The 42,792-nt window shown below is 43.8% G+C and carries 44 protein-coding genes; 27 read left to right on the plus strand and 17 right to left on the minus strand.

The genetic code is table 11. The features are described from left to right. Both C7Y66_RS13820 and C7Y66_RS13825 read left to right on the plus strand, forming a co-directional pair. Window positions 1-867: WD40 repeat domain-containing protein (locus C7Y66_RS13820; protein WP_106546013.1), on the plus strand; the 867-nt coding region annotated here is incomplete at its 5' end. Window positions 868-978: 111 nt separating this feature from the next. Next, window positions 979-1,668 (plus strand): M15 family metallopeptidase, encoded by a 690-nt coding sequence (locus C7Y66_RS13825; protein ID WP_106546014.1) that lies wholly within the window; start codon window positions 979-981, stop codon window positions 1,666-1,668. Between the two features lie 29 nt (window positions 1,669-1,697). Here C7Y66_RS13825 and C7Y66_RS13830 read toward each other — a convergent pair whose 3' ends face one another. The 5 genes from C7Y66_RS13830 to C7Y66_RS13850 all read right to left on the minus strand — a co-directional run bounded on the left by C7Y66_RS13830 (window position 1,698) and on the right by C7Y66_RS13850 (window position 8,950). Next, window positions 1,698-3,275, minus strand: coding sequence for a DUF6798 domain-containing protein (locus tag C7Y66_RS13830; RefSeq protein ID WP_106546015.1), 1,578 nt, complete (start codon window positions 3,273-3,275; stop codon window positions 1,698-1,700). A gap of 115 nt (window positions 3,276-3,390) precedes the next feature. After that, window positions 3,391-4,938 carry a glycosyltransferase family 39 protein gene (locus C7Y66_RS13835; protein ID WP_106546016.1) on the minus strand — a complete coding sequence of 516 codons (1,548 nt, stop codon included), beginning with the start codon at window positions 4,936-4,938 and terminating at the stop codon, window positions 3,391-3,393. Between the two features lie 47 nt (window positions 4,939-4,985). Next, entirely contained in the window at window positions 4,986-6,593 is a 1,608-nt protein-coding gene (locus C7Y66_RS13840; RefSeq protein ID WP_106546017.1) for a glycosyltransferase family 39 protein, read from the minus strand. A gap of 60 nt (window positions 6,594-6,653) precedes the next feature. Beyond that, complete coding sequence (locus tag C7Y66_RS13845; RefSeq protein WP_106546018.1) at window positions 6,654-8,207, minus strand: glycosyltransferase family 39 protein; 1,554 nt, start codon at window positions 8,205-8,207, stop codon at window positions 6,654-6,656. A gap of 20 nt (window positions 8,208-8,227) precedes the next feature. Continuing rightward, on the minus strand, window positions 8,228-8,950 hold the full coding sequence (locus C7Y66_RS13850) for a WecB/TagA/CpsF family glycosyltransferase (protein ID WP_015156979.1): 723 nt from the start codon (window positions 8,948-8,950) through the stop codon (window positions 8,228-8,230). Between the two features lie 223 nt (window positions 8,951-9,173). On the opposite strand from C7Y66_RS13850, the gene uvrA reads away from it, so the two are divergent. The 3 genes from uvrA (at window position 9,174) to C7Y66_RS13865 (ending at window position 14,417) form a co-directional block, all read left to right on the plus strand. Further along, complete coding sequence (uvrA, locus tag C7Y66_RS13855) at window positions 9,174-12,203, plus strand: excinuclease ABC subunit UvrA (protein ID WP_199197423.1); 3,030 nt, start codon at window positions 9,174-9,176, stop codon at window positions 12,201-12,203. A 355-nt stretch (window positions 12,204-12,558) separates the two neighbouring features. Beyond that, the gene (locus tag C7Y66_RS13860; protein ID WP_106546044.1) at window positions 12,559-13,404 is read left to right on the plus strand and encodes a carbohydrate ABC transporter permease; all 846 of its coding nucleotides are present in this window, start codon (window positions 12,559-12,561) and stop codon (window positions 13,402-13,404) included. A 53-nt stretch (window positions 13,405-13,457) separates the two neighbouring features. Beyond that, complete coding sequence (locus C7Y66_RS13865; RefSeq protein ID WP_106546019.1) at window positions 13,458-14,417, plus strand: D-2-hydroxyacid dehydrogenase; 960 nt, start codon at window positions 13,458-13,460, stop codon at window positions 14,415-14,417. Here C7Y66_RS13865 and C7Y66_RS13870 read toward each other — a convergent pair. Continuing rightward, a complete protein-coding gene (locus C7Y66_RS13870; RefSeq protein WP_199197424.1) occupies window positions 14,414-17,071 on the minus strand; it encodes a carboxypeptidase-like regulatory domain-containing protein in 2,658 nt (885 codons plus the stop codon). The genes C7Y66_RS13865 and C7Y66_RS13870 overlap by 4 nt on opposite strands. 611 nt (window positions 17,072-17,682) lie before the next feature. Here C7Y66_RS13870 and C7Y66_RS13875 point away from each other — a divergent pair. Both C7Y66_RS13875 and C7Y66_RS13880 read left to right on the plus strand, forming a co-directional pair. Next, window positions 17,683-18,231 (plus strand): hypothetical protein, encoded by a 549-nt coding sequence (locus C7Y66_RS13875; protein ID WP_106546020.1) that lies wholly within the window; start codon window positions 17,683-17,685, stop codon window positions 18,229-18,231. A gap of 134 nt (window positions 18,232-18,365) precedes the next feature. Next, complete coding sequence (locus tag C7Y66_RS13880; RefSeq protein WP_106546021.1) at window positions 18,366-19,190, plus strand: hypothetical protein; 825 nt, start codon at window positions 18,366-18,368, stop codon at window positions 19,188-19,190. A 13-nt stretch (window positions 19,191-19,203) separates the two neighbouring features. Here the strand turns inward: C7Y66_RS13880 and C7Y66_RS13885 are convergent, their stop codons facing one another. Next, a complete protein-coding gene (locus tag C7Y66_RS13885) occupies window positions 19,204-19,653 on the minus strand; it encodes a hypothetical protein (protein WP_106546022.1) in 450 nt (149 codons plus the stop codon). Window positions 19,654-19,785: 132 nt separating this feature from the next. Further along, window positions 19,786-19,923 carry a hypothetical protein gene (locus tag C7Y66_RS31835; protein ID WP_015156971.1) on the minus strand — a complete coding sequence of 46 codons (138 nt, stop codon included), beginning with the start codon at window positions 19,921-19,923 and terminating at the stop codon, window positions 19,786-19,788. Window positions 19,924-20,156: 233 nt separating this feature from the next. Here C7Y66_RS31835 and C7Y66_RS13890 point away from each other — a divergent pair, with 233 nt between their 5' ends. Beyond that, window positions 20,157-20,609 (plus strand): EVE domain-containing protein, encoded by a 453-nt coding sequence (locus C7Y66_RS13890; RefSeq protein ID WP_106546023.1) that lies wholly within the window; start codon window positions 20,157-20,159, stop codon window positions 20,607-20,609. An 85-nt stretch (window positions 20,610-20,694) separates the two neighbouring features. Here the strand turns inward: C7Y66_RS13890 and C7Y66_RS13895 are convergent, their stop codons facing one another. Together C7Y66_RS13895 and C7Y66_RS13900 are read right to left on the minus strand one after the other, a co-directional pair. Further along, window positions 20,695-21,861 (minus strand): DUF1822 family protein, encoded by a 1,167-nt coding sequence (locus C7Y66_RS13895; RefSeq protein ID WP_106546024.1) that lies wholly within the window; start codon window positions 21,859-21,861, stop codon window positions 20,695-20,697. Further along, window positions 21,858-23,072, minus strand: coding sequence for a sigma-70 family RNA polymerase sigma factor (locus C7Y66_RS13900; protein WP_106546025.1), 1,215 nt, complete (start codon window positions 23,070-23,072; stop codon window positions 21,858-21,860). Before C7Y66_RS13900 ends, C7Y66_RS13895 begins: the two co-directional genes overlap by 4 nt. 133 nt (window positions 23,073-23,205) lie before the next feature. Between C7Y66_RS13900 and C7Y66_RS13905 the strand changes: the two genes are divergently transcribed. Then, window positions 23,206-23,475, plus strand: a complete 270-nt coding sequence (locus C7Y66_RS13905; protein ID WP_106546026.1) for a Mo-dependent nitrogenase C-terminal domain-containing protein — start codon at window positions 23,206-23,208, stop codon at window positions 23,473-23,475. 136 nt (window positions 23,476-23,611) lie between these two features. On the opposite strand, the gene C7Y66_RS30525 is transcribed toward C7Y66_RS13905, so the two are convergent. Next, window positions 23,612-23,878, minus strand: a complete 267-nt coding sequence (locus tag C7Y66_RS30525) for a hypothetical protein (protein WP_146149788.1) — start codon at window positions 23,876-23,878, stop codon at window positions 23,612-23,614. After that, window positions 23,875-24,732, minus strand: a complete 858-nt coding sequence (locus C7Y66_RS13910; protein WP_106546027.1) for a FecR domain-containing protein — start codon at window positions 24,730-24,732, stop codon at window positions 23,875-23,877. The genes C7Y66_RS30525 and C7Y66_RS13910 overlap by 4 nt, the downstream gene beginning before the upstream one ends. 268 nt (window positions 24,733-25,000) lie before the next feature. Between C7Y66_RS13910 and C7Y66_RS13920 the strand changes: the two genes are divergently transcribed. The 11 genes from C7Y66_RS13920 (at window position 25,001) to glgP (ending at window position 34,108) form a co-directional block, all read left to right on the plus strand. Next, window positions 25,001-25,351, plus strand: a complete 351-nt coding sequence (locus tag C7Y66_RS13920) for a hypothetical protein (protein ID WP_106546028.1) — start codon at window positions 25,001-25,003, stop codon at window positions 25,349-25,351. A 280-nt stretch (window positions 25,352-25,631) separates the two neighbouring features. Beyond that, window positions 25,632-26,015: a hypothetical protein gene (locus tag C7Y66_RS13925; RefSeq protein ID WP_106546029.1), complete on the plus strand. Its 384-nt coding sequence runs from the start codon at window positions 25,632-25,634 to the stop codon at window positions 26,013-26,015. A gap of 127 nt (window positions 26,016-26,142) precedes the next feature. Continuing rightward, entirely contained in the window at window positions 26,143-26,571 is a 429-nt protein-coding gene (locus C7Y66_RS13930) for a hypothetical protein (RefSeq protein ID WP_106546030.1), read from the plus strand. An 80-nt stretch (window positions 26,572-26,651) separates the two neighbouring features. Continuing rightward, window positions 26,652-27,005, plus strand: a complete 354-nt coding sequence (locus C7Y66_RS13935; protein ID WP_106546031.1) for a hypothetical protein — start codon at window positions 26,652-26,654, stop codon at window positions 27,003-27,005. 85 nt (window positions 27,006-27,090) lie between these two features. Then, on the plus strand, window positions 27,091-27,477 hold the full coding sequence (locus C7Y66_RS13940) for a hypothetical protein (RefSeq protein ID WP_146149789.1): 387 nt from the start codon (window positions 27,091-27,093) through the stop codon (window positions 27,475-27,477). 23 nt (window positions 27,478-27,500) lie between these two features. Continuing rightward, window positions 27,501-27,719, plus strand: a complete 219-nt coding sequence (locus tag C7Y66_RS13945; protein WP_106546033.1) for a hypothetical protein — start codon at window positions 27,501-27,503, stop codon at window positions 27,717-27,719. Between the two features lie 43 nt (window positions 27,720-27,762). Then, window positions 27,763-28,149, plus strand: coding sequence for a hypothetical protein (locus C7Y66_RS13950; RefSeq protein ID WP_052289719.1), 387 nt, complete (start codon window positions 27,763-27,765; stop codon window positions 28,147-28,149). 290 nt (window positions 28,150-28,439) lie between these two features. After that, entirely contained in the window at window positions 28,440-29,093 is a 654-nt protein-coding gene (locus C7Y66_RS13955; protein ID WP_146149790.1) for a hypothetical protein, read from the plus strand. A 182-nt stretch (window positions 29,094-29,275) separates the two neighbouring features. Further along, window positions 29,276-30,637 (plus strand): serine/threonine-protein kinase, encoded by a 1,362-nt coding sequence (locus tag C7Y66_RS13960; protein ID WP_199197425.1) that lies wholly within the window; start codon window positions 29,276-29,278, stop codon window positions 30,635-30,637. Between the two features lie 160 nt (window positions 30,638-30,797). After that, a complete protein-coding gene (locus C7Y66_RS13965; RefSeq protein ID WP_015156956.1) occupies window positions 30,798-31,268 on the plus strand; it encodes an ABA4-like family protein in 471 nt (156 codons plus the stop codon). Between the two features lie 149 nt (window positions 31,269-31,417). Beyond that, a complete protein-coding gene (gene glgP, locus C7Y66_RS13970) occupies window positions 31,418-34,108 on the plus strand; it encodes an alpha-glucan family phosphorylase (protein ID WP_015156955.1) in 2,691 nt (896 codons plus the stop codon). Here the strand turns inward: glgP and C7Y66_RS13975 are convergent. Further along, on the minus strand, window positions 34,010-34,882 hold the full coding sequence (locus C7Y66_RS13975; protein WP_106546034.1) for a DUF429 domain-containing protein: 873 nt from the start codon (window positions 34,880-34,882) through the stop codon (window positions 34,010-34,012). The two genes, glgP and C7Y66_RS13975, sit on opposite strands and share 99 nt — an antisense overlap. Before the next feature lie 179 nt (window positions 34,883-35,061). Between C7Y66_RS13975 and C7Y66_RS13980 the strand changes: the two genes are divergently transcribed. The 4 genes from C7Y66_RS13980 (at window position 35,062) to gloB (ending at window position 37,098) form a co-directional block, all read left to right on the plus strand. Next, window positions 35,062-35,262: a chlorophyll a/b-binding protein gene (locus tag C7Y66_RS13980; protein WP_106546035.1), complete on the plus strand. Its 201-nt coding sequence runs from the start codon at window positions 35,062-35,064 to the stop codon at window positions 35,260-35,262. Window positions 35,263-35,446: 184 nt separating this feature from the next. After that, window positions 35,447-35,782 carry a hypothetical protein gene (locus tag C7Y66_RS13985; RefSeq protein WP_233222677.1) on the plus strand — a complete coding sequence of 112 codons (336 nt, stop codon included), beginning with the start codon at window positions 35,447-35,449 and terminating at the stop codon, window positions 35,780-35,782. 72 nt (window positions 35,783-35,854) lie between these two features. Beyond that, a complete protein-coding gene (locus C7Y66_RS13990) occupies window positions 35,855-36,205 on the plus strand; it encodes a DUF1257 domain-containing protein (protein WP_106546036.1) in 351 nt (116 codons plus the stop codon). Between the two features lie 119 nt (window positions 36,206-36,324). Further along, on the plus strand, window positions 36,325-37,098 hold the full coding sequence (gene gloB / locus C7Y66_RS13995) for a hydroxyacylglutathione hydrolase (RefSeq protein WP_106546037.1): 774 nt from the start codon (window positions 36,325-36,327) through the stop codon (window positions 37,096-37,098). Window positions 37,099-37,115: 17 nt separating this feature from the next. Here gloB and C7Y66_RS14000 read toward each other — a convergent pair whose 3' ends face one another. After that, entirely contained in the window at window positions 37,116-37,859 is a 744-nt protein-coding gene (locus C7Y66_RS14000) for a glycoside hydrolase family protein (protein WP_106546038.1), read from the minus strand. A 91-nt stretch (window positions 37,860-37,950) separates the two neighbouring features. Beyond that, window positions 37,951-38,613 (minus strand): NAD(P)H-binding protein, encoded by a 663-nt coding sequence (locus C7Y66_RS14005; RefSeq protein WP_106546039.1) that lies wholly within the window; start codon window positions 38,611-38,613, stop codon window positions 37,951-37,953. A 184-nt stretch (window positions 38,614-38,797) separates the two neighbouring features. On the opposite strand from C7Y66_RS14005, the gene C7Y66_RS14010 reads away from it, so the two are divergent. Further along, complete coding sequence (locus C7Y66_RS14010; protein WP_106546040.1) at window positions 38,798-39,460, plus strand: DUF1997 domain-containing protein; 663 nt, start codon at window positions 38,798-38,800, stop codon at window positions 39,458-39,460. A 36-nt stretch (window positions 39,461-39,496) separates the two neighbouring features. Here the strand turns inward: C7Y66_RS14010 and C7Y66_RS14015 are convergent, their stop codons facing one another. After that, window positions 39,497-39,967: a DUF4079 domain-containing protein gene (locus tag C7Y66_RS14015; RefSeq protein ID WP_106546041.1), complete on the minus strand. Its 471-nt coding sequence runs from the start codon at window positions 39,965-39,967 to the stop codon at window positions 39,497-39,499. A gap of 221 nt (window positions 39,968-40,188) precedes the next feature. Between C7Y66_RS14015 and C7Y66_RS14020 the strand changes: the two genes are divergently transcribed. After that, window positions 40,189-41,670 (plus strand): ankyrin repeat domain-containing protein, encoded by a 1,482-nt coding sequence (locus C7Y66_RS14020; RefSeq protein ID WP_106546042.1) that lies wholly within the window; start codon window positions 40,189-40,191, stop codon window positions 41,668-41,670. Window positions 41,671-41,759: 89 nt separating this feature from the next. Here the strand turns inward: C7Y66_RS14020 and C7Y66_RS14025 are convergent, their stop codons facing one another. After that, a complete protein-coding gene (locus tag C7Y66_RS14025) occupies window positions 41,760-42,143 on the minus strand; it encodes a pentapeptide repeat-containing protein (protein ID WP_041462623.1) in 384 nt (127 codons plus the stop codon). Window positions 42,144-42,322: 179 nt separating this feature from the next. Here C7Y66_RS14025 and C7Y66_RS14030 point away from each other — a divergent pair, with 179 nt between their 5' ends. Beyond that, window positions 42,323-42,691, plus strand: a complete 369-nt coding sequence (locus tag C7Y66_RS14030; protein WP_015156947.1) for a VOC family protein — start codon at window positions 42,323-42,325, stop codon at window positions 42,689-42,691. Window positions 42,692-42,792: the final 101 nt, after the last annotated feature.

The following is a 42,792-nucleotide window of genomic DNA, read 5'->3' on the forward strand; positions in this document are numbered from 1 at the left end:
GGGCATCGACGGGCAGTTTATTCAGTAGCGTTCAGTCCGAACAGTCAGATGATTGCAAGTAGCGGTGGAGATCGGACGATCAAAGTCTGGTATTTGGCAGGGAAAAGATTATTGCAAACTTATATAGCACACAGAGATTGGGTGAGTTCTCTGGCGTTTATGCCCGACAAAACCGGGCAAAAAACGATTCTTGCTAGTGGGAGTGGCGATAGAACAGTCAAGGTGTGGAATTTACGGCATAGAAGATTAATTCGTACCTTTGTGGGACATAAAGATTGGGTAAGTTCGGTAGCGTTTAGCCCGAATGGAAAACTCTTGGCAAGTGGAAGTGGAGATAACACCGTGAGGTTATGGAACCTCAGAACTGGCAAAGCCTTGCGCGTCATCAGCGAAGGCAGTGGAGTTACGGCGATCGCCTTTAGTCCTGATGGCAAAACCCTAGCTAGCAGCACTTTTTTCAATAGCGTCCAACTCTGGGATGTCGAGAGTGGCGAACTGATTCGGACTTTTACCGGACACAAACGTCCAGTATACGCGATCGCCTTTAGTCCAGATGGCGAAACCCTTGCCAGTGGTAGCAATAACGGGCAAATGATTCTATGGCGAGTTGAAAGCGGTAAGTTACAAGAAACTATCAAAGCCCACAAAAAAGAAGTCACGTCGCTGTCTTTTAGCGCGGATGGCGACACCCTCGCCAGCGCCAGTGGAGACAAAACGATTAAATTGTGGAATCCTGCCAATGGAGAATTACTGCGCAGCTTATCAGATCATTCAGCTGGAGTCACGTGCGTTACCTTCAGCCCCAGAGGACATTTCGCTAGCGGTAGCAAGGATCGAACGATTAAAATTTGGCGAGAAAAATCTTAAATAAAGTCAAAAGTTAAAAGTTAAAAGTCAAAATCCAGGAGACAGATAACTGATAGCTTTGTAGAGATGTTACATGTAACGTCTCTACACTGATAACTGATAACTGAATAAATGAAACCTTACCAACAGATTCAAATTACAGAGTGTGGGGAACCGCTAGTAAAAATTCCTTTAGAAAAGTTTGCTGTAGAGTCACCCCATCCCTACCAATTACTAGGTGCGCCTTATCAAGGGCGATCGCCTTATCATCTTCGACAAGGCGTACTCGATCGCCTACTGCAAGCCCAAACCTATCTTCAACAATCTCATCCCCAGTGGCGCATTCAGATTTTCGATGCCTATCGTCCAATTGCCGTTCAACGATTTATGGTAGATTATGCCTTCAGCCTCGTTTTGCAAGCAGAAGGACTGACGGTAGAACAATTATCTCCCGACCGACAACAGGCTTTATGGCAGCAAGTGTATCAAATTTGGGCAATTCCTAGCACCGATCCCAAGACTCCCCCACCCCACAGTACGGGTGCAGCAGTCGATATTACCTTGGTAGATGCGGCTGGAATGACAGTAAATATGGGTTCTCCGATTGATGAGATGTCAGCGCGATCGCAACCCGATTATTTTGCAAGTAGCGCCGATCCTGTAGAGCAGAAATATCACGAGCGCCGCCAGTTATTGCAAGATATCATGCTCAAAGCTGAGTTTACGCGCCATCCTGGGGAATGGTGGCATTTTTCCTTCGGCGATCAAATGTGGGCATGGCTGAGCGATCGCCCTGTAGCTCAGTATGGTGGTATCGTGTAGAGACGTTACACGTAACGCCTCTACACGACTCACTTTTTAAGCTGATAAACCCCATAGCGCTCGTCTTTGTAGAGTTGAGCTAAGAAGGTGCAACTAGCATTGAAATTTTGGCTTTCGGTGACGACTTTGTTAATTTGATAATCGGCTACGAGTTGTTTTAAAATGTCGCACTGGCGATCGCTTGGTGATTCATAAAATGCTTGTGCGGCTAAATTTCTTTCATACCATTCTAAAACTTCGACATCTTTGTATGGATGTGATTTAAAGTTAACCAGAATGGGAGCGCCTGTATAAACTCTAAATTTGCGTAACTCTTTATTTTTATTTGGGACTAGATAGAGATCTTCTTGTTGCGTTGTTTTTTTGACATAATTCAACATTGAAACGCTTCTATCTTGTTCTACAAACATTTGTCCTTGGTTGTACAAGCCAAGCACAAAAACCATAGATATTGTAGCTAAACTCGCCGCCATCACCGAGCGTTTGTGTTTTACTTGAAAGTAGCGATCGAATAAGTAAGATACGAGCCAAGCAACTATAATACTAGTGGCGATCGGTACTAAAACCGCAGAAAGCCGCCAAGGAGCAACAAAAGCTATTGTGTTATTGGGGTAGAATATTTGAATAATAGTTAAAATAACAATAATTAAGAAAGGAATAAATAGAGTCGCAAAAACTTTAGTTTTTCTAATTAAATACAGTGCTATAACAACTAAAAGAATTTGTAAATAAGCCGAAGGTTTACTTAAAAAGATTTGAGGGATAGAATGGTGAGGAATTCTTAATTGGACGATGATATATTGCGATTTTGCCCACAGTTCAGCGGTGGTTGGTCTGAACTGAAAATACATATAACTAAATACTGGCAGCAATAATAGAGTTGCTACACCTCCAACTGATATGACTTTAATCAAACTACCTTCATTTTTATAGATAATAATTAAGTAAGTCAAGCAAATAATTGCTGCACCCATAAGATATGTGGGATGAAAAGTAGCTGCTAAGGCTAGACAAGCTACAGCTAAGAAGTAGTTTCGGTGGAGAAACCGATAAATAGAGAAAATGATAAAAACACCAAAATTACTCGGTTGAAAGTAAGGTCCAAGAACGTATTGTTCTGCAACTCCATAATGAATATTTAAAGCCGTATCTAAATCGAGAGCTTTAATTTGGATATTGATCGAATGAATGACGATTAGAATAGCAAAAAAAACTAGATATCTCAGGCGATCGCTATTAGTTTTAGAATCTATAGCTATTTGAGAATTTATATTGATTGGGAAAATAAATGAAACAATTCCAGTCAAACTGTAAATGTATACGCCAAAAATAATTATATAATAAAGATAAAAAGCATATTCATTTAAATATAAATGAGTTATCTTAACTAAAAAAGTAAAAGCTGGTAAAGGATCGATAGTGCTTGCAAACCAATCATTTTCTAAAAAACCATAGCCAGCTTGTGCTAGTCCATGAAAAAATTTGGTTGTTTGATTGTCGTAGTATAAAGGTCTTTGAGTGTATGAAATTCCAAAGACAAAAGCAATAAGTATAAACTGACTTATTGACAAAAACTTTTTTTTCCAAGGAATTAGATTGATTTTCATTTGTATTCTTAACCGGGCGTTATCTGTTTATAGCGGTTTCCATATAGATACAATACATCTGTAGGGGCGCACAGCTGTGCGCCCCTACTACAAATATGTGTACCTCTATCATCTTTTAAGAAAAATCATACAAGTACGCAAACGAACCGGGAACTGTAAAAACATCAATTTTTTGACCCATACTATCTAAATAAGTTAAAATTCTTTGCTGCTCATTTGGAACGTGAGTAATGTGAGATAATATGACCCACACCCTTCTCTTCCCACGCAGTTTATTGAAATCATTTTGATATCTTTGCCATTCTTGTTCTGACATTCCCTTGCCATCATATTCATCGAGATCGTCTATTCCCATAATGTAATCACCCTCACGGTAGCCATATTTTGCAGCATAATATCTAAATTGATATTCAGCTCTTTGATAAATGTATAAAATATCTCCTGGCTGTTGATGAGTTTTTACGTAACTCATAACTTGCTTGATTTCTTGTTTCGTTTGTGGCTGTACTAGACGATGGGTAGCATTGGCTATAGGAACAGCAAGCAGCAAGCTAATAATTAAAATACCGATAGCAGCAGTAAATTTGTTTCTACAAGTTTTCTGCCAAATGAAATAACTTCCCTCCGCAATTCCTAAAATAAAAAAGGGAGTTAAAAAAACAACTAAGCGGCTGTGAAAAGGATATTTTTGTAGATAACCTGCAAGCAACGTCACTAAGAAAGGAGAAATTAGAATAAATAGGATTTCTCTTTTCCGATACCAGAGGGAGATAAATCCAGCTAGACAAACTAACCGTGGAACAATAACCAAAGGTTCGGAAAAACCTAAAGGATCTTTGAACAATTTGATATATCTTAAATACGACCAGTTAATATCAAATATTGAGGTAGGAAAAGCATACTTGTTTGTCCACGATCGCAATAAATATTCACTTTCACCTAGATTCCTTAAAGAGAGAAAATACAAGCTAGCAAAACTTAACAACCAAATTGAAGTTACTGCCAATACTATAATTAACTTTTCTCTATTTTTTTGCCTCCAATTAGCTAATACATGATATATTCCTACGCCTGCCAAAACAAAAATTGCTGGATGGGAAAACCAAACTGCGATCGCACCTCCTATGGCATATGCTATTAGTTGAAAAGGCTCGATCTTTTTCCGATTCAAAGATACTCCAATTGTAGCGCCAAGTATGGCGACGGCTACATCAGATGAATACTGTTTGACTTCAGAAGCAAAGTAAAGCAAGTACTCTAAACCAACAAAGAGAGTTAAGGCGATGGGGACGGCTGGTTTTTGCAAACATCTTTTTGCTAAATGGTAAAATAAAAATAAGGAAGTAATACTAGAAACTAAAGGAAAGAGTCTTAAGGCATACTCATTATTACCGAATAACTGAACTGCTAACTTTTCCACCATTAAAAAACCAAGGGGTGCGCCTTGGTTATAATCTAAAGGTTGTAGCAATTCTAAATACGAGCGATTGACAATATTTAAAGCTAGTGCGGCTTCATCATTCCATAAAGAACGATTAAATAGATATTGAACTAGCCTGACTAGGATACCAAAGCCGATAATGACGAATGAGATTCTATCTAGAGTGAAAGCAGTAAATTTTCTGGGTTGAAGCTTTTTAAATTGCTTTATAGTAGTTTGCATAAATTTGGATAAATATAGAGTTGCGATCGCAACAGTAATTGTTATACCTAATTTAGGGAAATTGATTTATCTTGACTCAACTTCCAGAGACGGGCAGGTTCGTAAACAAGTTTTGTTGTATAATTCTGTATTTGGTTAAAGTTGTTTAACATATCATCTGAAGGCTTGTACAAAAATATGTCACTGTAGTTCGTAGAAATCCCGGCATCAAAGGACAGATTGGATGTAAAATCGAGTTGGCAAGTATGGCATTTGGGTTTGAGCTGAAATTGAACCTTTGGTTCTAGCAAATAGCTTAAAGAGATAATTCTGCCAATCTTAGTATCGCTAATTACCAATGGACGATTTGCCTCATTTATTATTTGAGCAACTTGAGGATTTTCAGCACTATTACCTTTAGTCCACCAAGTCTCCGTTCGAGCGCTAACTACACAAGATAGAATACCAGAAGTTAAGATAGCGAGTGTTAGCAACCGCCAAAATATTTGCTGTTTGACACTACTTGACGAGAGTTTAGTAGCTAGTAAATAAGCAACAGCAATTTGAATCCCTAAATAAGTCGGAATGAGATAGCGCATTGTCAGCGATCGCTGTCCTCCTAAAATCAAATCTGGTAAAATTAGGGGTATAGTTGATACTGCGATCGACAATAGGATAAATAGTGAGACTTGTTTGGTTGTTGTCCGATACAGAAAATAGAGAGAGTATCCTGTCAGAAATAAGAATGGTAAAACGATAAGATGCGTGAGAGCGAATCTAGATTCTAAACTTGACTGTCCCCAAATATCAAAAAAAATATAACTTAAGTTGAAAACCCAGGCTTTAACTAAACTGAGTAGGGGTATAGCTTCATCCTTATTAACATTACTATTAATCGCAGAAAAATTGCTGACGACAATAATCGTCCACGGGATAAAAGCTGCGATCGCAGTGAGAGAGGCGATAAAATAAGCAGAGGCTGCTTTGCTAAATTGCAATGTCTTCAAACTAAATAAATATAGTCCGTGAGCGATCGCGACTAAACCAGTAAATAAAAATGTATATAATCCTACAATGAGACTAATTGCGTACAGTCTCCAACTTAGTTTACTGCTGAGACGAATAGCGCGTAGTACAGATGCACTTGATAGTAAAATTATCACCGTCCACAAACTGTACTGACGTGCTTCCTGAGCCATTAAAACATGAAATGGCGAGACTGCGACTAACGCCATAGAAACCCAAGCAACCGAAGGTGATGGAAATAATTCTCTACACAGCCAGTAGATACTAGGAAAAACAAGCACGCTAATCAGAGCCGATAAACCTCTAATTGCAGCAATTGAATCGCCTAACCATTTTATCCAAAAATGAGCGATCGCATAATACAGCGGCGGATGTTGAAAATCTTCCGTAGCTAGAGATTTTATCGTATCTAACAAATTTCTACCAGCGTCGTGCTGATACCGTTGTAAATCTTCTAAACCCACAACAGGATGACGAGAAACTTGTTGAATGACTTCTGATTCCGTGTAGCCAAAAATACGCAATGAAGTGAAGACTTCATCGTACCAATAAACCTTGCGATCGAGATAGAGAAATCGAAAAAATATACCGATAACCAGAATGCTGATAATTAATAATTGCCATCTAGTCAATGGTAAGTCATACTTCATGAGAATTATTTTACTAGATTATCGTTTAGGCGATCGCAGTGTGACATATCTACTTGCTGACTAATTAAAATCATACAAATATACAAAAGAACCTTCCTTCTCAAAAGCATCAATACGTTTACCAATACCATCAAGATAAGCTAAAACTCTTTCTTGCTCATCTTCCCAGCGCCGCAAGTGGGATAATAAGATCCACACCCTTTGCTTACCGCGTAACTTATCAAAATCGCTGGTATATCGCTGCCATTCTGCTTCTGAAATACCTTGTCCATCTTGACGATCGAGATCGTCTATCCCTAAAATATAATCTCCTTCCTGATATCCATACCAATTCGCATAATATTTGAACTGATATTCAGCGCGCTCGTAAATATAAATAGTATCTCCTGTTTGTTGATGAGTTTTCATGTAACTAAGAACGGGTTTAATTTCTTGTTTAGTATAGGGATCGAAGATGAGATAAGCAGCAGTTCCTATGGGAGGAACGAGAAGCAATATCAAAATCAGAGTACTGGCTTTCTGGAAAACTCGACGATCTCTTATCTGTCGAATTGCCACTGTTCCTTCTGCAATTAAAAGGATAAAAAAAGGAATTAAAAATATGACTAGCCTACCGCTAAATGGATATTTTTGTAAATAAGCTGCGAAAAAAGTTACTAAGATAGGAGCCAATAATGTCAGTAAAATTGTTCGTTTTTGAACCCAGAGTGAGATACAACCAGATAAGAACGCCAGAATCGCAATTCCCAGAAAAATATCGGGAAGTCCTAACGGAATGTGAAAAAATTCTACAAAGGCATTAAATAACCAGCCGAAATCCCAAATGGATGTAGGAAATGTACCGCGTCCCGCCCAAGATTTAAATAAAGATTGATTGCTGGCTATATTGCGTAATGAAATAAGATATGAAAGACCAAAACTAAACGCCCAGATAGCATAGATAGCTAACAGCTTTAAACTCAAGGAAAACTTCTGTTGAAATAAACTTATAAATAAATAACTCATTCCTATCCCAGCTAAAACAAAGACAGCCGGGTGAGAAAACCAAACGGCAATTGCGCCGACAACGCCAAATTCTAAGATTTGTCTTAGTTTAATTTGCTGTTGTTCTATGCCAATTAAAATAAAAGATAGTATGACCGCGATCGCCACATCGCTAGAATATTGTTTTGTTTCTGTAGCAAACTGAAGCCAAATATGTACGGTGGAAAACAAAGTAAGAGCGATAATCGCAGCCTGACGAGATTGCAAGCATTTTTTAGCTAATTCGTAGAAAATAAATAAACTGGCGATCGCGCTGACAAAAGGAAATAATCTCAAAGCATATTCGTTGTTTCCAAACACCTGTACTGCTAACTTTTCTACCATCAAAAAGCCAATAGGTGCGCCTTGGTTGTAATCTAAAGGTTGTAGCAATTCTAAATACGAGCGATTGATAATATTTAACGCTAGTGCGGCTTCGTCATTCCACAAAGACCGATTAAATAGATATTGAACTAGCCGTACCAAAATGCCAAAGCCAATAACTGTATATGGCAGCTTTTGAGGCGAAAATAGAGAAAAAATAGCCTTTTGACTAAAATCAGATTTTTGCAATTGAAATACACCGCGCATAGAATTGCTTGAGGTCGATATCAATGAGTTAAGCGGTAAACAATTGCCTTACCTGCAAACTGAGGTAAAGCCAGCATCCGCCGCCAGCGCCAGGGTTCTTGATAGAGACGGTAAAGCCATTCCAAATTATTATTTGCCAACCATGCAGGCGCTCTTGATTTCGTTCCTGCCCAAATATCAAAGCTACCACCAACACCAATCCAAGTCGCATTAGGACACAAATAACGATTTTGCGCAATCCATAATTCTTGACGTGGCACTCCCAAACCTACCAAAATCAATTGAGGTTGGAGTTGACTGAGGGTTTGCTGAAATTCCGCTTCTTCCGGGGAAATGTATCCGTGTTGCGTGCCAACAATATTGATATCTGGGACTTGTTGTCGCCACGTTTCGGCGGCTTTGGCTGCTACTCCAGGCGCACCACCATAGAAAAATACCCGCGCCTCCGTATTCTGCAATAGAGACTCTGCCAATTCAATCCCAGGACATCGCTGTACCTGTTGGTGAAATAGTAATTTTAGGTAGAGTACCACCCCCGCCCCATCGGGAATCACCAACTCTGCTTGCTGGATAGCATTGCTTAAAGCAGGGTTTTGTTCGGCTTGCATACTCATTTCCGCATTAAGCGTCACGACATGAGTACCGAGTTGCTGCCCGATGCGCGATCGCAACCAAGCCGTATAATCATCGATGAGATGGACTGGTAGCCCCATGACCGAAAAAGGCTTCATGACCGCACTCATAACTTTACCCTAACCCCCCGCGAAAAACTCTTTAGCAAGGCTACCTTATTTACGCACGAGAGGCTAGTAAGCGAAATCGCAAGTCGCAAGTCGCAATTCTAACCCCACACCCCACACCCTATTTACTAGCCACCAGCCACCAGCCACCAGCCACTGATAACTGAATAGCAAAAACAGTCGGAAAATCGTTAAAATCGTCAACGGACTCTTTCGCCTTGCCCTCATGAATTACCGTCCCGATGCAAAGATTGAAGTCACTGAATCCGCAAACGGGCATCATGCAGATACTTCTAACCCCAATAGCCAAAATACCATCCGCATTCGCGGCGCGAGACAGCATAATCTCAAAAATATTAGCTTAGAACTACCCCGCGATCGCCTGATCGTGTTTACGGGGGTTTCCGGTTCCGGTAAGTCTTCCCTCGCCTTCGATACTATCTTTGCTGAAGGACAGCGGCGCTACGTAGAGTCTCTCAGTGCTTATGCAAGACAATTTTTAGGGCAAGTCGATAAGCCAGATGTGGAAGCAATTGAAGGCTTGAGTCCGGCAATTTCCATCGATCAAAAATCGACTTCCCATAATCCCCGTTCTACGGTGGGGACGGTAACGGAAATCTACGACTACCTGCGTCTATTATACGGACGAGCGGGTAAACCGCATTGCCCGATCTGCGATCGCTCGATTGCGCCTCAGACAATCGATGAAATGTGCGATCGCATCATGGAATTACCCGATAGAACTAAATTTCAAATTTTAGCACCCGTCGTGCGGGGTAAAAAAGGGACGCACAAAAAACTACTCTCCAGTCTGGCTTCGGAAGGATTCGTCCGCGTCCGCATTAATGGCGAAGTGCGGGAACTCAGCGATTCGATTGAATTGGATAAAAATCAAGCGCACAATATTGAAGTCGTGATCGATCGCTTGATTAAAAAGCCAGGGATGGAAGAGAGATTGACTGACTCCCTCACCACCTGTCTGCGGCGTTCGGAAGGAATTGCTGTTATCGATTTATTGGATGGAGGAGAGACAGTAGGGGCGCACAGTCGTGCATCCGCACAGGAAGGCAATGTATTAATTCATCCTACGTTACAAGCAAAAGTAGCAGAAGGGGCGAATGCCTATCAAGTCGAAGAGAAAGATAGGGGAAGGGAAAAAGAATTATTATTTTCCGAAAACTTCGCCTGTCCCGAACACGGCGGGGTAATGGAAGAGTTATCGCCGCGTCTATTTTCTTTCAACTCTCCCTACGGTGCTTGTCCTCACTGTCACGGCTTGGGGAGTATGCAGACTTTCTCACCTGAATTAGTCGTACCCGATCCGAGTCAATCGGTCTATGCTGCGATCGCCCCTTGGTCGGAAAAGGATAACTCATATTACCTGTCTTTACTCTACAGCTTAGGGAAAGCTTTTGGATTTGAAATTCAAACCCGCTGGAATCAGCTAACTTCAGAACAGCAGCAGACAATTTTATACGGTAGCGACCAACCCGTTTGGATTGAAGAACGTAAAGATTATCGGCGTTACGCAGGGGTGATTCCCATCCTCCAGCGCCAGTTTGATGAAGCGAGTTCCGAATTAATTAAGCAAAAGCTGGAACAGTATGTCGTGCAACAGCCTTGTCCTGTATGTCATGGCAAGCGGTTGAAACCGGAAGCCTTAGCCGTGCGCCTGGGACAATATCACATCCTCGATCTTACCAGCGTCTCAATTCGAGAATGCCATCAGAGAATTGGTAGTATTACACTGAGCGATCGCCAAATGCAAATTGCCGATTTGGTGTTGCGCGAAATCAAAGCCAGATTGCAATTTCTCCTCGATGTCGGTTTAGATTACCTTACCTTAGACCGTCCCGCCATGACCCTTTCAGGGGGAGAAGCCCAACGCATCCGCCTCGCTACCCAAATCGGTTCCGGCTTAACAGGAGTACTCTACGTGCTTGACGAACCCAGCATCGGCTTGCACCAACGGGATAACGGGCGCTTGCTGCAAACTTTAACCAGACTGCGAGACTTGGGCAATACATTAATTGTCGTCGAACACGATGAAGAAACCATCCGCGCCGCCGATCATTTAGTAGATATTGGTGTAGGGGCGGGAGTCCACGGGGGAAATATCGTCGCCCAAGGGAATTTACCAGCTTTACTCGCTGCACCGGAATCTTTAACTGGGGCATATTTATCGGGAAGGCGAGTGATTCAAACTCCCGCCCAACGTCGGGAAGGAAACGGACGAGAGTTAGTTATCAAAAATGCCTACCGCAACAACCTGAAAAATATTGATGTCGAAATTCCTTTGGGGAAACTTGTTTCGATTACGGGAGTATCCGGTTCGGGCAAATCTACCTTAATTAACGAGTTACTTTACCCAGCTTTACAACACCACCTAACGCGCAAAGTCCCTTTTCCGAAAGACTTAGAGGAAATGAAGGGCTTAAATGCAGTTGATAAAGCGATCGTGATCGATCAATCACCCATCGGACGCACTCCCCGTTCTAACCCAGCTACATACACGGGTGTTTTCGATGCGATTCGAGAAGTATTTTCCCAAACTATCGAAGCAAAAGCTAGGGGTTATAAACCAGGGCAATTCTCCTTTAACGTCAAAGGGGGACGCTGCGAGGCTTGTGGCGGACAAGGCGTAAACGTGATTGAAATGAATTTTCTCCCCGACGTTTACGTGCAATGCGAAATTTGTAAAGGGGCGCGATATAACCGCGAAACTCTCCAAGTCAAGTATAAAGATAAATCGATCGCCGATGTTTTAAATATGACTGTAGAAGAGGGCGTAGATTTCTTTCAAAATATTCCCAAAGCATTTAACAAACTGCAAACTTTACTTGATGTTGGCTTGGGATATATGCACCTGGGGCAACCTGCAACTACATTATCAGGAGGAGAGGCACAGCGGGTTAAACTTGCCTCGGAATTATCGCGTCGCGCCACTGGAAAAACTCTGTATTTAATTGACGAACCAACGACAGGTTTATCATTTTACGACGTGCATAAATTACTCGATGTTCTGCAAAGATTGGTAGACAAAGGTAATTCTATTATTGTCATCGAACACAACTTAGATGTGATTCGTTGTAGCGATTGGTTGATAGATTTGGGACCAGAAGGAGGAGACAAGGGAGGAGAAATCATCGCTGTCGGAACGCCAGAAGTAGTGGCAAAAAACCCGCGTTCTTACACGGGACAGTATTTAAAGCAAGTGTTGCAACAATATCCGGCGGTTGGGGAAGTCAAAAGTTAAAAGTCAAAATGTGGCGCTTGTAATCTGCATACTCTGTAAGAAGGTTTTGCCTATATCCGCGTTCAAAAATTTCTCCGCCAAGATTGCAAAAATCTACAACTCTCTACAAAACAACTCTTTACAAAACAATGCGCGATACAATTGTATCGCGCACCTCAACTAACCGCTTTAAGCAAGCATTTAGTTAAAAAAATACTATTAACATAGTAAGATGAAATTACAAATAAATCAAGTGTCTTTACCAGATAAATCTAAATTTTTTTAAATAAATAAGTTAATTTACGATCGATTGATTCCTACTTTGAAAGAAATTTGCTTTGCTATTGATGAGATATTCAAGCGCGACGAGGAATGTATGAATCAGGGTAAACAAAGACAAAATCAAACTTGGCGAATAATTTGGACGTATGGTTTACTAGGCGCGATCGCAATTTTAATGCTGTTTCCTCTGCTATGGCTGCTGAGTACGTCGCTGAAGTCTCCGACAGAAAATATTTTTCAGTTTCCACCGCAATTTTTACCCAGTCAGCCAACATTTAATAATTTTGTCCGCGTCTGGGAGACAAATCCTTTTGGCAGGTATTTATTTAACAGCACGCTCGTAGCATTACTAACAGTAGGATTAAATTTATTATTTTGTGCTTTAGCTGCTTATCCCCTCGCCCGCTTAGAATTTCGCGGTCGAGAAATTATCTTTACGGCAATTGTCACTACCATCATGATTCCATTTCAAATCGTGATGATTCCGCTGTATATTTTGACAGTACAGTTAGGAATGAAAAATACCTATTTAGGAATTATTTTTCCGGCGATCGCCTCTGCTTTTGGTATATTTCTACTACGGCAAGCCTTTCAAGGCGTTCCGAAAGAATTAGAAGAAGCAGCCAGAATTGATGGCTGTTCGGAATTAGGTATTTGGTGGAACGTCATGCTACCAGCTATTCGCCCCGCCCTCGTCACGTTGGCAATTTTTGTTTTCATCGGTGCTTGGAGTGACTTTCTTTGGCCCCTCATTGTGATCGATCGCCCTGAACTTTACACTTTACCTTTAGGGGTGGCAATGTTAGCAGGAACCTTCTCTTTAGACTGGCGATTAATTGCAGCTGGTTCGATAATTTCAATTGCACCAATTTTAATTTTATTCCTATTCGTGCAACGTTACATCGTACCCACAGCAGCAGGTAGCGGCGTGAAAGGGTAATTCCGAATTCGGAATTCGGAATTCGGAATTCGGAATTTGGAAATAAGAATTTTATGAAAATTGTTTTACCAAGTAATTTAGCAGCACAGATCGAGCCTCACTTATCGAACGACGATCGCATTGTCAAGCTCGATCTTCAAGGCAATCTAAACGGAGATCCAAGCGATGCTGAGGTGTATTTTCATGAATGGTCTTATAATACGTTTTTCGAGCGAGTATTATCACGATTACCTAACCTACGTTGGCTGCATACTGAAAGTGCAGGCATTGACCATTTATTAATCCCAACCTTAGTCTCTCGCGATCTGATAATGACAAATAGTGCTGGAGTTCATGCAATTCCCATCGCTGAATTTGTCTTAGCATATATGCTCGATCGCGCCAAATGTCTATCTAAATTTAAACTTACCCAACAGCAAGATCGCTGGTTGTCATATCCAGAAGTGGAAGCTTTGGGAATCCAAGAATTGATGGGCGCAACTATATTAATTATCGGTGCTGGAGGTATCGGTCAAGCGATCGCCACCCGCGCTCAAGCTTTTGGAATGCGCGTCTGGGGGAGTTGCATCCATCCGCGATCGCTACCTGGTTTTGATTTGGTAGTCGGCACACAAGAATGGCGTAAACTTTTACCAGAAATAGATTATCTCGTCTTGGCTACGCCTTTAACGGCTCAAACGAAACATTTAATTGATGCCAATGTCCTAAAATCCATGCAGGCAAGTGCTTATTTAATTAATATTGCCCGTGGCGGAATTATCGATGAAAATGCTCTTATTCACGCTCTCCAAAAAGGTTGGATTGCAGGCGCGGCTTTAGATGCTTTTACTGTAGAACCATTACCAGCAGACAGTCAGTTGCGATCGCTACCCAATGTTTTTATTACACCCCACTGTAGCAGCATATCTCAACAGATGCAGCAACGGGTAATAGGGTTATTTCTAGAAAATTTGACACTTTATAAAGCTAAGAAGCCTTTGCGTAATATTGTAGATAAAGCTGCTGGATATTAAACCTTGCTTTTCAAATTAAGTTCTTGAAAAGGTTTGGTAGATGTATCTAATTTCAACCGCAACTGCGAGTTACCATTTACTGTCAACGTATACTCTCCCTGAGACAATCCTTCTAGATAGTAAACTCCAGCACTGTTCGTCACGGAAAATTTGCGCTGACCAGATCCTATCGCTTCTACCGTTGCACCAGCAATCGGTCGATCTTGCGTATCGGTGACAACTCCAGTGCGGCTATAAGCAGGAACTAGAGGCACGAAAACGGGCGTGTAACTGCCAGCACTGACAACCACAGCCAAAGCTTGTAGGTGTGCTTGCCAATCGGGAGGGAATCCCGCCGGATCGAAATCTAAACGGTAGGTGTTAGGTGGTAGGCGCAGGAGAATGCGGTTGTGTTGAATTTTCGGTCGCCAAGCGGTTAGTGGTTGATTATTCAGTATGAGTAACAGATCGCAGTTTTCGGTGTAAATCTCTTCACTTGGGTCGCGTTTTGAGTTGTTGTTGCGGTCAAAAAACGGTTGAATTAATAAACCGCCTTGGGTACGAAACTCGCTCGTATGCCTGTCGCCTGGGCTAATACCCGCCTGCAAGCCTAAACTAGAAACTAACTCTACACTGAAACTCGACTCATCAGAAGTGAGAGATACTCCTTGGTAGCGTCCGCGTAGCATCACGCCTGGTAGTACTGTGGTTCCTAGTGAGGCGAATAGACCGCTACCTCCAGAATTGATCCCGTAACCTAGTTGAGCTTCCCATAAATAGTTACCATCGCTTGCCCGTTGTGGAGAACGATATTGCCAGCCAAGAGTCAGTAAGCGATCGCTTCTACCTTGACTGCGCGTTTCATAATTTAATAGCAACGAGTGTCCGGTATTGCCATTGTCTTGAGATAAGTTGTACGTCAGTGCCGAATTCGTACCAACTTCGTTACCTTGCAAGTTCAGTTCCAATCTGCCCAAACCCTGGAGTAAATACCAACGTAGGCGATTTTTGGTATCCAAGCCAGCACGGACAAAGGTGAAGACATTTTTCCTGCTAAAGCTAAATTGCACTCCTCCAGATGTGGCATCGCGACTGTTAGCTGAGGCGTATAAGCTGAAACTGCGCGACAACTGCCAATTGAGATTCAAGCGGCTGGAATATCTATCACTCGATAGCAACGCACTGAAATTAGGCGAGGGAGTAAATTGAATATCGGCGATCGCCTCCAATTTAGAACCCGCCAGCGCCGAGACTGCTACTTGTAAAGGAAAGTTCTCAGGTCGCCAGAAGACCTCTGCCAAGCCTTGTAAAGAGTCGTCGTAGACCCCACCTAAACCTACAGTTAGCGTTGGCGATAAACCCCAGCGTCCAGCAACTCCGCCGCGCAACTCCTGCATGGAAGGAATTTGCGCGTCCGTATCGCTTTGCCATCCGCCTGACACGACGAAAGCCGAAGCACCTGCGGGAATTTGTCCTGGTACGGTCGAAAAACTCGCTTCTCGAATTTCTGGTGGTGCAGTCAGCCGTCCTTGGGGATAGAGGAAAACACGATAGTTGCTGTCATAAGCCCGATCGGATTTAATATTTTCAAAGCGATAGATTCCAGAAGAATCGACTAAAACTTCTGCGATCGCCCGACTGCCAAATCCTCGGACTAACCTAACTAAAGTTCCTGGTTCGGCTTTACCTGCGATCGTGCGTCCCACGACAGCGGCTTGCAGGCGTTGACGCGGATCGGAACTCCCAGCAGATAGACTCTGAGGTGGAGAAAAGCCTTGTCTTTGAACTAAGGTTAAACCCCAATAATTTCTCGTTTCTTGACTTTGCCAAAATGTCGGTTGAGAGCCTACAAAATAGTCGGTAAAATCGGTTTGACGCAGAAATTGAGCTTCGGCAAGTTTCCAAGTGGAGAAGTCTTGCAATTGGGATTGAGTGGTACGGATAAACCAAGAACCACCAAAAGCACTACCAACAGCAAGGGTGTCTCCCGTGTAAGTGGGTGTGGTGTCTCCCGTTCCCGTAGCATTGACCCTTTGTTCCATACCAGCAATATTTAATTTGCCAGGGTAGAGGCGTTGTAATCCATTGAAGACAACAGGAATTTCGGTTTCTTCAAATGTATTTGTTGCGGGCTGAGTCAGCCAAGGCACTTCTAAAATAATTGCATATTCATTCAGGTCGAACTTTGCTTTTATTCCAAATAATGTTTGTAAGTCTTGGATCGAAAATACTAAGCCTAGTTCGGGATCGGTACGGAGTTTTTTGGGATTGAGGCGAGTCACAATTCCCGCAGAACGGACTTCTATCTGACCGTCAGCCAAAGTGGTGACGTTAAATTTTAAGACTTGAATGACATCATCGTAAGATAATTGCCAATGGGCAAAGTTAAGTGCTTGTCTGCCGTCTTCTCGTCCTCGGACTAATGCGCCAGATTTGACATTGCGATCGCCTATATTTATTCCTACAGGAAAAACGCTAAATTCAGTCTTAGGCGTTGATGAGTTATCTGAAGTTTTAGCACTTGCTAGTGCAGCAGAATGCATGAGTTCAGAATTTAAGAAATCTGGCGAAATTTTTATAGAACTTTCATTCGATCTTACTTGCGCGATCGCTGTCTCAAATGTTCCCAGCATAGCTGTGAGGAGCGATAAAGTCAGCAGATATTTTGTTTTCATATATTGAAAATCAATCCGTCCAGGTTAGTTAAATTGAATTAACTTATCAACAAGCGATCGGCTAACAAGTAACAAATTTTGTAAAACTTTAATCCTACAAAAACTCCTATCCAGATATTTACTGCCCAAAAGCAGCAATACATTACCAGCCGATTTTGGTAATGCAAATAAAATTATTTTGAGCGAACAGCGGATTAATATAGCTCGACAATTATTAACGTCACATCCGTAGAATCCACGATATCTCTCGCTCGGCGCGCAAATATCAACCAAATAACCGAAAATAAATAAATTATTAAAGTAAATAGCTATTTTTGTCGTTTTTTGCGGCTAAACTTACGTAATTTCTCTCAGAGAGTTTTGAGAAATACTTGCTTATTGTAGTAATCAGTCACAGCAATAGTTGAACCTGAAATTGAATGACATGAGTTAAAAAATCTCTGGTTGATTAATTTAACTGAAGTGATTTTTTATAGCCGTCAAGTAGTTTTTTATTAGGAAAAGCTATCTGTACTTAGAATGCATAGACTAATGCAAGTTTATTTCTAAGCAGTACTTTGCTGTGTCCTAGTTGAAAAATTCACCAAGATTTGATTTGAAAGGAGTAGCTTATGAATTGGCGTTTAGCTTTAGCTAGTAGTCTTGCTGTGTTGAGTACTGCATCTTTCATCCCCGTGGCAAGTGCAGCACCAACAACCCAAGATGTTCCATTTAACGGTACTGTTGCGGGAAGCTGTGTATTTTCTGGAACTGTTGGCGGTACTCTCGGTCAGGTTATGCCCAAATATGGCTGGGTTGAATCTAGTGGAGGTATTCCTGGTTTAACACCTGGTCTCCCTGCTGGTCAAACAATGATTAATTGTAATTCTCCCGCTCAACTGAGTACTTCTGTTCCAGTAGCAGTTAGCGTACCTGCTAGTTTTAATCCACAGAAGTTGCAATCTATTGTTTACGATGGGGCAAACTATACTACTGCTTATTCCGGTGGTAGTACTTTTGATAGTGGTGCATGGAACAAGTCTACGACTCCCATAACAATTCCTATGGGTGTTGATGTTCCACTCCAAGTTGGTATGGTTGCTGGTACGAGAAGCTTTACTTCTGACGTTCCTAGCGGAACTTATGAATATATGGTTACTTTGACTGCAACCCCTAACTAATGCTATGACTGATTTGCTTAATTAAAAGCAATTGAAAAGTAACGAACTTGGTTTGAAAAAACCAAGTTTCGTTGCTAAATAGAGTTGCGCGTGCGTAACTAACAACGGTAATAGTTATTTTGATAAAACCATTGATGAATGTTGCTGCAATCAATCGCTGTTCGTTACTAGGTAGTTGTTTGCTATCTAGCTTTTTATTTTGGGGCAGTGTTGCCCGTGCAGATATTGCGATTACTCCTATGGTCGTGGAGACAGAAGCCAAACGGGGTCAAGCACAAGGTACGATGACTGTTTACAATCAAGCACCGGAAGCTTTTCGCGCCCGCGTTTACACTGCGCCCTTTACTTACGATAAAGAACATGGATTTCAGGCTTTAAAATCTAGCCCCAACGATCTCAGTCCCTATCTCCAATTCTCTCCTACAGAGTTAGTCGTTCCTAGCTCTGGTAAGCGGAAAATTCGTTTCATTGTACGTTTTCCGCCTAATTTACCAGATGGTGAATATCGCACCATGATTTTTACAGAAAATCTCCAAGCAACCAAAGTTACACAAACTAACCAGGCAAATCAAGTCACGTTCATCACTTCTGTTGTGCCGCGCATTGGTGTAACGGTCTACGTCCGTAAAGGAGATGTGTCACCAAATCTCGTTGCTAATAGTGCCAGGTTTAACCCAAAATCGAACCAAGTGCAATTACTAGTGCAAAATACAGGCAAAGCTTCTGCCGTTGTTGCGGGAAATTGGACGTTGAAACAAGGCAAGCAAGAGATTTCTACAGGTAAAATTAACGATACGACTGCGATCGCCCAAGGAGAACGCTATCTATTAATTTCTCCTCAAACTCCCCAGCAAACTAAGTTAGCACCAGGAGAGTATCAACTCTCTGGCGAGTTGAAATGGGGTGAGGGCAAGAAAAACCACACTCCCTTTAGCGTTAGCTTCACCGTACCGCAGTAATTAAGGTTAGTCATTAAGGTGGAGTGACAGTGACGCTGAGATTCAGGCGATAATTATAATTTCCTGGGATAAAGGCAACAGGACGCTCTACCCGCATCCGCACTTCTAAATCCGTGTTACCTGTGGGTAAGTTGGCAGTATTATTTTGACTATTGCTGCTTAGGCTATTTGCTCCAAAGTTCAGAAAACCTACTCGCGTCGTCCCCTCTGGATCGTCTGACGCTCCTTCTACCAAATTCGGAGCTAAAATACTAATCTGAGCCGCTAGCTCTGATGGTACGTTAACGCTCAGGGTCGCTGGTGCAGTTGACTGCAATATTTTCATATTCCCCAACATCGGCTCTACAATGCCAGGGTTAACATTGCTGAATGCTACTTGAGGTGTTTCTTGAGCGATCGCGGCATAATTACCAAAGCCTACCAAGATCGCTCCAGTGATAAATAATGTTAATCGGTGTAGCATTCGGCTCAGAATATGTGAATATCGATTGACTTCACTCCAGCGATCGCGAGAGTGTCAACCGGGAATATGGCATTTTCCAGTTATGAGTGTCAAGGATATCGAGCCGAAATCACCTTACACTTTGCGATCGCCTCAACCTTTGGTTAAACGAATATGCTCCATAATTCGCTTCTTGCGGTCTTCTGAATTGAGTGATGGTTTAATAAAATCTCCCGTACTGCGAGATAAATGTTCCATAATCTGCCGTTGCCGATCTGATGCTTCAGCCATGAGCGAGTTAATCTCCGATGCTACTATTTTTATCAATACTTCATATTATTTTACGTAAATTCATTAATTTTGGAAACGAGCGGTTATCAGTGGCTAGTGGCTAGTGGCTAGTGGCTAGGAGACAGTTCTACTACTCGTGAAATTGACGCTCCTTGAGTGTTATCAGTAGCTAGTGGCTAGTGGCTGGACTCCTTTCTAGTCACTAGCCACCAGTCACTAATCACTAACGACTTATGAATTATTGGTTGATGAAATCAGAACCACAGACTTACAGCATTTCAGACCTCGATCGCGATCGCACCACGATTTGGGATGGGGTACGCAACTATCAAGCTCGCAACTATTTGCGTCAAATGCAAGTAGGAGATTTAGCTTTTTTCTACCACTCTAATGCCACACCCCCAGGAATTGTGGGTTTGATGCGAGTTGTCACACCTGAAGTTATCGATCCGACGCAGTTTGACTCTAGTAGCCCCTACTATGACCCAAAATCGGATTCTCATACCCCGCGCTGGTACACAGTTAAAGTGGAATTTGTCAAGGTTTTTTCTCGATTTATTTCCCTACCTACGTTAAAACAAAAATTTAGCCCAGAAGAACTAAGCGTAGTCAAACAAGGCAATCGGCTCTCAGTCATGCCCGTTACCGATGCGATCGCCCGAAGAATACTAGCATTGGCTCAGTAAGTATTTGTCATTTGTCATTCGTCATTTGTCATTTGCAAGTAGCTAGCCACCAGCCACCAGCCACCAGCCACTGATAACTGATTTCTCAAAACCGCAAAATCTCGCGATCGTAATTGATTGGTGTGGGTTCAATTTCCCAAACTATGCCTTCGCCTGGAGCAAGGGAGACTTCGACAAATAAACATTCTACAGGTTTACTAGCTGTGTCTTCGTTGCCCTCAAATGCTTGTAAATCTTCAGTTAATAAACGTAGTGTAAATCCGGCAGGAATGGAATCGCCCATAGCATGACGTAACTCAAATCGCCAGACTCCCCCTGTACGAGGCATCACTCGTAATTCGTACTGCTGCTGGGCAATAATCATGTGGCGAGTCAGCAAAACTTCTGGAAAAAATTGTGTCGTCCCTCTTGCAGCCGCCACGATCGCTGGTTGCCAGGTGCTTTGTCCCCATCCCATCTGTCTTGCTGCGTCCGATACTCCTGTTTGCAGCCATTCTAAAACCGACCACTGTTCGGGATGTCCCAAACGGTGATGGTAAAGTTTTTGTCGCCAACCGCCATGCGAGATTAACGCGCCCCATAATTGAAACGGTACTGCCAAGCGCGGACTCACAACTTCTGAGCTTCCCAGGCGGGGAATTAAATTTTCTACCTGTGCTAAGGGAATGACAGGTAAAGTTGCAACTGTCCGGCGTGTCGTTTCGGTAATACCGAGTTGTCTGCTTACCCACAATACGCTCATGTTCTGAATTACATGGGCTTCATCTAGGCAATAGCTGCGGTCTTGGGAATCGTAGCTACCATTTTGTTTGAGTTGTTCGTGGGTAGCATAACCCCAAACTCTAATAGATGCACAATCGGGGTCTACTTGTACGCCAAAGTAATAATCGGCAACCCAGTCGGGAATATCTACCCATTCTTGAGGCACGCGCAGTTCGCTTAAGTCAATTGTCTCTGTTGGAATTAAGACAATCCGCAGCCTGTCCCAAGCTACGCCCGTCCCATTCACAAATTCCCAGATGCTAGGTAAAGCGGTGAAACTCGGTACAGCCAAAGCTTTTCCAGCGTGTTCTTCCCGCAACCAGGGTAATATAGTCTGAAGGCAAACTTGATTGAGATAGGCGTTCCAACGACTGCTGGGATGAGAACAAGCTTGGCTGCGCTGCCATGCCTGCGATCGCACTAAATCCGACACTTCCAGCCACACCTGTGTCGGATCGGTTAAAGTTAGCGAGCTAGGATCGAAGGTCATGAGGTAGACTCCATGAGCGAGGAGGGACGGCGGTAATGTACCTGCAACCATTCCTCTAAAACTGTGTTGATATTATTGAGTACCTCTGATGTCAGAGTAATATGCAATGTCTCTTGACTCCATTTTGCCAAAGCCAGTAACATGCTTTCTCTGGCTCTGGTGAGGCGGCGAGAAACTGTATATTGTTTGGTATCGATCGCCTTGGCAATTTCCTGTTGCGTCAGTCCCTGTCCGTAGTACATTTGCATAATTGTCTGTGCTTGCGAGTCCAGTTTGGCGATCGCTTCTGCTAAAACTGCCTGCATCTGAGTTTGTCGCGATTGCTGTTTTTTCTGTTCTTCAACAGCGATCATCTCATTGAGATAATTATCTTGCTCGAAGCTACCTAAATCGTCCAGAAATGCTCCTGATTCTTGTCCTGGTTTGGGAGCGTCGATCGATACGAGTGAGGGATAAAGGTAAGAGCGTGCGGCTTTGGCACAGGCAACAAGCCATTTTTCTAGCGTCTGAGCGTTACATTCTGTGCCTGATGGCTGGAGTTGGGTAATGCGTTCTTGATTGTAAAGTTTAGCGATCGCCTCCCAAGTCTCAGATTCCGGTTTGGGCAGTTGGCGGGTTCCCGTGGGCTGAGTCGGAACGTAAAGCGTTTTAAAGCAATTCCAAGCAAGGACGTAACGGTTAATAACTTCTACACCAAGTCCGGCATTTTGTAAAGACTCTACCAGTCTTTTTTGACTTAAGCGACGCAGCAGCGACCAATTTGTCGAAATATCGACTTCCTGCTGTTGGCGCAGCAAATCTTTCAGGACGCTGCTAAAAATCGCACTGGCATAGTTTTTAAACCCGTAACCCAATTGGGGGTTAAAGCCTTTTAAGACCTTATCAAAACGGGCGATCGCCATTTGAAAGCAATCAGACAAGGTGTATTGGGATGAAGCAAAGCTGGCACTCGTTTTATGTGCCGTCCAGTAGCACACTTCCTGCAAGTAAGCGGTAAGGTGTGCCTTAGCTAGACTATCAGGCTGAGTTTGCCACAACTTATACCAATAAAGAACCCAATAGTTTTCCGCCGCCTCCATTTGCGGAGATTGTGCCAGCCTAGCTTGCATACTCCGCCGCAAGTGCGGGTCGCTGACCCAAGCACGGAAGCGGTCTGCGTCAAATTGCAGAAAGGTCGAAAAGATTTCGATAATGCCTTGACGGGGACGCATGAATCAATCGCTCACGTTAGTTGCATAACACAGCAGAGGTAAACCTATCAAATAAATGAAGGTAATTAACCACCTATATAAATAAAACCCACCAGTTCAACCTAATTTCAGTATTACAAAAGGAGAGATCCCTATGTTCGCACCAATCGTACTCAAAAGTAATATCTGCCACTGGTTAGAAAGCCTAGAAATTCACAATCCCAAGTTCGCTCATCTGTTTTGTCAATTAATTCCCGCGCAGTGTCCTTTTGAACGGACAATTACCTGCTTTGGACGCAAGCTGGTTCACATTCCACCTCTATGCAAGTTAAATCCTTTCTACGAACAGATCGTTTACCTCCGCTTCAAGTGCCTGTGCTTCCTAGCAGACGAGTGCGGTGAAGATGTTACGGTTTATTGTTAAACGGCGGGAGTCGGGGACAAAATTCAAAATTCAAAATTCAAAATTGATGAGACAAGGGAGAGAACAGAGAGTCGCCCAGCTGAGGGAGAAAAACCACACCCCACACCCTATTCCTGAGCGCACCACGCACCACTTCTTACAAATGACAAATGACGAATGACAAATGACGAATGACGACACAGATTGGGTTATGGATGCGGAAGATAATTGCTAGCACTGTCCCAGGACTATTGTGGATGCATTCGGTGTTGGCGCAGGACGAGCTATTAACCCGTACTGAAGTTTTAGAAGTTAGATACTCTGTATAACCGCAACGCGATCGCGGACAGATTGACTCTTTCACCTGTGCTATTTGGGATAAGGCGATGTCATTGTGGGATGTAACAGCGATCTGACCCATCATCTCCTACTCGGCACAGATGGAAAACCCTGAAAAACATTCTGAGGATCTGTTGAAATACCTTTCGGTTCTTCTTTAACGGTACACGGTACGATCTGCTCGAAACCAGGTGGGGGTTCTGTTTCTTCGCGGAATTGATCTTCTAAAGCGGCGATCGCCTGATTTCGGACTGTCAGAATCGTATTTTGTGCTTGTGGCGGGAGGCTATCGCTCGGTGTTTCCTCCGCCGTGCCTAAGTCAGCCGCTAGATTGCAGGCTTTGTAAAATCGCCTCAAGCTCATATCTTTTACAGCTGTCAATTCTCCTTGTTTCACAGCCGTGCGCTGTCCCGCATCTAAAACCACTACGCCTTCACCCCCAGAAGTGGCAACAGTCACGGGAACTTGGGGGTTTTCGGTCAAAACTCCAATTGATGTCATGTGTTTATCTGAGTTATGCTGCACCCATACGGCTGTTCCCGGCGCTGTGACTACAGCTTCTGGTGTCACAACAGTACCGCTCTCATCTCCAGGTGGAAAAATAAACAAGCCAGTACCGTTACGCAACTGAAAACTACGGCTACCAGGTACAAAGCGAAAAATAGCATTTCCCCCTAACCGCACCAGCGAACCTTCATTAAAAACTAAATCTGCTCTAGCGAGGGGATCGGTTTTGACTGCATCTAGAGGCTGAACCATGTCTGCAACTTGCGCCGATCGCGGCGGTTGGTTTTTCAGCCATAATTGAACTCGATTGACTAATTTATAAATTTCTGCTTGAGTCAACAAATCTGACTGCGCGATCGCTAGACTGCCGAACATGGCTACCAGATTACCTGCGATAAATCCTGGCGCGAGCAAACGTTGCCACCATTTCATCAAAATTATCTTCTCCTTAACTTGACTGTAATTTACTGTCTCAGGAACTTATACAACTCGGTCAAAGTCTTTTTGGAAGGGAGCAGGGAGTAGGGAGTAGGGAGCAGGGGGGCAGAGGAGCAGAGGGGCAGAGGAGCAGAGGAGCAGAGGAGCAACTACCGCGTTCCCAATTACCAATTACCAATTACCAATTACCAATTACCCATACCCCACACCCTTTCTTCACGCTCTCACTGACTGACAGCTAAGTGCAAAGGAAGAAATTACTATGAAAATCGATCGCATCCTCAAAACTGGTTGCAGCGGTTTAATTTTAGCTGCAAGTTTCGGATGGTTTTGTATGCCTGCCCAAGCCGATAAGATTATTCAAATTAACACGCAAATTACCGGACAGGATGGTAATAGCAATACTTCGGTACAACAATCTTCTCAAACCGCCGAAATTGATAAAAATAGGATAAAAACGAAACTCGATCGCTCCGGTGACTACGACTATTTGCGCGATTCCTCTGAGTCTTCTCGTCAAGACAAGCTGAATCGAGGCAATCACCAACAAACCAATCGCAATGACAAGAAAAACACTTCTGTCGATCGCGGCATTACTGTTTATCCTCGCTAGTACCTGCGATCGCTAGTAGCTTCAGAAATTTCTCAATGCTCTAGCGCGATCGCGTCAAATGTAAGCCTACACTGCGATCGCCTTTTCTTTTTCTTTCTAGTCTCAAAAAAATTTTGCTTTCTTTCCGAAATGAGGCGCAACTTTTCTGATTAACTGTAATAGTGATGCAGCAAGTAACCAAAAACACTTGCTCGTCTGTGGAACAAATCTCTAAAAACCTCCGACATGAAGGCTATCGTCCTTCTGAGGACAACAACCAAGTGCAAGTGAAGTAATAAAAATGACAAACAAAACTCTCAGAACCAATCTTAACGCCGGACTCAAAACAGGTTTAGTTGGATTAATCGCTGCCGCTGGCTTTGGTCTAATTGCTCTACCTGCTAAAGCCAACGATAACGAGATTAATCAAGGTAACACGCAAACCACCGGACAGGACGGCTACAGCAACACCTCTGTCAACCAAAATACCCAAACGGGCGAAATTGAGGAAACTGAAACTAGATTTGGTCGTCCCGATCGCCGAGAAGGTCGTCCCGATCGCAACTCCATCAACCAAGGCAACGACCAACTCACCGATCAATATGGTGATGGTAATACTTCTGTCAACCAAAACACTCAAGATGGACGGATTCGCCGCGACCGCTTTGAGGTTCGCGATCGCTAAATCCTAATTCCCATCCTGCAATAGGTTGGGTCATGCTCCTCACACACATCTGTAATGCGATCGGATTTGACAACCCTCAACTACAGAACTAATCTGAAACCGATCTTAGTCGAAGGAAGTCACGCACATGCTAAACACCACTTCACATCCAGAAGTGAAGAGAATTTTCTCAACTTGTCTGCTCAGTCTTGTTGCTGCTACTGGAATTGGATTGAATTCCCTTCCCGCGCGTGCCGATGTCACTAGTCGTAGCAGTTCTTCTAACAGTGCAACAGCTAGCGATGGTGGCAGCGTCAACCAAAGCACTCGGCAAACGAATATCATTCACAGTGACGGTTCGGGAAATCATACATCAACTCAAAATTCCCGTATCAGTGGCTCTGCAAGCGGTGAAAACAACCGCATAGATCAACAAATCGACCAATACAGCGACCAAGATCGACGTGGTGACAGCACGAACAGTACCACAAGACAAAACGCTCAAAGCGATGCTGTGACGAACGGAACCGATAACCGCATCCAGCACAAGATCGACCAATTCATTCGACGAAGATAAGAATTGGCTGTAGAGATGTTACATGTAACGTCTCTACAGCCCAACAACTAACAACTAAGTGCAAAAAGAAGGAAAAAACTATGACAACCATCAAATCTACTGTTAAAGCTGGTCTTGTCGGAATTATTGCTGCTGCTGGTTTTGGATTGCTGGCTCTGCCTGCTAAAGCAGACGAGATTAACCAGGATTCAGTCCAAACCACAATCCAAGAAGGAAATAACAACACTTCTGTTAACCAAAGCACTCAAAACGCTGAAATTGATAAATCTGAAAGAAGATTTGGACGGCGTGGTGGTGCAGAGCGTTCGAGAGATGTTATCAATCAAACCTCCGATCAATTGACCGATCAATTTGGTAGCGGTAACACTTCTGTCAACCAAAACACTCAAGATGCTCGAATTCGCCGCGAGCGCGATGTATTTAATCGTCGTTAAACAATCGTTCATTGTTAATGGTTAATGGTTAATCGCCATCAACCATTAACCATTAACAATTAGCTAATAGTGCAGGTATCTGCTCATGATGAACAAAAAATCGATTTCAGTCTTGGTTGCCTCTATTTTTCTGGTGTTACCAATGGAAATGGCAAAAGCAGGCAACGTAGAAATTCGGTCAAGCAACGGGGGGTCAACGGTCGTTCGAGGTGACGACATCCGCGTGACCAACGGCAACTCTCAAGTTACAATTCAACGCAATCGTCCAACTGTAAGAAATAGCAATCGCTGGCGGCGGATCTACAATACCCGTACCAGACGCAGCCCGTGGAGTGTCAGTCCCCAAGTCCGGCGGACGCAAACCAGTTGTAGAGGCGGTAGTACATACAGTCACCAAAGTTCTTCCACGACAACTTCTTCTGGTAGTGGAGTCAGCCGCACTCAAACTTCTTCTACGACCTCTTGCAGATAGCCGTCGGTAAATAGGAGCTAAAAGTGCGGTTTAAATTCTGGTTACTCGGCTTACTCAGCGTTACCACTTTATCTGTAGGTGCTTGTGCGATCGAGCAACCTCGTGCAATTGATAATTCTCAAGTTCTGAGAACTCGAACTGATTGTAACAAAGGTAATTATAGCCACCAGCGATCGCAGACCACTGTTTCTTCTGGTGGCGTTTCTCGCACCTACAGTTCTTCATCAACAACGTGCGAATAACACGATAATTCGACATTCCACACTAGGAGAAAAAGTGAGATTTATGAAATTTAAATTTTTGTCCCTTGGTTTATTTTCCCTTTCTACTGTATTGGCTTTAGGTACGACAACAATTAAACCCGCCCAAGCTGTATGTACTGCAACTGACGTGAACGTGCAAGTGGGCGTATCTAGAGAGCCAGCCGAGCAAAACAACGAAGCTAGCGCCGAGTTTGACGAAAATTGCTACAACAACAATAGTACTCATACGTCTACTCAAGTCGGTCAAGGCGATCGCGTCAGACAAAATCGCCGCAGCGAACATAAATTAGGTGGTCGTGAAGGCGACAACAAATTGCGCGAAATGGGGATAGATACTCCAAATATTTATACTCCTGTCGATGTTCGCGTGAATGTACCTACTCCAGAAGGAGCTTTGGAACGCCGTTAAATCAGTTGTCAGTTATCAGTTATCAGTAGGGTGGGCAACGCCTACCTAGTACTTGAATTTTATGCATCAATAAGATGGCTAAATCGCACGCAATCTTAATAACTGCTTTGATAACTGCAATAACCGCCCGCTGTTCGTAGCATATTTCAACTTTCTTGAAGTTAATTCCACAAATCCCTTCACCCTTTTGTACACTTAGCTTATACAAAGGGGTTTTTCAGTTATCAGTTATCAGAAGGAGTCGTAAGGGCGGGTTCACCAAAGATCTCTAACTCCGACGAAGATTTCGGGTGAACCAGTCCGTACAGGATTCAGAAGAATGTAATTACAATCTCTTCCACGCACCACGCATCACACACCACTCAATTACCAATTACCAATTACCCATTACCACTCACTTTCTCCCTACTCACTTAAAGATGTTAATCGGATTCATAATTGCTGTTTTAGGACTAAGTTCGCCATTAAATTATTATCAAAATAATTTATCTTTACCATCAAATAGTCAAACAATTAAACCTATGAATTATTCAAGAAGCTATTCGTATTCTCACAGTGTTGCTAGTACTTATAGTCAATCATCGACTCAATCATCGACTCAATCATCGACTCAGTCGTCGCAGCAACAAACAACTGGAATCAGTTTGAATGCAACCGCACTGCGATCGCCTCACATTTTATCAGTGGCGATCGCCGGAAATACTCGTCTAACCGGGAAAGTCATGGTAGATGGGGTAGAAGTGAAAAAACTACAAGCAAGTCAAACAAGCTTCAATTTAGTGCCTTATTTAACAAAAGGAGACAACAAAGTTGAAATTGTGGGCGAGTATCGACCAGTTTCCTCTAACGTGGCGATTAAACTTTCTGGACCCGGAACACAAATATCACAGCAAGTCAGTGGCAACGGTAAATTAAGACAAACGCTCATTATTACCGTTCGTTAAGCTTTTTCAAAAACCTCTGATTTATTTGTGAATAATTAAGTTATAGGGTAGGCATCGCTTACCCTATTTTAGATTTGGTCTTGCATAACCATTCTACTTCGCTCCTAACTAATAATAAGAGTAGATAGGATGATAACTTTATACCCACCTCCCCCTCCACTTTGTCCGAGGAAAGGATCGCTATGGCTGACGGTAACAATAATAACGCCAATTTTTTAAAAATCGTTTATACCAAAGTCACAACCAACGGTCAAACTGAGTTAGTGCCACTTAAGCTCTACTCAGAAGTGCCGATTGAAGAAATTGCCTTGCCTGAAGTCAAAACTCCAACCGCAAATACGGCAACGGGAATGTTAATCGCTAATCGTTATTTGCTACATCGAGTTTTAGGACAAGGAGGGTTTGGACGGACATACCTAGCCTACGACCAACATTGCTTTAATAAGTTTTGTGTTTTAAAAGAATTTTTACCAGATTCAATTGCGACACATTGTTTACAAAAATCTCGCGATTTGTTTGAGCGAGAAGCAAGAATATTATATCAAATTTCTCATTATCAAATTCCTAAATTTTTAGCTTGTTTTGAAGATAACGGACGATTGTTTTTAGTGCAAGAATATGTTGATGGCAAGAATTATTCTCATATTTTACGAGACCGTCTACTAAAAACCGGACAAGCATTTTCTGAAGCAGAAATAGTTCAATGGCTTCAGCATTTATTACCTGTATTAGATTATATTCATCAACACGGAATCATTCACCGCGATATTTCTCCCGATAATATTATCTTTGATGGGGAGAAGAATTTACCCGTATTAATTGACTTTGGAGTTGGGAAACAGGGAGTAGAAGCATCTGGTAATATGGCTGCTAATAACTCCGAGCAAGCCTATATTAACTACAAATCTATGGTGGGTAAAGTTGGCTATGCGCCCCACGAACAAATTCGGATGGGTCACTGTTCTCCTAGTAGCGACCTCTATGCTTTGGGAGTAACGGCAATTGTTTTATTAACTGGTAAAGCACCCCATGAATTGCTCGATCGCTATTCTTTAGAGTGGCTCTGGCAAGATTATAAACCCGTCAGTTACGGCTTGACTCAAATTCTGAATAAAATGCTTGCCGACAGACCGCGAGAGCGCTATCAATCGGCAATGGAGGTACTTTCAGCTATGAGTGAAGGGCGATCGCAGCCTACTGTAATTAATCCACCTGGGTCAGTATTTCAACCGCAATCGCCACAAACAACTGTATTTCCCAGCCAACAACAGGCTTCTTTTTATCCGCAGACTACAGGTAATTTTCCCTCACAACCGCCACAAGTCACGCCACCTCCAATCGAGCAACGTTCCTCGCTGCATCCTGAATTCGTGAAACTTTGCCATCAAGAATTAACTAATTTTGTGGGACCAATTGCGAGTTTTCTCATGCGAGAAACTTTAGCTCAAAATCCTGGGATATCGGCTCATATGTTAGTAGAAGCTTTAGCCGAAAAGATTCCCAATCCACAACAGGCGATCGCTTTTCGCCGCCGTTTGTACTAGATTTTTGTACTAGATTTAAGTATATGTACATTGGTAGGGTGCGTTAAATAACGCACCCTACTAGATTTAAGCGCGATCGTATAGTAACTTGACAGATAGCGATCGCCCCCTGTAGTAATGCTGTAGTAGTGCTATTGTCTCACCCCTACTTTGCAGTATCATGACAATCGAGCAACTCTTCAACGGCGCGAATATCTTCGTTTTACCCTTTTGGGTATTAATAATTCTGCTGCCAAATTGGGGCGTAACCCGAAAGATAATGGAATCTTACCTCCCGTTCGTCGCCTTAGCAGTGTTATACGGCTTTTTCTTCGTCAACAGTCTCACTGCTGAAAACGCCCAAGCCTTATCCAATCCCCAATTAAAACTAGCAGATCTCGCTCAAATCTTTGCCGATCCAAAAGTCATGGCGACGGGATGGACTCATTATCTTGTCATGGATTTATTTGTCGGACGCTGGATTTACTGGGAAGGACAGCGCACCGGAGTCTGGACAATTCACTCTTTAGCTTTGTGTTTATTTGCAGGTCCTTTAGGCTTACTCTCCCACATTCTCACTAGCGCGATCGGTCAAAAGTTTTTTACTCGTACCGAAGATAGTAAGGTAGAAACTGTTACTACATCTAGCTGAATTGGTAGTTGGTAGTTGGTAGTTGGCTAGACTGATAACTGATAACTGAAGCAATGAGTCATCGGTAATGGGTAATTGGTAGTTGGCTAGACTGATAACTGACAACTGATAACTGATAACTGAAGCAAGAAAGAATTACACCCTGCTATATGCAACCAATTCGCACGTTTAATGTCTCTCCTCGCCTATCGCCGCGCCTCGAACCTCTCCGGCGACTGGCTTACAACTTACATTGGGATTGGAACGTTGAAAGCAAAGATTTATTTCGGCGCTTAGACCCCGATTTGTGGGAATCGAGCCACCATAACCCTGTATTAATGTTGGGTAACATTAGTCAAGCGCGGTTGCAAGAAGTGGAGGAGGATGAAGGCTTCTTGGCGCAAATGGATAGGGCTGCCCGTCAGCTAGATGACTACTTGCAAGAACGCACCTGGTATGATAAGCAACGCGGACAGAAGACGGGAGACGGTAGCCTGGCATCGCAGCACACGCTCCACGAATCTACGCGCTATGCCAAAGAGTGTTACGCTTATTTTTCGGCAGAATTTGGTTTAGTAGATTGTTTGCCCATCTACTCCGGTGGCTTAGGGGTACTAGCAGGAGATCATCTCAAATCTGCGAGTGACTTGGGTTTACCGTTGGTGGGTGTGGGCTTACTCTATCAGCAAGGCTATTTTGCCCAATATCTCAACGCTGATGGCTGGCAACAAGAACGCTATCCCATCAATGACTTTTATAATATGCCGCTGCACTTAGAGCGCAATCCTGACGGCTCTGAGATCCGCGTTGCAGTGGACTACCCTGGAAGAACCGTCTATGCGAGAGTCTGGCGCGTCCAAGTAGGGATGGTTCCGCTATACATGCTCGATACCAACATCGAACCGAATGGTGCATACGACCACAACATTACCGACCAACTCTACGGTGGCGACCTCGATATGCGCATCCACCAAGAAATTATGTTGGGAATCGGTGGCGTGCGGATGCTAAAGGCGTTGGGATATAACGTCACGGCATACCACATGAACGAAGGACACTCGGCATTCTTGGCATTAGAACGCATCCGCGTGTTGATGCAGGGTGAAGGTTTGAGTTTTACTGAAGCCAGACAAGTCGTAGCAGCAAGTAACCTATTTACCACCCATACCCCGGTTCCCGCAGGAATCGATTTGTTCCCCGCAGACAAAATGTTGTATTACCTGGGACATTATGCCGATGCGTTCGGGTTGGGACGCGATGAGTTTTTGGGGTTGGGACGCGAAAATACTGGGGATCTGAGCGCGCCTTTTAGTATGGCAGTGTTAGCGCTAAAAATGGCGACTTTTGCTAACGGGGTAGCCCAGTTACACGGTGTTGTGTCACGCGAGATGTTTCAAGGATTGTGGCACGGTGTTCCAGAAGAAGAAGTGCCAATTACAGCCATCACTAACGGGGTTCACGCCCGTAGTTGTGTTGCTAAGTCAACCCAGGAATTATACGATCGCTACTTGGGTCCGAATTGGTCTTCAGCCCCCAGCGAGAATCAGTTATGGGAACGGATGGATGCAATTCCCGATGAGGAGTTGTGGCGCAACCACGAACGCTGTCGCTTGGACATGATCGTGTACGTCCGGGAGCATTTAGTCAAGCATTTGCGCGATCGCGGTGCTTCTCCTGCTGAAATTGCCGAAGCTCAAGAAGTTCTAGACCCCTATGCTTTAACCATCGGCTTTGCACGGCGCTTTGCTACCTACAAGCGCGCAACTTTATGGATGCGCGACTTTAAGCGGATCGAGAAAATTCTTACCAATAAAGACCGCAAAGTACAATTTGTCTTTGCAGGTAAGGCACACCCTAAAGATATTCCAGGCAAAGAACTGATTCGCGAGATCAACCGCTTTATTCGCGAACATGGGTTAGAGAAGCAAGTTGTCTTCGTCCCGAATTATGATATGCATATTTCGCGGTTGTTAGTTGCTGGCTGCGACGTTTGGCTCAACAATCCCCGCCGTCCCCGCGAGGCTTCCGGTACGAGTGGAATGAAAGCAGCGATGAATGGACTACTCAACTTGAGTGTCTTAGATGGATGGTGGGATGAAGCCGATTACGTCCGTACTGGTTGGGCGATCGGACATGGAGAAATTTACGACGATCCCAATTTCCAAGATGAAGTCGAAGCAAATGCCTTGTACGATTTAATCGAGCAGGAAGTTGCCAGACTATTCTACGATCGCGATACTGACAATCTGCCCCGCCACTGGATTGCCAAAATGAAGGATGCAATTCGGATTAACTGTCCGTTTTTCAATACTTCCCGGATGGTAGGCGAGTACGCCTTACGGGGTTATTTCCCAGCTAGCGATCGCTACTCTACCTTAACTGCCGATAAATTTGTCCCAGCAAAAGAATTGGCTCGTTGGAAAGCCGATTTAACCGAACACTGGAACTACATTAAAGTTGTCGAGATCGATATTGCCGAACCAGCAGAAATTCAAGTGAATCAAAATATTGCTGTCAAAGCCAGAATCGATCTTGCCACATTGTCCCCTGATAGCGTGCAGGTAGAACTGTATAAAGGTAACGTTGATGCTAGTGGGGAAATTGTCAACGGCGTACCAATTACGATGCAGTTTCAAGGTACAGATCCACAGGGGATGAGTATCTATACGGTTGAAATTAACTACACCACTTCTGGCTTACAAGGATTGTCATTACGGGTATTGCCAAAACACAAATATCTGTCCAATCCCTACGAGACGCGACTAATTCTCTGGGCGGAGGACTCTAGCGCCGTCAAGGTTAGCAGCTTGGACGGGCAAGGGAGCAGGGACAACAATGTACCCGCTGGTGCGATCGCCTAATACCCAGTTCCGCTCTAAACCCCAGTACCACCAATGCGCCGCTACATAAGCACAGATCAGACTATCTAACTGGTCTTCTACCGCTTTGAGGCTAGCAAGAGTCAGTGATGCGTGGCGATCGCTATTTAAAACCAATTGTATTCTCTTGTGACTCGTTATGGAGGGAATTTTGCCCCCCTTAAAAAGGGGGGTTGGGGGGATCTCCGAGGATTGGCAACTCTCCTGGCTCAAAACCAGAGCAGGTTCTAGAGTTGACAAAACATCAACAATATGCTGGCGGAGTTTGAGCAATTCTAAGTAACGTTCCGCCAGCTTTCCTTTTTTATATTTAAGAATCCGATCTAACTGGAATAAATGCACGATCGCCGGATGGGGAAACACCTCAATTTGGTAGCGTCCTGGCATTTGAGGAATAATTTCTGGCGCGTGGTTAAATCCCCTAGCTTCCAAAGCCAAACCAAAATCTACAGTTCGTTGGGCAAAAGGTAGGCTGAGATTGGCTGGATAGCAACCAGCATGATATTTACCAAAATATTTGTGGGTGAGTTTGTCAGGCAAACGCATCCCTGTGGCGTTGGGGATTAGAGTCGGCGCGTCTACAGCAACAATGGCTGGTTCCTCTAGTTGTACCCAAGTATCGTTCCAAGCGAGGATATCGGCAATAGATTCTCTACGATCTAAATCCAATAGTTGTAACTGCCCGTTTGTTAGTTCTAAACAACACAAACCGCTTGCACCAGAACTCCAACCCAAATCTATTCCTAGAAATTTCATTTCTCAAAAATTTCATTTCTCAAAAATTTATTGTGTTTGACTATACATCTCTCTGACAAGAAGATTCTACTTTTGGATTGCAATTAGTTTAAGCCTCTAGGTAGGGCAAGCGGATAGCGATCGCTAGCTACTATCAAGCTATCAACTACAACATTGAGAATTATTGAGAGAGGTTGACAATGGAATCACGTCCTGCTACCGATTTACCACAAGTTGCTAAAGCTTATAACGGTGTAGACCGCAATAGCTTCCTGTTTGGTTGGAATCCACAAGCTGAACTCTGGAACGGACGTTTAGCAATGATTGGATTCCTTGCTTATTTGCTTTGGGATTTGGGTGGTTACAGCGTACTCCGTAACGTACTTCATTTGATTGGCTAATCCTATCCGTTAGCCTAACAAAAGTAGAGACGTTGTACGTAACGTCTCTACAATTTATTCAGGATTTGATTCACCAAAAAACAATTTACTTGGCAAAATTTTGTGCAATTCTATCTCTACATCTAGCTAGCAAATCATTACAAACTTTGCATAAACAAAATCTATTTATGGCTGATTTAAGAAAATGTACGATCGAATGATAATGCACGTTCTAGATGCTATTTCAGTACCAATTTTCTCCCTAATTGCTTACTCAAGTGTCGGACTATTTTCAGTAACTATTGCTATAGCTGCACGCGATGGAATTAGTTACCTGAAGCGAATGCATCAAATTCCCTGTCCCGATTGCCAATTTTTTACAGGCGACTATCAACTCAAGTGTGCGCTTCATCCTCATACTGCTCTAAGTGAAGAGGCGATCGGCTGTTCTGATTTTTGTCCTCAAAATCATTGTTCTAGTAAAAACAGTCAAGCGATCGCGCAGTCTGATAGTTATCGTGTAGGGAATTTCAGTAATTAATTTTTTTCTACCAACTCAAATCTCACGTTTTTCTCAAATATTATTCTCAAACCCGAACTGGAGGAAATAGAAATGTCTCACTTTCGTACTCTTCGTACTAAACTCACCAATGCCGAAATTTTAAAGGCTTCTTTGAAAGAATTAGGCATTCACGTTCAGACAGATACTTATGTTCGTGGCTATAGCGGTCAACGAGTTCGAGCTGATATTGTTGCTGTACTTGAAGGGGAACAAGACATTGGTTGGTGTCGCAATGCAAATGGTTCGTTTGACATGATTGCTGACTTACCCGGTGTTGGCAGGAAAAAAAATGTAGCTGAATTAACCAACGCTCTCAATCAAAAATATGCCATTAATCAGGCATTGGCACAAGTTAAGCAACGCGGGCTACAAACTGCAAATGTAAAGTTAGTGCTGCAATAGTCGCATTTTTCAGTCTGGCTTCTGTAGGGACGCTGTTGGTGCGCCCCTACTTCATTCAATTGTTAGTGTACCCTTACTCCTCGCTACATTAGAAATGGCACTCTATAGAATCAGATAAAATGCAGGTTATTCGTCTCAACGCACTCTCTGATAACTACATTTTCTTACTTTACGAACCACAGCAGAATATAGCTGCTGTCGTCGATCCGGCTGAGGCTGAACCAGTTTTAAAACAGCTGCAACAACTTGGTGCAGAATTAGTGGCAATTTTCAATACCCACCACCATCACGATCATGTGGGTGGAAATCAAAAGCTGATGCAAAAATATCCACAGCTGACAGTTTACGGTGGAGTCGAAGATAAAGGCAGAATCCCAGGACAAAAGGTGTTTTTACAAGAAGGCGATCGCGTTGCATTTGGGAATCGCACTGGCGAAGTTTTCTTCGTCCCAGGACACACCCGCGCCCATATCGCTTACTATTTTCCTCCTACCAGCGTCAACGAACCTGGAGAATTATTCTGTGGCGATACTCTATTTGCTGGAGGTTGCGGGCGATTATTTGAGGGTACGCCGACCCAAATGGTAAACTCTTTGAGCAAATTACGAAATTTACCCGATAATACCCGGGTTTGGTGCGCTCACGAATACACGTTGAAAAATCTGCAATTTGCCTTAACTGTAGATGGAAATAATTCAGAATTGCGATCGCGCTTTGCCCAGGTACAAGAGGCTCGCGATCGCGATCGAGCGACTGTACCATCATTATTGGGAATAGAAAAGCAAACTAACCCATTTCTCCGCTGGCAGCAACCCGAACTACAAGCAGTTACTAAAAGTCAAGATCCCGTGCAAACATTTGCTCGTTTGCGGGGCATGAAAGATAGATTTTAACAGTTATCAGTTGTCAATTATCCCCGATTTTGTAATTCCTGTTGCAAGACTTTTTGGTAGATTCGTGGCAAAGAACTGGTCATCGCGTTATCTTCAATTCCGTAACCGAGACTCGTCCAAGTACCGGAAAGCAGCCTTAACACTCGGTCTAACTTTCCTTGGCGCAATAATTCAGCAATATCCGTCCCCCACTCTTGCGAGTCGTTGAGCCAAGCATAAACCACCTTATCCTGATATCTTGCCTCAAAACTATAAGACTGCCAAAACAGAAAGCCAGAAGGCTGAGGGTGGTATCGAGGCGCAAGAGCATACCAAGTTGTATTTATCATTTGATATCGCCCCGCTGCGGTAGAGCAATTTCCCTTGTTAGGACCGTTGACAATTGTGATACAGCGTTCTGGATGACGGCTCAAATCGCTAACACGCTGACCGCCATAGATTAGAGAATAGGGTCGAGAACCATTTGCCTCGCTAGCGGAGATCGTCCGCATTAAAGCCCGAATGTAAGGATCTCCCCCCTGCATCACCAGAGGAGGAAAATTACTCTCAAAAGTAGGATCGGGAGGCGATTTCTCTTGAGGTAAATGCCGCAGAAAGGAAAATAAGACAAATGCAGCAATACCAGCGGCAACTAAGCGCCTTCTGCCGATTCTTAACAAGGGGGTGGTAATGGGTAATTGGTAATGGGTAATTGGTAGTTGACTATTATTGGTTGTAGACGCTGGCACTACACTGCGTGAAGGTTGTTGGTTGTCGGTCATTATTCTCCCTTGTCCTCCTTGTCCCCCTTCGCCCCCTAATCCCCACTCCCTTCGGTCGTGGGGAAGAGCGAGTTCCCCCTTGTCCCTCTATTTAAGCAACGCCTGCAAACAAATCCGCCAAATTCTTCTCTGGGGCTTCTGGTTTGGCGATCGCCTCGACAATTTTATTCCGCGCTGCTGGTTGAAATAAAGCTTCCACACAGATTTCGGCTACCTTGGTACGCGGAATGCTACCGCTTAAAGACAGCGTATCGGGGGAATATAACTCGATCTTATCTGCGTTATCTTCATTCTTTAACCCCCCAGGACGGACGATTGTATAAGTCAAACCACTTTTTTGAATGTACTCTTCCGCTTGCTTCTTCCAAACCAAAATTAACCAAAACAAGTTGAGTGGATGGAAGAATTGCGACGCACCAACCGAAGACACCAAAACAAAATGCTCGATGCCTTTGGCTTTAGAAACATCGACGAGATTTTTCGTGCCTTCGTAGTCTACTTTATAAGGTGCTGTGGGGTCGAAGCCCGGTTTTGCTCCTGTCGCACACAAAACGACCGTACTATCTGCGATCGCAGTTTCTAAAGTACTTGGCTGTAGCACGTCACCCTGCACCAATTCGGCAGTATTAGGTAGAATTGCTCTAGCCGAGTCCAAGTTTCGCACCAGCGCCCGCACGGGAATATTTCGTGCCACGAGTTGCTGGACGATCCTGCGACCTGTCTCACCTGTTGCGCCTGCTACAAATGCTTTCATAGTGATTATGTTAAATAAACGACAGTTATTTGTCCTGCTATCTCTAAATTTTAAATTTGATAAACATTTGATGAACTCTGCCAGATTGACGTTTTGTTTTAGTAAAGATCGAGTTGGGAACAGCAACCTCTAACTTATCGTGGGCATCCTGAATATAGAGACCAGATTAGACACAAGGGCTTTTATGCTGTCAAGCAATCGCGAATACCAATACATGGAGGCTTCAGAAACGGTTTGGGATGCAGCAGCCGTGCCAGAGGTAGAAGTACCAGCCGAGAAACTAACTCGTTTTCACGGTCAGTTTACCGACTGTATGGAAATGTATGCTGACGTGCATACTGTTGCCGAATATCTTAACGCCCATCAGGGTTGGTTTTGCCGCTGCGCTCAGCCGATGACAGTAGAGCCGCTTGGCACTAACGGTTATGCCTTGACAGTCGGTCGTTTTGGTGCTTTCAATTATGAAGTAGAACCTAAAGTCGGTTTGGAACTTTTACCTCCAGAGTCAGGCGCTTATCGAATTAGAACGATCGCCATTCCAAACTATGTTGCTCCTGGCTACGATGTAGACTTCAAGGCAGTGATGAATTTAGTGGATGCTAGTACTAACAGTCATTACAACGGTGTCGTTACTGGAGTCGAGTGGGAACTCGATTTATCGGTTTATTTGCATTTTCCCAAGTTCATTCAGCGCTTGCCGCAATCTGTCATTCAAGCTACAGGCGATCGCCTCTTGAATCAAATCGTGCGTCAAGTCTCCCGCCGTCTAACTCACAAAGTACAGGAAGATTTTCACACGTCCTTCAATTTAACATTTCCCAAAAAATCGAAGCGCCGTCATTGTTAATATTAGAGCGCGATCGCGCTCTAACACCAAATGCGATTACTGTTTAGTAATAATCCTCTGGACAATTTGTACTCCACTTACGGCTTGCCAACTAAATAGAGCTAAAATCGTGGCATTTAGGACAATATGGGTGTATCTCGCCCAATCTTGTCCTTTTTGCATGAAAGGGGACAAGCTAGCAGAAATAGCAATCATTCCTGTCATACCCAATCCCGCTAAAAGGTGAGGTCCAACGAATAGCTTGCCGTTATTAATGTAAGTCACAGCCATTGCACCAATCGCACCCAATACCATCAGCGCCAAAATCACCGAACCAACTTGGTAGTGTTTGACATTGTATCTGCCTTTGAGCAGCTCTTTCTTTTTCTCGCCGTCAGCAGTTCTTGCCCGTCGCCACTGTATGCCCAAATAGAGCGCATAAATTGACACTCCTAGTAAGATCCACATCAAGACTGGATGGAAAAAATTGAGCCAGAACTTGACTTCTGGGGAGAGTAGAGTATTCATCGTGCGTTCACCTGGCTTTAAGAATCTTTATAAAAATTATAATAGGGAGTCGGTAGGGGCGCACTGCTGTGCGCCCGTACTAGGGAGTCGGGAGCAGGGAGAAGAGAGAGTCGCGGAGCAAGTCGCAAGTTGCAAGTCGCAATGAATTCCGAATTCCGAATTCCGAATTCTCCCCACACCCTACACCCCATTCATCACGCACCACGCTCTATGAGATGATTATGAGCATGGATAGTCATGAAATCTCCTTAATTCGAGCGGTAAAAAGTGGTAACGTTGGGCAGGTAACAGGGCTACTCGATCGCGGTGCTGACCCTAACGAATGCGATCGCGACGGCACGACAGCCTTGATGTTTGCCGCTCAACTTGGATATACGGAGATCGTTCGCGTGTTGCTCGATCGCAATGCCAATCCCAATATCCACCGACAACTTTTTGGCATTACGGCTTTAATGTTAGCGGCTGCCTCTCACCGTCTCGACGCGATCGAACTCCTGATTGCGAGGGGAGCAGATGTTAATGCTGGTAATGACGACAACAGCACAGCCTTGATGGTAGCAGCTGCCAAAGGAGATCTCGAAGTCGTACAAATCTTGTTACAAGCAGGTGCAGATGTCAATACTAGAGACAAAGATGAGGATACAGCACTGCTCCTAGCTATCCAGCACGGACACGATCGCGTCGTCCAAGCTTTACTCGTTGCAGGGGCAGATCCAAACCAAACCACAGCAGGCGAAACAGCTTTAACTCTAGCAACAGCAACAGCTAACACTCAGCTAGTCAGAATTTTGCTGGCACATGGTGCAGCAGTGAATGGCAAAAATTGGGAAGGTAGAACGGCACTCATGCAAGCTGCGCAAAGAGGTGATGTTGCCGTAACTCAATTGTTGCTAGCTAAAGGTGCTGAGCTGAATTCAAAAGATGATGCTGGCGAAACAGCTCTCACATTGGCAGTAGACGGAGGAAACCTAGAGATTGTCAAAGCCTTGTTGGAAGCCGGTGCTGACGTGAAGGCAAGGACGGAAGATGGTAGTACGGTAGTCGCGATCGCAGCAGCTAGCGGACAGGGAGCGATCGCCTCTGCTTTGCTTCTATACGGCGCTGACATTAATGCTAAGGACAAAGATGGAGAGACCCCCTTACATTTGGCTACTGTTGAAGGCTACGCTGATGTAGTAGAGACCCTACTCGATCGCGGTGCTGATGTCAATGTCAAAAATCAACTTGGCGATACTCCGCTACTGGTAGCAGCTTTGCAAGGACACAGCCAAATTGCCGAAGCATTGCTGCGGCGGGGTGCAGACCCCAATGTGAGAAATTTAGACGAAACTCCCCTCAATCTTGCCGCTAGCCTCGGTCGCACTGAGACAGTCAGAGTATTGTTAAACTATGGCGCAGACCCAAATATCCAAACAGCAGACGGTAAAACCCCGCTGATGAAAGCAGCAGACCGCAACCAACTCGGTGTGATGCAACAGCTATTAAAAAAAGGCGCAGATGTAAATCGCCAAGATGCAGCCGGAGCCACAGCTCTGATGTGGGCAGCCCATCGAGGTTACAGCGAAGCCGTAGAATTATTATTAAATGCAGGGGCAGATGTTCATTTAAAAAATCGTGGCGGACATACAGCACTGACGATCGCCGAGTTTAACGGTTATACAAATGTGGTGCGATCGCTCCAAGTCGTTGAGGGTAACTCGTAAGTCAAAAGTCAAAAGTCAAAAGTCAAAAGTCAGAAGTTATAACAGATCGCTGATAACTGCCCCCCTGCTCACTGCTCACTGCTCACTGCTCACTGTTTCGCTCCAGCTACATATGCTCCCCAAAGACTAGCACCGTCCATATTGGCATCGGTTAAGTTGGCTTGGGTAAGATTTGCCATTTTCAATTCTGCTCCACTCAGGTTAGCACCTTTGAGATTCGCTCCAGATAAATTAGCACCATTCAATTTAGCACCGCTTAAGTCAGCATGAGTGAGATTTGCCATACTCAAAGAGGCTTCTTGCAGGTTTGTTGCGCTTAAATTCGCTCCACTCAAATCGGCTTCGCTCAAAGATGCTTCTTTCAAGTTAGCACCACTCAAATTTACGCCGCTCAGAGCAGCACTGATGGCATCGATTCCTTTAAAATCTCTCTCTCCAGCTTGATAGCGCTCGATTAGTTCTGAAACGTTCATCTTCACCATCGATTCTCACAGTAGGATTGGTAGTAAGCATCAAGCTTGAGCGAACGGACTCTAGAGCCTGTGTAGTCGTGACTTACAGTCGCAAGAGTGCTTACTCGTATAAGTTTTGCAAATATAAAAAGCGAGAAAAGTAAGATTAGATACTGATGTTGGGGAAGGTGGAGCAATTTATGCAAATCGAGCAATGTCTTCATACCGCTATACTAGTCTCCAATTTAGAGCAAGCCGATCGCTTCTATGGAGAAATTTTGGGATTAGCCAAAGTCGAGCGATCGCTCAAATTTTCTGGTAGTTGGTATCAAGTCGGCACGTATCAAATTCACCTGATTGTTGCACCCAGCGTACCTTTTACAACTCAAAACCCCGAAAAATTGGGTCGCAATCCTCATATTGCTTTTGCTGTATCCGATCTAGATGCTGCCAAGCAAAGACTTTTGGCTCACAACTGTCCTATTCAAATGAGCGCTTCCGGTCGTGCTGCTCTTTTTACTCAAGACCCCGATGGTAACATCATCGAACTGAGTCAGTTATCAGGGTAATGGGTAATGGGTAATGGGTAATTGTTATCAGTAGCTAGTGGCTGGTGGCTAGTGACTAGAAATTCTTCCTTGTCTCCCTTGTCCCCCTTGTCCCCCTTGTC

Source organism: Chroococcidiopsis sp. CCALA 051, from assembly GCF_003015105.1.
Taxonomy (GTDB): Bacteria; Cyanobacteriota; Cyanobacteriia; order Cyanobacteriales; family Chroococcidiopsidaceae; genus Chroococcidiopsis; species Chroococcidiopsis thermalis.

Coding starts and splice junctions, on each gene's coding strand:
- C7Y66_RS13875 (WP_106546020.1), top strand. CDS start 17,683: ATGAATTGGCGTTTAGCTTTAGCTAGTAGTCTTGCTGTGTTGAGTACT.
- C7Y66_RS14000 (WP_106546038.1), bottom strand. CDS start 37,859: ATGACCGACAACCAACAACCTTCACGCAGTGTAGTGCCAGCGTCTACA.
- C7Y66_RS14025 (WP_041462623.1), bottom strand. CDS start 42,143: ATGAACGTTTCAGAACTAATCGAGCGCTATCAAGCTGGAGAGAGAGAT.
- C7Y66_RS13985 (WP_233222677.1), top strand. CDS start 35,447: ATGTACGATCGAATGATAATGCACGTTCTAGATGCTATTTCAGTACCA.
- C7Y66_RS30525 (WP_146149788.1), bottom strand. CDS start 23,878: ATGATGGGTCAGATCGCTGTTACATCCCACAATGACATCGCCTTATCC.
- C7Y66_RS13925 (WP_106546029.1), top strand. CDS start 25,632: ATGACAAACAAAACTCTCAGAACCAATCTTAACGCCGGACTCAAAACA.
- C7Y66_RS13950 (WP_052289719.1), top strand. CDS start 27,763: ATGAAATTTAAATTTTTGTCCCTTGGTTTATTTTCCCTTTCTACTGTA.
- C7Y66_RS13825 (WP_106546014.1), top strand. CDS start 979: ATGAAACCTTACCAACAGATTCAAATTACAGAGTGTGGGGAACCGCTA.
- C7Y66_RS13840 (WP_106546017.1), bottom strand. CDS start 6,593: ATGAAGTATGACTTACCATTGACTAGATGGCAATTATTAATTATCAGC.
- C7Y66_RS13845 (WP_106546018.1), bottom strand. CDS start 8,207: ATGCGCGGTGTATTTCAATTGCAAAAATCTGATTTTAGTCAAAAGGCT.
- C7Y66_RS13930 (WP_106546030.1), top strand. CDS start 26,143: ATGCTAAACACCACTTCACATCCAGAAGTGAAGAGAATTTTCTCAACT.
- C7Y66_RS13885 (WP_106546022.1), bottom strand. CDS start 19,653: ATGCTACACCGATTAACATTATTTATCACTGGAGCGATCTTGGTAGGC.
- C7Y66_RS13835 (WP_106546016.1), bottom strand. CDS start 4,938: ATGCAAACTACTATAAAGCAATTTAAAAAGCTTCAACCCAGAAAATTT.
- C7Y66_RS13905 (WP_106546026.1), top strand. CDS start 23,206: ATGTTCGCACCAATCGTACTCAAAAGTAATATCTGCCACTGGTTAGAA.
- C7Y66_RS14005 (WP_106546039.1), bottom strand. CDS start 38,613: ATGAAAGCATTTGTAGCAGGCGCAACAGGTGAGACAGGTCGCAGGATC.
- C7Y66_RS13890 (WP_106546023.1), top strand. CDS start 20,157: ATGAATTATTGGTTGATGAAATCAGAACCACAGACTTACAGCATTTCA.
- C7Y66_RS13910 (WP_106546027.1), bottom strand. CDS start 24,732: ATGAAATGGTGGCAACGTTTGCTCGCGCCAGGATTTATCGCAGGTAAT.
- C7Y66_RS13870 (WP_199197424.1), bottom strand. CDS start 17,071: ATGAAAACAAAATATCTGCTGACTTTATCGCTCCTCACAGCTATGCTG.
- C7Y66_RS13880 (WP_106546021.1), top strand. CDS start 18,366: ATGAATGTTGCTGCAATCAATCGCTGTTCGTTACTAGGTAGTTGTTTG.
- C7Y66_RS13920 (WP_106546028.1), top strand. CDS start 25,001: ATGAAAATCGATCGCATCCTCAAAACTGGTTGCAGCGGTTTAATTTTA.
- gloB (WP_106546037.1), top strand. CDS start 36,325: ATGCAGGTTATTCGTCTCAACGCACTCTCTGATAACTACATTTTCTTA.
- C7Y66_RS13895 (WP_106546024.1), bottom strand. CDS start 21,861: ATGACCTTCGATCCTAGCTCGCTAACTTTAACCGATCCGACACAGGTG.
- C7Y66_RS13940 (WP_146149789.1), top strand. CDS start 27,091: ATGATGAACAAAAAATCGATTTCAGTCTTGGTTGCCTCTATTTTTCTG.
- C7Y66_RS31835 (WP_015156971.1), bottom strand. CDS start 19,923: ATGGCTGAAGCATCAGATCGGCAACGGCAGATTATGGAACATTTATCT.
- C7Y66_RS13990 (WP_106546036.1), top strand. CDS start 35,855: ATGTCTCACTTTCGTACTCTTCGTACTAAACTCACCAATGCCGAAATT.
- C7Y66_RS14030 (WP_015156947.1), top strand. CDS start 42,323: ATGCAAATCGAGCAATGTCTTCATACCGCTATACTAGTCTCCAATTTA.
- glgP (WP_015156955.1), top strand. CDS start 31,418: ATGCAACCAATTCGCACGTTTAATGTCTCTCCTCGCCTATCGCCGCGC.
- C7Y66_RS13960 (WP_199197425.1), top strand. CDS start 29,276: ATGGCTGACGGTAACAATAATAACGCCAATTTTTTAAAAATCGTTTAT.
- C7Y66_RS14015 (WP_106546041.1), bottom strand. CDS start 39,967: ATGAATACTCTACTCTCCCCAGAAGTCAAGTTCTGGCTCAATTTTTTC.
- C7Y66_RS14010 (WP_106546040.1), top strand. CDS start 38,798: ATGCTGTCAAGCAATCGCGAATACCAATACATGGAGGCTTCAGAAACG.
- C7Y66_RS13980 (WP_106546035.1), top strand. CDS start 35,062: ATGGAATCACGTCCTGCTACCGATTTACCACAAGTTGCTAAAGCTTAT.
- C7Y66_RS13850 (WP_015156979.1), bottom strand. CDS start 8,950: ATGAGTGCGGTCATGAAGCCTTTTTCGGTCATGGGGCTACCAGTCCAT.
- C7Y66_RS14020 (WP_106546042.1), top strand. CDS start 40,189: ATGAGCATGGATAGTCATGAAATCTCCTTAATTCGAGCGGTAAAAAGT.
- C7Y66_RS13935 (WP_106546031.1), top strand. CDS start 26,652: ATGACAACCATCAAATCTACTGTTAAAGCTGGTCTTGTCGGAATTATT.
- C7Y66_RS13965 (WP_015156956.1), top strand. CDS start 30,798: ATGACAATCGAGCAACTCTTCAACGGCGCGAATATCTTCGTTTTACCC.
- C7Y66_RS13900 (WP_106546025.1), bottom strand. CDS start 23,072: ATGCGTCCCCGTCAAGGCATTATCGAAATCTTTTCGACCTTTCTGCAA.
- uvrA (WP_199197423.1), top strand. CDS start 9,174: ATGAATTACCGTCCCGATGCAAAGATTGAAGTCACTGAATCCGCAAAC.
- C7Y66_RS13865 (WP_106546019.1), top strand. CDS start 13,458: ATGAAAATTGTTTTACCAAGTAATTTAGCAGCACAGATCGAGCCTCAC.
- C7Y66_RS13830 (WP_106546015.1), bottom strand. CDS start 3,275: ATGAAAATCAATCTAATTCCTTGGAAAAAAAAGTTTTTGTCAATAAGT.
- C7Y66_RS13975 (WP_106546034.1), bottom strand. CDS start 34,882: ATGAAATTTCTAGGAATAGATTTGGGTTGGAGTTCTGGTGCAAGCGGT.
- C7Y66_RS13860 (WP_106546044.1), top strand. CDS start 12,559: ATGAATCAGGGTAAACAAAGACAAAATCAAACTTGGCGAATAATTTGG.